Source organism: Paenibacillus sp. CAU 1782 (genome assembly GCF_054551715.1).
On the sequence record NZ_JBTOLL010000026.1, the window covers coordinates 10,164 to 60,578 of the forward strand.

Below are 50,415 nucleotides of genomic sequence, written 5' to 3' on the forward strand. Positions count from 1 at the left end.
GACGCCGCGAGCGGAGTATTACGCTGTTCAAAGCATAAATAATGTGAACAGCCTGGGTTCTAGTGTAGTAACGGCGCTGCCTGACATTCCGGACGCCCCAACAACGATTGGGGGAGAAGAAAGTATCCAGGTGAGCAACTTTACATCAGGGGCCACGCTGAAGCTTTATCTATGGAACGGAACGCCGGTTGACACGGCGGCCGGAGTAACGGATTCCTCCTATACATTTGCGAATGTGGTGCCGAACAGCCTGGGCTTTTTCGTTACCCAGACCGTTGGGTCGGAGGAAAGCGTCAACTCGGCCTTTACGTCGGTTTCTCTGCGGGCGCCGGTTGCAGTCGCTGGCGAAGACTACGTGGACGTGTCCAATGTCATACAAGGCGCTCAGGTGGAATTGTATGACAGCGATGATAACCTGATTTCATCGAACCCCCAGACGCTGAATGACGACACAAGGAGATTCGCGGGTCTACAGACAAGAAAGAGCTATTATGCCATTCAAAGCATTAACGGCATCACCAGCTTGAACTCCACTTTTGTAGCGGTTAATCCCGTTATTCCTGCGGCTCCGACCGTATCGGGCGGCGAGGAACAACTTGTGGTGAGCGGTTTTGAAGCGGGAGCGACGCTCAAGCTGTATTTGACGGATCAAACCTTGCTCCGTACTATCCCGAATGCAGTGGGCTCCACCTATACGTTTGAAAATGTAGTGCCGAATCGATTGGGTTTTTATGTCACCCAGACGGTAGGTTACGAGGAAAGCGATAACTCCACATTTGCTGACGTATCTCTCCGAACGCCTTCAGCCAGCGGCGGAGTCCGGTATGTGGACATCTCCAATGTGCTTGAAGGCGCAAGCCTTGCGCTTTTTGACAGCAACCATACACCAATAGCGATTGAGCCTGTTGACCAGGGGAATGGCGTATGGAGGTACCAGGGACTCAATAATGGCTTAACTTATTATGCCATTCAGAGCATTAATGGCGTCTCCAGTCTTAATACACTATTCGTAACGCTTCCGGAGCCTCCATCCCAGCCGCTAAATGTAAGGGCAGTCGCAGGCAATGGTCAAGCTGTCATTACGTTTACGTCTCCGCTAGATGGCGGAAGAAGCCCGATTACGGAATATTTGGTTGTGTCGGGTTCCGGTGATGAGGTTATTGCCAGCGGCGCGGCAAGTCCGATTACCGTAACAGGCCTGTCCAATGGCACCAGCTACACCTTCAGGGTTATTGCGGTTAACGAGGCTGGAAATAGTGCGGCATCGGAGCGTTCCAACGCCATTATTCCATGGGCTTTCAGCTCTGGAAACAGCTCCAGCAGTACTGCTGGCGTTGAGGTAATCGTGAATGGCAAGTCGGAAAATATCGGCCGCGCTTCCTATGGCTTTGAGAACGGGAGAAGCTTTATCCGAATTGTTGCAGACCGTGCTGAATTACAGAAACGTCTGGAATCGGAAGGCGATCGTCCCTCCATTGTTTTGCCGGTGAAATCGGCAAGCGATGCCGTAATCGGACAATTTGACGGCGAATTGATCCGTAGCATGCAATTGAAACAAGCGACAATCGAGCTAAGGACAGAAGATTCCTCCTATCGGCTGCCGACAGGTCAAATCCCTCTGAACGATATTGCCGAGGCATTTGACAGCGGCGTCGCTCTGGAGGACATTGCATTCAGGATCGAAATAGCAAAGGTTTCGCCAGACGCCTTAGCCAGAGTGGAGAATGCAGCTCGCAATGGTTCCTTTACCATTGCCGCGCCGCCAATTGAATTTTCCCTATACGCTGTATACGGCGGGAAGACGCATGAAATTACGGGCTTTAATGTCTATGTTGAACGCACGATTAACCTTCCTGCAGGCGCCGATTCCAGTAAGATTACGACGGGCATCGTAGTGGAAGCGGACGGAACCGTGCGCCATGTGCCGACCCGGGTCTCCATTAAGGATAACCAGTACTCCGCTGTTATCAACAGTTTGACCAACAGCACGTACGCTATCGTATGGAACCCCATTGTCTTCGCCGATGTAGCCGGTCATTGGGCGCAAATCTCGGTAAACGATATGGGATCGCGCATGGTATTCGGCGGTGCCGGCAACGGCGCGTTTCAACCCGAAAGAGAAGTGACGCGAGCTGAATTCGCGGAAATTCTGGTCAAAGGACTGGGCTTGAGGGTGAACCAAGAGTTCGCAGCTTCCTTCAGCGATGTTAGCGAGTCCAACTGGCATAACGGATACATTCATGCAGCCGTGTCCTTCGATCTGCTTAAGGGTTATGGCGACGGGTCCTTTAGACCCGATCAAAACATCACAAGAGAACAAGCCGTGATGGTATTGGCCAAAGCCATGTCCATAACCGGCCTGAAGTCGGCTTTTTCCGCCGCTGATGCGGAAGCCGCTCTAGAGGGATTTGCAGATGGAAAGGAAATTTCGGACTGGGCGAAAGAAGGGGTCGCGCTAACGTTGCAGGCAGGCCTTATTCAAGGCAAAAGCCGCGACAGGCTTGCGCCAAAGGACGATTTGACGCGTGCTGAGGCTGCCGTTATGATCCAACGTTTGTTAACTCAATCCGATCTCATCAACAAGTAAAAAGGCGACAAGGCAAGATGGCGCTGATCAGCCATCACGTTCGTAAGGGGCTCCCAAAGTCATCGTTAGATGAGCGCGGGAAGTCCCTTTTTCACATTCAATCGGGATACCGCCGTAAACGTAGTTATCTTGTCAATCGTTAAGGGGTGTGCCATAGTGAAAGAAGCAGGCACCAACATGAGGGATGGAAAAGAGTGAGAAATGTGAAAAAGCCCGATTCCGGTTACGCTTCTTTCGATGAGAGGCTGACTTATGTTTTCGGCGGGCATAAGCCCCCCAATTTGCATAAATGGGGACCCGGTGTGAGGGATATCTATGCCCTGCACTATATCGTCAGCGGAAAAGGCATTTTGGAAACCAACGGCTCCAGGTTTTTGTTGCAAGCAGGCGAAAGCTTTATGATTTATCCGCAGCGCGAGGTCTATTATTATCCCGATCGGCAGGATCCCTGGGAATATGTCTGGGTGGAATTCAGGGGCAATGAGGTGCTGTCCTTGCTTTCTATGATCGATATTTCGGCGGAGAGGCCTGTTGTACCGAAAGCGCCGTCAAAGCTGGAGCCCTATTTTTTTACGGCCTGGCACGGCGATATGCAGCCCTATGAAAAGCTGCGCTCCTCCGCGCAGGTGCAGCTGCTGCTCACCTTGTACATGGAATATTTTCCAAAAGCGAAAATGATCTCTGCGCCGGACTATGCAAGCATCGCCAAGGAATATATCCAAAACAACTACTGGAAGCCGGAATTAACAGTTGCCGATATTGTTGCCGTAGTGAATATAGAGCGGAGTTATTTGTTTCGCCTGTTCAAGGAGCGGACGGGCATGTCGGTGTCGGGCTACTTGACCGTCTGCAGAATTGACAATGCCTGCAAGCTGCTTCAGTCCACCGATTTATCCATCAAAACGGTATCTTGCTCGGTCGGTTACCGGGACCAGCTTTATTTTTCGAAGGTATTTAAAAAAACGACATCCTATACGCCTTCGGACTATAAATCCAAAGATGTATAGGATGCCGATCTCATAGACCAAAAAAGCTAAGGTGTCTATGCAACTCCGTTCAGGGGCCACATCTGCTCCTTGCGGATTTTTGCATACACCCATTAACGAAACAGAAAACATTTTCCCGACTGTCTGTAGTAGGCGATTAATTTCTCAATGGTTTCGCGTCCGCATTTCAGCCTTTCGCCCAAGCAGTCGATACATACAAATTTCTGGTCGACTCGGGAAATTAGCTTCAAATAAATCGCTACATCGTCCGACACTAACGGAACGCCGCAAGTGAGGCAGGTTCTTGCGGAGCTCATTTATTTAACCAGCTTTGCTCGTACAATGACGCAGTCATGTGCAGGAACCGTTGGGGCGAAGCGTTCTTTGAACACGCCTAACTCTTTATGCTCCCAGCAATCGTACATGGATAAGGAGAAGCCGGAAGCGTAAGGAAGTCCCATATCCCAGAACAGCATAGGAACTTCGCGCTGGCTGTCGCTTAAGTTAAAGAAGCCGATTGCCAGATCGCCGTTCGTCAGCGTTTTTACCAGCATAAAGATTTCATCGGTGTGGAACCATTGCGGCTCCGGCTGGATGCGGTAAGCGCCCCGGCCTTCCATGTCCTGATTAATGGCGATCAGGTCGGGATTTAGCAAAATCTTTTTGGTAACCTCATTGGCCGAACGGATATCGCAGCCGATCATTAACGGGGAACCCATGATGCACCACAAGGAAAAATGGGTTTTGTACTGAGTGTCGCTGAGACCGCCGATTTTGCCGATAAAAGCGTCATTGCTGCCTCCATACATGCCGACAACAAGCATATCCATATCGTTGTGGCAGAAGGGTCCCGTATAACATTCCTTGTCGAGCTGGGAGAGGGCGAGGCTTTTGACCGTATCCCAGTTATCCCGAATATCCTCCGTCGATCTGTACATATGAGCGCCGGATGCCCGTATCCATTGATACGTATTGTCGAAGCCCCAATTGCATGCGGAGAACAGGATGTCTCTGCCGGAATTTTTGAGCGCAATGCTCATCCGTTTGTAAAGCAGTTCCCCCGAAATGTTTCTCGGCTTAAAGCAATAATCATACTTTAAATAATCAACGCCCCACTCTGCAAAAAGCTTGGCGTCCTGAAACTCATGCTCGAAGCTGCCGGGATGACCGGCGCAGGTATGAGTGCCGACGCAGGAATACATCCCGAACTTTAACCCTTTTGCATGAATGTAATCGGCAAGCGCTTTCATTCCGCTGGGGAATTTTACGGGATCGACTACAAGATTGCCCTCAGCGTCGCGTTCCTTCAAGCTCCAGCAATCGTCGATGACGATGTATTCATAGCCTGCTTCCTTGTAGCCCTCTCTTTCAAAAACATCCGCAACATTCCGAATCAGCTCTTCGTTGATGTCCCAGGTAAAGGTGTTCCAGGAATTCCAGCCCATAGCGGGAAGAAGCCCCAGCGGCAATTGGTTGTCCATGTTTATAATTCATCCTTTCCGATCGTCCGCCCGCAAGCCGGAGCACGGCAGCGGCGGTTTGAATGGGGATAATAAGTAGTTGAGACACACCAATTAAAACATAGGGCATTCCATGCATCCTATAGCTTAACGTTGCTTTTGTATGGAGGTTTGTTGTATCCATCCTTTTAGGTTGACTCCGATGCCCGCCCTCAAGCCTTGCCGTCGAGAAGCCTGCTAATCCGGGGGTCAGGTGTGGAACCAAGCTCTCTCTGAAGCAGCCGCTCCAGGTGGCGAAACTGCCGGTGCGCTTCAGCGCTCCGGCCTTGTCCCACATATAGGGATATGACTTCCCGGTGCACATCCTCCCGAAGCTCGTCGATTTGCAGCATCCGCTCATAATAATGCAGCGCACGCTGACTGTCGCCGCTTTTGGCGTGGTAGCGGGCGGCTGCGCCCATGATTTCCAGATAGTCCTGTTCAAGGCGCCGCGACAAATCCGATGCCCAATCGTATGATCTTCCTTTGAGAAACTCGCCTGCAAACAAGGCGTCCAGCTCCTGAAACAAGGTGGCATCCGGCGCCTGAGACTGGCGCATATGCTGCAGCAGCTTTTCGAATTGATACAAGTCGCAATCCAGTCCCGCGGCATCGATCCGCAGAATGTTCCGGTCCGTCACCAGCAACGATGCGGCGTCGGAGGAACCTAATGCACGACGGATATAATAAAGAGTTGAATTCAGATTTTTCAATGCTTTGTCCTGGCTTAAGTCGCGCCAAAGCGTATCGGCCACCTCCTCGCGGCTTACCGACTTTTTGCATACCAGAAAGGCAAGCAGCTCCTCCGTCTTTGGCGATCTGAATTTGATCGGCGAAGCCTGCGATTGTCCACCCGTCATTTCGACGCCGCCGAAAAGCCGAAGAGAAAAGGCGGAACCCGGAGTGTCTTCCGCCCGAGACGGCGGCTCTGCCGATGTGCCGGCCTGAATATATTCTCTATGCTTATGTATCCGGACAAGCGTACGGCTCAGACGGTCCGCGGTAATTGGTTTGATTACGTAATCAAGCACATCCATGTCGTAAGCCTTTACCGCGTATTCGTCAAATCCCGTCACCAGCACGATCGCAATCGCTGGCTGGATTTCCCTCAATTTTCCCACCAGCTTGATTCCGCTGACGAGCGGCATGGATATGTCCAGAAAAGCCGCGTCAATATGATTTTCTTCCGCATAAGCCAAAGCTTCGACCGGGTTCTGAAAGGCTCCGCATACCTCGGCTTCTCCGCATTCTGTCAGCAACCTTTTTACGCGCTTCAACGACAATTCCTCATCATCCACAATCATGGTCCGTATCATTGTTTAGCCTCCATTCAGCTTCGGTTGCCGCGCCGGAATTTCAAAGGATACCAAGGTTCCTTCTCCCTCAACGCTTTCAATATGAAGATTTCTTCCGTATAGAAGCCTTAGACGGCCCGCAATGTTCATTAAGGCAACCCCGTTTCGGGAGGGATCAGGCTGCAAAAGGGTTTTTAACTTTTGCCCGCCAATGCCTGCACCGTTGTCCTCCACCGAAAACCGGACATCGCCGGAATCCAGAGTCTGGATGTCCAAGGTCACCTTTCCGCCGCGGATTCTGCCCATCAGGCCATGCCGGATGGCATTTTCGACCAGGGGCTGCAGAATAAGGGGAGGAATGCTCATGCTTGGGTCGGCATCGATATGGTAATGGATGTCAAGTCGGTTGCCGTAACGGGCTTGCTCGATGCCAACATAGGCTTCTACCATTTCCAGCTCGTTCTCCAGGCTTGTCAACGAATCCAGCTGTCTGAACAGAATGGAGCTTCGCAAATAGTGGGATAGCTGCACGGTTAAGCGTTCGGCCTGCTCTGGCATGTCCACACACAGCTCGGCTATGGCGTTTAAGGCGTTATGCAGAAAATGGGGATTGATCTGCGACCGCAAAAAGGCAATTTCCGACTCCTTGGCTTCCCGGACGGAGGCTCTAAGCCGGGTCAGGCTGCCGACCCTCGCAAGAAGCTCCTCCGACTGAAAGGGTTTGGCGACAAAATCGTTTGCGCCGCCCTCCAGCGCCATTTTCAGCTCATTGGCTTTGTTGCCAGCCGTCAGTATCAGCACTGGCAGATCGGAGGGGGAGTAGCGTTCCCTTATTCGCTGCAGCACCTCGTAGCCGGACATATCCGGCATCATAATGTCCACGATCGCTAAATGGATATTGCCCTGCATGCGTTCCAGCAGGTCAAGCCCGGAACCGCCGCGGTTTGCGACGGCGCAGGAATAACCGCCGAGCTTGAGCAAATTCATCATCGTTTGCAAATTGGCGGGATCGTCGTCGATGACCAGGATCATTTCGCTGCGCTTGCCCTGTATCAACACCGGATAATCCCGACCGATGTGCGCAAGCGGATCGGAAGCGGGCGGCAAGGACTCTTGCGTCCGCTGTGTCTGCCCCCTTCTGTAAGAAGCGGCCGACAAGGGAAGCGTGAAAATGAACGTAGCTCCAGTCCCGGGAGCGGCTTCGGCGGCAATAATGCCGCCGTGAAGCTCCACAAGCTTTCGCGTGATGCTGAGCCCAAGGCCGGTTCCTCCCCTCTGGCGGACATCGTTGCGCTCGCCTTGCTCGAAGGGCAGGAAGATGCGCTCCAGCATATCCGGGTCAATGCCGGAGCCGGAGTCGGACACGCGGATTTCAGCCATGCCGCCCACGATCGAGGCGCTGACCTTTACGCTGCCGCTTTCCGTAAACTTGACCGCATTGCCGATCAGATTATGCAGAATCTGAATCAGCCGGTTGCCGTCCGCATGAATGGCCGGGAATGCGGCATCAACGCTGTTGTCGAGAGTGATCTCCTTCCCGCCAAGCAGGAAAAGATGGATACGGATGACGGAATCGACGGATTCCTTCAGGTTGACGTTGGTTTTGTACAGCGCAACGTCGCCATGCTTCATTTTGGAATAGTCCAGCAGCTCGTCCACAAGATGAGTCAAGCGCCTGCCGCTTCCGACGACTATGGCCAGATTGCGTGATTGATTATCGGTAAGCTGCCCTTCGGCGCCCATCAGGAGACTGTCCGTAATGTTCACGATGGCATTAAGCGGCGTTTTCAGCTCGTGGGAGGTGCTGGAGAGGAAATCGTCCTTCAGCTTGTCCAGGCGCAGGAGCTGATCCTTCATCGTATTGACCGTCCGATAGGCGGCAAAGAAACGGAGTACGGCAATAAACAGGGCCAGGATGCTGAACAGAACAAGATAGATTTGTCCGACACGCATATTTTCCTTGTACGCTCCCGAAAACATGGTCAAGTCAATTGTATACATCATGAAGCAGAGCAGGATTGCATAAATCAACAGTGCTCCGAGACGCTCTCCAGTCTTGCTTTTGGCAAAACGAAAGGCGGCTTGAACGAGAAAGGATAGAATCATGATTGAATAGAGTAAAATAATAATGGGGTATGCAATAATATAGGTTGAAATTGGAAGCAGTGCGATCAACAGGCCGCAAAGGACAATCGCCGATATAATTACAATCGCAAAAGTCGATGAAATCAGGTTTTTTTTGAGGTGATAAAGATAAAGGACAAGCATGATCAGGCAAAGAAATGAGCAAATATCCTTTAGCTTGTACATGGCATCATAGGAAAGGCCGTCCATAAACATGCTGTAAAGTATCCGCTCGCTAAACAGACCGTTGTAAATGGCGAATAGCAGACAAAGCAAGCCAAGCGGAAGCAGAGAGTCATCTCTATTTTTATAAATGGCGGTCCCTGCATATGTAATTAATAGAATAAGTGATAGAGTGGTCAAGACGACAATTGCACCAAACTCGAATGAAATGTTTTCCTGATGCGCGCTCAACATAGTGGTTAGTTCCCCAAAATAGATCGGCGTCGCAATGCCGGAGTTAGGATAATTAAAGTTTGAAACATGGACGATAATCTCGATATTTCCATCCATCGAACGGGGAATAAAGCCGATTTTCGGCGTGTTGCCCATACGATATTCGTCGGGGTTAATCGACAGCCGACCATCCTCGAACAGCTTTTTTCCATTGGCATATATAGTGCTTGCGTACCGGATAGTGGATTTTTTCAATGCGTAGTCAAAATCCTCCGGCGCGTTTTTCAAAATTACCCGGTAGGTGGCGGTACCGTGTGCGGGAAGCGTGTTTCCGTCAACCTTCTGTCCATTCCACACGCCAGGCACTTTCATATAAGACGTCTGCATATTCCCCTCGGCCTTGCCCTGCTCGCTTTGCGGGGAGAGAAGCTGATTCCAATAAAACTCCCATTCGCCATCCAGCTTGATGCGCCCCTGCTTGTGAACGTCCCAGCTTTTCAAATCCAAAACGCCTTCTTTAACAACAAAACCGCTTTGCTGCTGGCCTCGGTCCTGGAACATGGAGAGCGGAATAAAGGAGAAGGCGAAGAACGCTATTGCGATAGTTCCAAAGACCCTATATAACATCGCGTTCCCCCCCCCTTCTTGGATGCCTTTTTAATTAGCTACGAAAATTGTAATGGATAACACAGCGCCCGGCAACGAAAAACGAACATTTTATCCAAACTGTTTATTGTATGTTTATTGTCGTTTACTATACTTTTTTTGGCGGGTATGTCGAAATGGTGTGACTTGCGGGCTATCCGCAATTTATATGATACATCACATTAGTAAGGGAGGCCTGTATGGGGACGTTTAAATTCGGTTCAGGGGCAAGCAAGGGGCTTCTTCTGATACTGCTTGCCATGGCGGCTGCGCTGCTGCTATGGAATAGTTCCGAAGGCCCGTCGGTGGCTCAAGCGATTGAAGCCGGGGGCATTGGCGCCGAGGAGGTTTACAAGGAGGCGGGACCGTCCGTCTTTTATTTAAAGGTGTTCCGAAAGGACGGTACGCTCAAAACGGTCGGCACCGGTTTTCTCATCGGCGGCGGCAAAGCGTTAACCGCGGCTCACGTTGTAGCGGATGGCGCAAAGCTCGAAGCGACCTTCGACGACGGGGCTGTCATTGCCGGCATTACGGTTTCGGCGGTGGACGAGGACAAGGATCTGGCGGTTTTGTCGCTGCGCGCCGGACAAAGAAGGGGCCTCGCGGTCGAGAGCGGCGTAGTGGCATACGGAGGGACCGTAATGGCAATCGGTTATCCGCTGCGCGACGGGAAAATTATTTCCGAAGGCATTGTCAATTCGCCTTCCGCGCCGGTGAACGGACAGAACAGGCTGCTTGTTTCGTCCCAGGTATCGGGAGGAATGTCGGGCGGACCGCTTCTGAATGAAAATGGCCGGGTAATCGGGTTGATATCCGGCTCGTTCCGCACGATGGCAGGTATCCATATCGGGGTTTCCGCCGAAGATATCGCGCAGCTTCTGCAAGCCATAGAATGATTGAACAGAGGGGAGCCATAGTTAAACATGGGAAATAGGAAAATGGTCAAAAGAGCTTCACTATACCTGTTGATTTTTACGCTGGTGCTGTCAGCCGTAAGCTGGCCGGCCGCTTCGCCGGTATCCGCTGCTGCCGACTATACGGATATTTTCATCCCGAACGGGGGAGGCAAAATCATCAATCGGGGCGATACCACCTCGCTGACTAATAGTGTACGGCTGGATGAAGCGAACAGCTTTGGCATTTTTGCGGGCAAGGCGCCGGGAACCACGGTTGAGAGGGATGGCGTAAAAAGCGACAGTCCGGCACATGTGGAATTGGGATTAGTGGGCAGTACCTATGTAGGGAAGATCAACGTTGCCTCCAATCCAACGCTCAAGCGTCTGGCGGAAGGTGGCCAAGCCAGATTTTTTCTCCGGCTGGGCAAAGTCGAAAAAACTAACGGAACTGTTAATGTGAAAGTTAATAATGCGTCGAAATATTCAAGTGATATTTATGACGAAAGGAACGTTAACTCGGGCTGGATCACCTTTGGCCCCAATGATGTCATCGAAATCAATTTTTTCAGTACGTTTTTAGGCATTCTGATTAACGATATCGAGCTCTATTTTGCAGACATTACACTGCCGACTTATACCGGCAACACGTTTACCCATAACGGCACGGTCCGCTTCAACAATGATCCGGCCGTCAATAAAAACGAGCTGTTTCTGAAGCAGGGCAATTACCTGAACATAGCTCTTAATTTCAGCGAGCCGGTTTTCCCCGTCAATGCCGTAGATGCTTCCGACCGGGTGAACAATCAATTTAGCTTTATGCGGACGGAGCTGTTCAGCAATCCCGGCGGCGATGGTTTTGAGCCATCCGTCTATTATTTGACAAGTAACGATCCCGGTTACGGGGCTTTCAACGTCAATGGACTGACTATAAACGGCCATTCCCGCAACTCGTTCAACCTGAGATACACAGCTTCTCAAAATGACAGCACAGGCAATATTCCGCTCGATCCGCTGCGCTTGACGCTTCCAGTGGAAGAGGATCGGCCAACGCTGCTGGAGCGCTTTAATTCGGCAGGCTTTATTGATGGAGCGGGCAATCCATTGGCCAACATCGGCAGCATCGGCACAGTGCCGTTTGCGGATAATGCCAATCCCGGAGGCACCTTCCGTACGATCATCGACGCGCGCCCGCCGCAATATTCGGCTTCGCGCAACGGCGTGCAGCCGCAGATTCTCACCGGCCTGGTGCTGAACGAAGGGGACGAGGTCGATTTCAGCGTCTACCTGAACGAAAAAGTAGTCAGCGCCATCTCGCCAACTGAAAATACACAGATAAAATTTACGAACGGATTAACCGCCCGTTACATTAGCGGTGAAAATACGAGCGAATGGACATTCAGGCTGACAGTGCCTGCCGGCGTCCAAGCGGAGACGATGCTGCTGGAAACGGCTGCGCTGGAGCATGTCTCAAGTCCCGGCGACGGCAAGGCGCTGCGCGACTACGCAGGCAACCTGCTGACCGAAGCGGTAAAGCCGATTGGCTGGGCGAATCTGTCCGTCGACAATACGGCTCCGCTGGTCAATTTTGTATACCGGGATCAGGACGGCGAAATTGTGCCTGACGGACAATATGTCGGCAGCGGCTCTATCGCAATCAACGCCTATGACCCCGACATTAACGGTCAAAGCAGCAAAGGGCTGTTCCGGCCGGGCAGCGGCTCCGGATTGGTTTATTACTTGCTGAACCAAAGCCCCGACGATCCGTTTGCCGGACTCAATGACAATTTTGCAGCGGTAAAGCGTTATTCTCTGTCGCAAAAGCAGCCTTCCGAAGAGCTGTATCCAACCGGCTTTGAGGATGTGGTGCTGACTGCGGCGCAAAACGGCGTAATCGTGGATTTGCCGGGAGATGCCTCCCAGCAAAACGGCATTTGGTACCTTCATACGTGGACAGCGGATATGAGCTGGGATTCCGCGCGCCAGAGAATGCAATATGACAAAGGAAGCGCCGAACGCGCGGCTTATGAGGCCGCTAATCCAAATGCAACGCCGGCGGACCTGGAAACCTACTTCCGCAGCAGCATTTTGCCGAACTTGTCCGACTACAGCAATGTCGCGCAATGGCCGCTGAGCGATTTTGGCCAAAAGGATTCCAACTGGTCCTATCATGTAGGCGTGCTCAAAATCGACAACGACGATCCCGAGGTGGAAGCCATTGGCGTTGCGGACAACAATTCCGATAACGTGAAGGTCACCGTTAAAGCAACAGACCCTACGTCGGAAATTAAAGATGGCAAAATCCAGTACCAGTTTGTGAAAGCAGGCGAGCAGCCGGTCGACTCCGGATGGCTGGAGGCGGCGCTGAACGCTCAGGACGAAGCCAGCATCTTTACGCTGAACAACCCCGTCATAACCAAAGGCGGCAAATACGACCTTTACGCCAAAGCAACGGACGTTGCAGGCAATTCAAGCCTGTCGGCTCCGCAGGAAGTAGATGCGCTGGTCATTACGACGTTGTTCCAGAGCTACCCCGGAACCTATGCGATCAATGACGGCCCGGACTTTACCATTGCCGGCGTGCCGATTGATAACGTCGAATACCTGTACAGTCAAAGCTCCGAGCGTCCGGCTGCAGGCAGCGAGTGGCATGCGATAGCGGATGAGCCAGTGACCGCGACGTTGGCGGGAGAAGCGGCTTTGCGATACGGCTTGCCCGCCGATCAAACGCTGAACGGCACTTGGTACGCCCATGTACGGGTTAAGCAAAAGGATATTAATCGCTATTATTACTACTACAAAGAATATCAGTTTGACCATCTGCCGCCGTCCCTGACCTTTGGCTCGCAGAGCTATCTGTATCCGATGCCGGAACAAACGGTGCAAATCGCGGTAACGGATACGCTGGTCGATTTTGCGGGAGTCGCATCCGAAAATATTTTGTACCAATGGATCAAGGTGACTGACGGGCAAGCCGAGCAGGAGCTGGATCTCACGGGCCAAGGGTGGAAAATAGCGCCCGACGATCGTGTCATCAAGCTAGCCGTAGACGACAAGAATGACAACGGAAACTATCGTCTGTACGTGTATGCCAAAGACAGCCTTGGCAACGGCAAGTTGTACAAGACGAACGGACTGTTTTCCGTGTTTTATCTGAGCGACGAGCCGCCTGTGGGAAGCGCAGTCCTGATTTCCGTAAGCAACGCAGGCAACGGGGACTATACCGCTATTCTGAAGCTGGCGGTTGATGTGCCGGCGCAAGAGGGGTATTTTTACTCCGTTTCGGACAATGACGGCGACAACTGGAGCACGTGGCTTCCCTTCACGAATTATGTCGGCGTGCCGGTGGACAGCAATGATCCAAACGCGCTGAAGGACCGTCTGCGCGTCAAGTTCAAGGGCTTCTACGGCAATGTCAGCGACATCGTAACGCCTGAGACGGCGATTCAAAACGCGCCGGCCTATGCTCTTGCTTCCCTGGAGCAAATTATTCCGATTCGCGGCGGTGCAAAGGTCGAGGACGGCGGGAAAAACGAGGGACAAACTATCGTTTTTGACCTGACCAACGGCAAAACGGTTGTTCCGACAGACAGCAACCCGGAGCTTCCGGAAACGCTGCAGCCGAACAAGCAATTTAAAATTTACCGCAACGGCAGCTACTCCTTCCTGGTAACGGACGGCGGCAAGTCGGCGGTGGTTCATATCGTCGTTTCCAACTTCGACGACACGGAGCCGATTGTTAACGTCAAATATTCCACAATTGCGCCGACAAACGGCAAAGTGACGGCAAGCCTGCAATCCAGCAAGCCGCTCCGCATAACCAATCTGACGACGCAAACCAAGCAGTTTACGGAAAATGGCGAATTTATTTTTGAATACGAGGATGCGGTCGGCTTTACAGGAGCCATAACCGCTACCGTTGAAAATATCGACAAGACGCCGCCAGAAGCGGATATTGTGCTTCACTACAACCATCCCGATCTGAAGGCGCTGATCCGTCATCAGGACGAAGTTGTTGTCGTGGACAGCTCAGGGGACGGCTACAACCGGAATGGCGAATTCACCAGATTTGCCGTACCAACACTGGAAAATGTGATTGCCTCCAATCTGATTGTGGCGCAGGTGCGTCCAAAGCAGGGGCAGACCCAGGATTATCAGGTTGTGTCCAATAACGCGGGGGGCAACCAGTCGGCCATTACGCTTTCGTCGAACGGCAAAGCGCGCTTTACGATTGTGGACGCCGCAGGCAATCAAACGGTTGTCCAATCGGATCCAATCGCGACGTTGGCCGGCCAAGTACCGGACATTGAGGAGATTACGATGACCCGGGTCGCAGAAGACGGACGTGAATTGACCGAGGATGAGCTGGTGGAAATCGGCGGCAAGCTTTATTCCAAAGGCCAAATTCGCGTCAGTCTGACGATGAAGTCTTCTGCTGTAGCTGAAAATACGGTTATGATCGGCGAGAAGCCGGCTGCCGCATTCAGCATAGATTATGCCGGAAACGGAGAACGCACGCTGCTGCTTTCGGATTTGCTCGGCAATACGCGCAAGGCCGCCTTTACGGTCTCGGGACTGGACAACGCAGCGCCGGTCATTAAGCTGAACAACGCTTCAGCCGCCATTATGCAGAACAAAGCGGGCTTTAATCCGGAAGCCGATCTTGGCGGTTACACGTTGTCGGACAACTTGTCCGCGGCGGAGGATATCGAGGTAACCATCGCCGAGCTTGTGCTGGAAGGCGGTCAATACGTGGACAAGCCGTTTGATCTCTCCAAGCCGGGCCGGCATACCGTACGCTATACGGCGACCGACCAGCTGGGCAACAAAGGGTATGCGGTGCAAAGCGTATTCGTGAGAGCGGCAGACGGCATGTTCGTCACGGCCAATGGCATCCCGCTGTCCGATACCGAATCCGAAACCGCGATACTGAACACGTCGAATGTAACGTTTGACGTCGTCCATTTCCAAAACGTTTTGTCCGGCTCGGGACAAAAGCTGATCAACGAGCTTGGCACCTACGATATTTATTACTTCCAGGGCTTGGCTCGCGAAGGACAGATGAAATATATCGCGACCAAAGTGACCTATGAAGAGCTGGTTAAAGGCGAGTTCAAGGTGAAGCTGCCTAAGGCCGGGTGGTATACCATAGTGGTGCAGAATCAGGAGCGGGAGCGCATCTATGCAACGCTGCTCGTTTCCCGGACTGACTAGAATAACGGGAGGAACTCGCAAATGCGACGTAACAAAATAAACAGACTGATCGCGACGGTTCTCGTTGCCATCATGCTGCTGGGCGTCCTGCCGCTGCAGGCGGCTGCGGAGGCAGTAACCTCCATCGGGACAACCTCGATACAGAATGAATTCATCAAAGTATCGGTCGACAATACAACCGGGCGCTTCAGCGTCCGCACCGTGGACGGCCAGCCAATCCGCAAGCTGGACAACGGGGTAGACCTGATGTTTGGCGGCGACAATCCGGAATCATCGTTTACGACCTTCAAAATCAACGGCACCGATCTGATCTTCGGCAATCCGTACAAATTTGGCGTCAACTGGTTTTCGGAAGTGACGCCTCCCGAGATTGTGAAAGGAACGGACGGCACGGAAAGCCTGGTTACGGTATGGAGTATTCAAGGCATCCGCATCAGCCAGGTCATTACGCTTCTGCAAAGAGAAGACAAGGAGCAAGCGGGCAACGTCAGAATTCAGTACCAGGTGCTGAACACGACGGATGCAACAGTTGAAGTCGGCTCCCGGGTGCTGCTCGACACGTCGGTTGGCGGCAATGACGGACCAGCGTTCCAACTGGGCCAAAATTATGGCGCTCCGATAACGGTCGAACGCAAGCTGGTTCACGAGCCGGAGACGCTTGGCTTTAATCCGGCGGTTGACGAGCAGGCCTACAACCTGCATAAGCTGCCGGCTTATTGGGTCATGAGGGACAAGCTGGACCCTACCAATCCGCTTGCGACCAATGTGATCGCATACGGCTTCAACAACCTGTTTGAAGGCGGAATTAATGTGGTCGACGAGATGATCGTTGGCCATTGGTCCGGCCTTGCGGCGACAAAATGGGATTATTCGCCCAACAGCAACCTGGACTATACGCTGGACACGAACGACTACGGCACGGCCGACACGGCTGTTGCTTACTACTGGACGCCGGACGTTGTACCGGCGGGCGGCAGCAACTCCTATGAGCTGGTATACGGCCTGGGCGAAATCATTTCTCCCGACAAAGTGTTCGACGTCCGCTTCCTGGACCCCACGCAAAAGCTGGAAACGAATGCCGACGAAACGGATTATTCGAACGACGGTATTTTTGAAGTGAATGTGGAAATCGAAAATCTGGAAATGTTCGATATGGAGCATAGCTCGATTGACGTCACGCTGAAGCTCGAAAACGGTCTTCAACTGGTTGATGAAAACGGAAATGTGCTGGGCAACGGCAGCCAAAAGCTGACCTTCCGGAAGGAAGTGTCACCTGAAGAAGCGGCCCAAGGCATTGAGGTTATTCCGTACAAGCCCGGCGAAGTTGTAGCGGCCAAATGGCGCGTTAAGGCTTCGGGCAAGCCGTGGCCAACCACCAGACAATATCTGGTAACAGTCAGCAGTCCGGAAACGGAGAAAAAGCTGGAGGCCAAGCTGGAGGATTCGCAAGGGATGCCGGAGTCCGAAATCCGGGCGATCTATGAGTCTTCGCGGTCATCCTTTATCTTCCTGCCGCCAATCGGCGAGCTTCGCGAGACGCTGGTTTACAGCATGTCGCCGGAGGAAGCTTATTTCAGCGATGACAAGTTCATCACGCTGAATATCTCCAATATAGCGGCATACGATGTGGGCAACGCAGCCCAGTCGTCATCCGCTAACTTCGATTTGTATTTGAAAAATATCAAATCCGGCGAGCGGTACCGCATTCCGGTTTCCCGGTCGGTATCCGTACAACCGCTGGGCAACGGCTTCGCGGGAGATCTGAAGATCGTCTACAGCGGCGGCGAGAAGGTGGCCGCCGACGGCACGACGCTGGAGGTGCTGGATAACTCCGAGCTTCCGCTTGGCGAATATGCAGTTGAGGTGGATTTCCGCGACAAAAGCGTGCCTGAGCTGGCGGAAGCGCTGAGCTTCACGACTGAACAGATATTTGCGGTAAGCGGCAACGAGGAAAACCGCGTACGTAAAGCGGGTATTCTCGCCGTATACAAAACCAAGCTGGATCTGACCTCGAACGGCGCGCAGGATAAGGCGTTGTTTGCGGAGATGCTGCCTTGGGCATACGGCGGTTTGAGCGATACGCAATTTACGGCCAAGCGCGACGCGGACCGCGGCATTTTGTCCACGGCCAAAGCGGAGCTGGTAACCAAATCCCGATGGCTTGATCCTCAGTTGAACATGAGCGATGCGCTCGACCTTGCGGAAATTCCTGTTTACGGAGTCGAAACCTTCGTGGACGAGGAAGAATTCGAAGCTTTTGCGGATGGACTGAGTTCGGAGGACGGTCAGGAAATCGTGCTGGAGGTTCGAGGGCAAATCGTGCAGTCCGGTACGGGCGCCAACGCCCAATATCTTATTCGTTCCGATACGGAGCCGGCCATTCTGAACAAAAGCGTTGCCTACCACGGCAAGGACATGACGTTGTCGTTCGGCAAATTCCCGCTTGCGGAGCGTCTGTCCGCGAATACGGACACGCCGCTCCTGCAAAGCTTGTTTGCCGGAGGCGAAGGAACGCTGAGCATCGCTAATAGCGGTTTTGTGTTCCACCAGGGCGAGTGGACCGTCGATTTCTACAACGGCTTCGAAAAGACGCTTGGGGAAGAGTCCACTCTGTCCGAAGAGGAGCAGGAATGGGAGACGGCCCGCAATGGCGAGGATACAAGTCTTAACGGAAATCTGCAGTGGGCCAACGGGCTGATCGGCGATGCCATAAATCCGTACCGCAACCTGCTTGTTTCCTACGTTTATTTCAATCGTCAGTCATTGTTTTCGGCCCCGTCCTTTGCCATTGACGGGTTTGGGCTGAGGCTTAATGATTTTGTTCTGCGCAAGGATGGCGTATCCTTTGGCGGCGAAATCAAGCTTCGTATTCTAAACGGCGAAGTCAGCAATGTTATTTTTAATCAGTCGGGCTTTGTCGGCATTGAATCCTCGCTTAAGTTCAAACTGGACAACAGTGTCGGTTTATTTAAACCGGGCAGCGACGATAAAGTCGAAGGTAGCATTGATGTTACGCATTACAAGGATCCGGACAAATTCGGCGTATACAATAAATATGGCATCAGCTTTGAAGCCAGTCTGGAAAATATGTTTACAATCAGCGCGGAGCTTGGCTTCAGGCGTGTGCCGGACGGCCGGATTTTACCGGATGTGATCGCCTTCGGCGGCGATCTCCCGGGCGACGGCATCGCCATTAACCCCGCGACCAAAATTACGAGCCTTCGGGGAGCGATCCGCGAGCTTGCGATGACGATTGCCGGCGGCACGGAGCGGCTGCCGCTGACGCTGGAGGCCGGTATCGATATGCAATTCGGGGTGAAACCTGCTGTTTTCACCGGCAACGTGGATCTGACCCTCAAAGCAACCGGCATTAAGGTTGTCGGCAAGCTAGGCTTTGGCGAAGGCAGCAAGGTTATTCCGATGTTGACCGAAGCGCTGGTGCAGACGCAATGGGTCAGCCCGATGTTTATCCGGGCCAAGGCGTCGGTGGACGTAGGCGGCTGGGATATTATCGTCGGCAACGGAAGTTTGTTTATCGGCGAAAATCTGGAGAAGCGACGGATTGATTTTGAAGGCATGATCAACTCTCGCCTGCAGGTGCCTAGTTCGGTGCCTGTTGTCGGCGGCATGGGCTTTGGCGTTCGCGCAGGCGCCAACAACGACAAGATGTGGGCAGGCATCAGCCTTCTGTTCGTATCGCTCGGCATCACCTACTATTGGGGCGGCGGCATCGCCTTCTCCACGGACGGTGTAACGGGAGATGGCGAAGCGCTTGCTTATCTGGTTGTACACGACCCCGAGGAAGGGCCGCGTCTGCTGGAAATCGGCACAGGCGTCAACGTGCTGGCAACCTCATGGGAAAATGAAGAGAACGAGATCCAGGAAATCCGCTATACGGCGGTTGGCGAAGGCGTCGATCTGATCGAAGGCGGCTCGCAAAATCTGGGTATCGGCGGCATTCGGACCTCCGACGGAGGCAAGACGCATGTCATTCCGATGGACAAAGTGAGCGGCGACGCTTTGCTTGAAGTGGAATATTTTACAACGACGCGCCCGAACCTGACGCTGACGCGCGGGGACGGCAGCACATACAATGTTGTGTTTGGCGAAGTGACGGACACAACCGCGACGGCGTTTGAGCAAATCATCCCAGCGGCGAAGGAAGGCGATCTCAAGGCGGACGGCACAACCGTTACGCGCAAGGAGGCGCTTGAGTCGACTGACGTGCGCCGCGCCTACATCGCGATTCCTCACGACGAAGCCTTGAACGGAGATTGGAAGCTGATATCGAGCCAGCCGGTCAAGTCCAAGCTGATCAACTTGCCGGTTATGCCGAAGCTGACAGAGGCGGCGCTTGTGAAGGATGAGCAGGATGCGGACAAGTTCAAAGCCCGCTGGACGGTGGAGCAAGCTTCCGCAGGCGACCATATCAGCCTGTATCTGGCTACGGACCGGGTATCGGATCAGCCGAATCCGGACGAAGCCAATGATCCCGGCTTGCTGATTGCAAGCGACATCGAAATCGGCAGCGGGGATATCGGGGCCGATGGCTCGGCGAGCGGCGAAATGTCTTTTGACGTGAAGCAGATCGCCCAGCTCGGAGGCGCGGATATCCGCGGCATGCTTCAGCAGGGCAGCTATTACCTGCGAGCGGAGTTGAAAAATGATATTGCCTTCTCCGCCAAATCGTCGGAGGAAGCTTTTGAACTGATTGATCCTCTGGCTCCTGCTTCTGTAGGATCGGTAGGGACAAAAGTCATTGGCAACGGCTTGTTTGAAGTGAGCTTCCCGTCTGTGGCCAAGAAGGACGGCGAAGAGGGGGACGAGTTCAGCTATATCCTTACGGCAACGGATGAAGAAGGTTACCTGTATGAGCCGTTTGGAGAAGAAGCCTACAGCGAAACGGATCTGAACGGGAGGTTGTCGGGAGGTTCTTACCGCGTGTCGATTGGCGGCTGGAACGCGCTCGGCAAACCAAAGCTGGACGCTAACGGAGCGTTGCTGCGCAATGCGGACGGCAGCATCGCAATGGAGGAAGGCGAGGTTCGTTATGCGGGCCTCGAGCCTGGCAAAACGTATCGCGTCGGCGTAACGGTTGCCAAAGCTCAGTCTGGCGACGAAAGCGGAAATCTACGTTTCTCGGGTACGGTTTATTCGGCAGGAAAACTGCTGCCCGTGGCAAGTCCGCCAGCTCTTGTTGTGGATGAAAAGCCGGTTGTAAACGGCAAATACGAGATTCTGTCATCTGCAGGCCGGGTAGAGGTAGCCGTGGCTGCCGATAAGCCGGGAGTATCTCTTGAGGCTTCAACCGAGGATGGAAGCCTGGGAGTTTATGATCTGGATTCTACGGATACGATTGCCTTGGATTTTGATGCAGACGGCGTGTACGCCGTCGAGCTTAAAGCTCGCGATAAGGCAACCGGCGATACGTCGGTTGCGATTCTGTACGTGACGGTGGATACGATAGCGCCGATGATTTATCTGGATTCGCCATCGCCGGGCGAGCGCGCTTCGGGAGGCCGGGTAACCGTCGAAGGCACAACGATGTCGGATGCTTCCATAACCATCTCCGATGCAGATACGGGAAGACAGCTTGCCAGTCTGAAGCCGGACGAGGAAGGCCGTTTCCAACGCGAAGTGCCGATTGATGCGGCCAAGGCGAAGACACGCCTTCGTATCGAAACGGTCGATGCCGCAGGCAATGGCAACAGCGCCGTTGTCGAGGTGTTGAACGGCGACGCCAAGCTGCCGCGCAAGCTGGCAATTTCCGTGCCGGAGCTTATCGAAGCGGGCGGCGAGGCCGTTGCGCTGGAAGGGTATGTGGAATATACCGACGGCAGCCGCGAGCTGCTGGAGGGCTCGCAGCTCAGCTTTAACCTCGTGATGGGCGAAGCCAATGCCAGCCTGGAGCAAAATGGCGAAATCACCGGCTTGCGCAAAGGCGCTGCTATTGTCGAAGCCAGTTACGAGGCTTGGGAAGGCCTTACGCTGACCGCAAGCGATGTTGTTGAAGTCGTTGCGCCAGCAGAGGGCGCAGCTCCGCCAGACGTCATGGATTCCATCAAAGCGGCGACGGCGGGAACAGGCTGGGCGGGAGAGTCCCGCGTCATTGTAAGCTCTCCGGGCCATGACGGCAATATGACGGGCAGCGAGCTGGCTTACCGCATTTATGCGGTAAAAGATCAAGCGGCGCTTCCGACCTTCGAGCAAGATATTACCGCGTGGGAGAAGCTTCCCGACAATGGAATCGTCAAAGCCAAGGACGGCGAATGGATTGTGATCGCCAAGCGCACAACCGGCGAGCGCAAGCTGACAACGGCTTCGTCCGCTGCTATACGAATCTATGAATTTGTTTCGCAAAATCCGGTTTCTCTGCCGGGAGACAACAGGGTAAAAATCGGCGACGTCGTTATCGATTCCACAAAAGGCGGCAAAAACATCGCGTTGCCGCTTGAGCTTGACGGCGTTAGCAAACAAGGATTATTGACCGGTGACGTAACCCCAGGTGAAAAAGGCGCAACGGTTACGGTTACTCCGGAGCGCAAAGCGCTTCTGGACAGCGTCAAGCAGGGGCAGCAGATTCGTCTTGGCGTGAGCGGGCCGATAGAAGGATTGAACTTCAAGCTGGACGCGGCATTGCTGAAGCAGCTTGCAGAGCGTGAGGTATCCCTTGCGCTGGAGAGCGGTCTTGGCAGCTACAGGCTGAACCTGTCCGCGATTGATCTGGCGGCATTGACCGCCCAGTTCCCGAACAGCGCGCCGGAGAATCTGACGGTTACGCTGAACGTAGGATTGGCGGATCAAGCCTTCACAACGCATGCGGAAGCGCTGCGCAAAAACGGCATCGAGCCGGTTGGTTCGCCGGTTTCGTTCAACGTGACGGCAACCGCGGGCGGCAAGACGGTATACGTGGACAAGCTGAAGAGCTTTACGGTAAAAGAGCTTCCTCTGCCGCTTGGCAAGGATGACCGAAATGTTTCGACGGTTGTTGTGCTGGAGGCCGATGGAACGGTTCGCCATGTGCCAACCTCCTTCGATGTTCGCGAAGGCCGCTTCTATGCGGTAGCAAGCAGCATCACAAACAGCGTGTATCTGGCGGTTAACCATGTTTCTAACTTCAGCGACATGCAGGGTCACTGGGCCAATGAGACGGTCTCCGATCTGGCATCCAGATTGGTATTAAACGGCGTGTCGCCGGGCAAATTCGAGCCTTCCCGCAGCATGAACCGGGCAGAGCTGGCGGCGCTTATGGTTCGGGCGCTGGGACTGAAGAGCAGCGGCGGGGCAACCGTTTCGTTCTCCGACGTATCCCCAGGCGACTGGTATTATGACGCAGTGCAAACAGCGGTGGAATACGGGCTGATGAGCGGCTATGGTGGCAATCGCTTTGGTCCTCGCGACGCGATGACGCGCGAGCAAGCCATGGTCATGGCGATCAGAGCGCTGGAGCTGGGCGGCTGGTCTGCCTCCGCCGAAGGCGGCAACGCGTTGTCCGGCTTCACGGATTCCGGCGAACTGTCCGGCTGGGCCAGAAGCAGCGCAGCCCAAGCGGTGAAGCTGGGCATCATTACCGGCAAATCCGCTACGGAGCTGGCTCCAAAAGCAAACGTAAGCCGCGCCGAAATGGCGGCCATCGTACGCAGATTGCTTCTGCAATTGAAGGTTATTCAATAATTGAAATGAGGCAGGAGCCGGGCTCGAATAAGTGCCTGGCTTCCGATGGGGCCAGACGCCTAGATGAGCAGTGGCGTCCCTCGATGAGGGCCCTGCGCTCCAATGGATGCTCGACGCTGAAATGAGTGCCTGGCATCCAATGATTGCTCGACGCTCAAATGGATGCTCGATGTTCGATTGAGCTCTCGGTATCCCATGAGTGCTCTCGAGCACCTAATGATCGCCTGTCGTCCAATGGGTGTTCGAGGCTCAAATGAGCGCCCGGCGTCCAATGATTGGTCTCGAGCACCTAATGATCGCCTGTCGTCCAATGGGTGTTCGAGGCCCAAATGAGCGCCTGTCGTCCAATGATTGGTCTCGAGCACCTAAATCGCCTGTCGTCCAATGGGTGCTCTACACCCCAATGAACTGCCCTATAGCTAAATGAGCGGAAACGTGGCAAGTCAGAAGTTTTTCTGATATTTGTTCGGCGACTGCTGGGCGGCCATCACTAAAGCTGGCTAATGGTCATTTATGACCGTTAGCCGGCTTTTTTGTATGATTTGTAAAGTTTAATGGTCATCGGTGTCCGCAAGAAGTGGTAATGAAGCAAAAAAGCGGCGAAAATGCACTTTGACGGTCATGGATGTCCATTAAAATAGGAGAAATGGATAAAAAGGGGCTCTAACGGACACAGATGTCCTTTAGCGCTGCGATGATTCGAGCAGCGGGGGAAGGAGTAAGGTTCAACCTATCTACAGAGCAGGTTATTTTGAGTAAAGGAGCAGGAGTTTAAAGCGGGTTACTTTGAGTGACGGCGCAGAGAACCATCAAATCCATTTCAAAGTGGTTTTGATGGTTCTTTTGCCCATATTGCGGGTTACGCTCACTGTGCAAATAGTACGGGCTTTGCTCATTTTGCACACAGTACGGGTTTGGCTTACTTTGCCCATATTGAGGGTTTCGCTCACTTTGTACATAGCAAGGGCTTCTCTTGCTCTGCATATATGTTTGAGTTCTCCCATTCAGGATTGCCCTTCTGGGGGCACTGCCTGTTCTTGTCGGATCGGGGCTTGGCCGTTTGAAGTGGAGTTTTTGCGGTAGGAAGCGGGAGACTGGCCTAGCATGGACTTGAAGTCTTTGATCAGGTGAGCCTGGTCAAAATAACCCAGTTGGACCGCAAGCTCCGCCAATTGGACGGCCTCGTCCCGCTCAAGCCGCTCTGCCGCTTCCTGAAGACGGAATCTATTAATGGCCCATTTTGGGGAGACTCCCACATACTTGCGGAACAATCTCTGCAATTGGCGAACGGATAGCCCGATCATCATGCCTAGCTGCTCCACTTTCAAAATATCTCTATCGTTTTTGATCGTTTGAATAATATTCTCTGACATCTCCGCCTGAGGATCTCTCTCCGGAAGGCGTGAAAGCAGCAGTGCTTCAGCTTGGACGGCCATGGCCTCCTCGTCTCTGGCATCGAGAATAGCGTCTGACCAGCTGGCTGCTTCGGGGCCCAATGCCTCCCGGATATCCATTATTGTCCCGGTCAAATCCGATATATCGCGCTGCCAGAACGGGTGGAAACCGCCAGCTCGAAATTTTATGCCCAGCACTCGGCCCTTACCGCGGAGCGTACGTTCAAAAGGGAGTGCCGGCACGCCGTACAGAAGAGCGCGGCGCCCCTCCGTATCCTGTTCAAAAGCCAGATGAAGATTAGGGTAAGACAACACCTTCTGCGTATGGATAAGACCTTCAGGCAGCTCATAGGATATGGCCCAATAGTGTTCAACAAAAGGAGCCAGCAGGGGACCGGGTTCAAAACGTTCTAATCTGAACTTGTCCCTTCCGGCAACGGCGTGAACGATACCGCGCGAGGATGCATTGTCTTTTGGATTTAGGGGCATGGCATAAACCTCCGGCGCGTAGGATCGGTCGCTTTTTTACAATATGGCGTTTCTCGGAAACTTCTATAATAGATTCAGCAACATCTGCTCCCTACGAGTTTACATACACACCCTAGCAGATGACAGCAGGTTTCGCAACACAGGTTTAATTACTGGGGTATGCAGTGAAACGTGGTAGGTTTCGCAACACAGGTTTAATTACTGGGGTATGCAGTGAAACGTGGTAGGTTTCGCAACACAGGTTTAATTACTGGGGTATGCAGTGAAACGTGGTAGGTTTCGCAACACAGCTTTAATTACAGGGGTATGCAGCGAAACGTGGCGGCAATACTAGCAGTTATAGGAGGAATAACGATGTCAAATGATCAAGCCGGAGCCGGAGTGACAGGGCAATATACCACTAACGGCAAACCTAACAGCTATACGTCCATAACCCCGTATATCGTGGTGAATAGTCCCGCTGAGGCCATCGCCTTTTATGAAAGGGTATTTGGAGCAAAGGTCAGAAGCGCAACGGAATTCGGGGAAGAGGGCAGCAAAGTTATCGTGCACGCAGAGATCGATTTCGGCAATGGGTTTCTTCAACTGGGAGCAGCCACTCCGTCATATGGATTGGTATTGCCGCCGGATGAGGGTAAAGCCTGCTATTCGCTTGGCGTTTATGTACCCAATGTCGATGAGACGGCAGATCTTGCCGTGAAAAGCGGCGCAACCGTGAGAGAACCCGTTGCCAGCTTCGTGTCGGGTGACCGCTATTGCAGTATTTTGGACCCGTTTGGCATCAGGTGGTCCATCATGACTCGAATCGAAGATATTTCGGATGAAGAAAGCTACCGCAGAGTTGATGAGTGGAGCAAAAACCAGTAACGACAGTAGGAACAACCATAAGAACAACAGTAAAAGTAACAGGAAGAACACCAGCAATAACAAAACAAGAACAACAGCAAGAGCAACGGCAAGAACAACAGCAAGAAAAACAGCAAGAACAACAGAAAGAACAACAGCAAGAGCAACGGCAAGAACAACAGCAAGAACAACAGCAATAACAAAACAAGAGCAACAGCAAGAACAACAGCAAGAACAACAGCAAGATCAACAGCAGGAACAACAGAAGGAACAACAGAAGGAACAACAGAAAGAACAACAGAAAGAACAACAGAAAGAACAACAGAAAGAACAACAGAAAGAACAACAGAAAGAACAACAGAAAGAACAACAGAAAGTTCAACAACAAGAACAAACACAGGAACAACAGAAAGAATAACAGGAAGAACACCAGCAATAACAAAACAAGAACAACAGCAAGAACAACAGCAAGAACAACAGCAAGAACAACAGCAAGAACAACAGCAGTAACAACACAATCAACAGTAGTATAACTACGGCAACAACAAAAGCAGGACCAAAACAGAAAAAATTGTAGCAAAAGCGGAAACAAAAAGCGAGTAATAAACATCAGCGACAACGATTAGAAAAAAGCTCAGGACAGAAAGGCCCCAGTAATATACGCTCAAGTAAATATGCAGTCAAATATATGCAGTGTAATATAAGCAGTCAAATAACCTTCATCTCAGCATTTGGGCGGGGACGAAGGTTATTTGGATTTCCTCAAAATTCAATTCCACGTATTTTGGCAAATACCATTGTATTCGTAAGTTGGCCGTCCACGCCGCAAACCTCGTTGCGCAGGGTGCCTTCAAGCGTAAAGCCGCATCGTTGCGCCACATGCGCGCTCCGCTCATTCCGTTCGTCGCAACGGATTTCGATTCGGTTGGCCTCCAACTCGGTAATGGCGAAATTTACGATGGCGTTTACGGCTTCTGTCATGAACCCTTGTTTGGCATAGGAGGTCCGAATCCAATATCCGATCTCGAACTTCCGCGCTTTCCAATCGATGCGATGCAGACCGCTGCTGCCTATAATTGTTCCGTCGTCCTTAAGAGTTAGCAGCAAACGGAGGTCTTTGCGCTCCAAAAATTCAAGTCGGGACATCCGAAGATTGATTTCGGATTCTTCGACCGACGGAACCTTGCTCGCCCATGGCATCCAGGGGCGCAATTCCTCAATGCTTTCCCGAATCGCTTCATTATTGGCTTGGCCGTCTCCCCACAACGGCGCACGTATAATCAGCCGTTCGCTCTCCAACTGTTCAGGGAAGTCCAGCAAAACATGCCTGTCCGGATGTAAATCCATACCATCACCTCGCGTAATCTTTTTCGCAATAATGTAGCACGGGAACCGTTTTTTGAGCAAGTGCTTTTGGGGGAAATCAGGATACCGCGAACGTCACACTGCAAGGGTCACACCGCAAACGTCATTTACGGTCAGGTGGTCAGAACATGCTGTGTTTGCAAGAGGTTTTGGCAGGTGTGTTGTGGGAAGTGAATATTGGTAAATGGCGAACGTATGGAGAAGTGGCAAGTGTATGGAAAGTGGTATTGGGTGGAATAACGAGGGTTCATTATTTGTCTAAGCTCTTACGGTCATTTGTGGCCGCTAGAGCTGTTTTTTTGAAAAAACCAATTTCTAAAGGACAGCCGTGACCGTTACAGCCCCTTTTTAGTCTATTTATGCTGTATTTTCCTTGCTGACGGACATCGATGACCGTTACGTTTGACGATATTGTATTTTTGCTAGTTTAATGGTCATCCGCGTCCGTAAGATTTGAAGCGGAAACCCGCATTGACGTGAAAACAAAATGACGGTAATAACAAAGTGACAGGAACGTTTGGTTTTAAATGAACATTCCCGGTGAGGTCTTAGAAAAAGAAGTATAATGCAAACAAGGGTCGCGAGCGGGTGTAAGCTGGAATACGGACACAAGTGTCATTATCGACAGAAGTAAGCAGTTAAATGAGTATGTGAGTGGGGATTATGAAAAAACAAGGTACAGATATGAAGCTTAGCAAGCTAATGACGAAGATGCTGCGCCATAAGCCTGTAGAATCCGGCATTGAGCTGTATGAAGAAGATGGCTCTTGTACCGTCAAGGAATTGCTGAAGGTGATACAAGCACTTCCGGGTTGGGCGGAGGTAAAGCTGACGGATATCGAGAGAGTCGTTCGGAATTCGGACAAACAACGATTTGAAATCAAGGATGAACGGATCAGGGCAAGATATGGACACAGCTATCAAAAAATAACTTATACGCCAGGGAATCCCCCAGAAATCCTCTACCATGGTACGAGTACACAAGCCCTTCCTTTCATTATGTCAGATGGGTTGGAGCCGATGGGACGACAATATGTCCATTTGTCGGAAAGTACACTTTTTGCATCGTTAGCGGGCAAGCGTAAAGGCGAGTTGGTTATGCTCAAGGTGAATGCGCCAAAAGCAATGGCGGAAGGCATCCCGTTCTACTATGCGGGTAATGAGGTGTGGCTTGCCGAATGGGTGCCATGGCATTGCTGCAGGTTGGCCGCGAATGATGACTCGGCGGAGTGACAGTAATAGTAGTAATGCGAGATGAAAGGAAAGATATGAAATGATAGATATAGGCGTTAATTTGATGCACCGCTCTTTTAATGAGGATCGGGAGCAAATGGTAGAAAAAGCGGCGGCAAACGGAGTGTCTCCGTTAATTATCACGGGAACCAGCTTGCGAAGCAGTAAGGAGGCGGCGCGTTACGCCGGGCGTTATAGAGGGAAGCTCTACGCTACCGCAGGTATTCATCCTCACGATGCCAAAAGCTGTAATGATGAGGTTATGGGACAATTGCGTGCTTTGGCGACGCAGCCGCAGGTTGTGGCAATCGGCGAATGCGGGCTGGATTATAATCGGGACTTTTCCCCACGCGATATTCAACGCAAATGGTTTGCGGAGCAAGCTGCTTTGGCTCTTGAGCTGGATATGCCGCTATTCCTGCATGAGCGTGAAGCGTTTGCTGATTTTGCCAGCATCCTGAAGGAGCAAGGAGTTTCCAGAGGCATAGTTCACTGTTTCACGGGTAACCGCGCGGAGCTTGAAGCTTATCTGGAGATGGGCTTATGCATCGGCATTACCGGCTGGATTTGCGATGAACGCAGAGGGCGGCATTTGAAGGAGCTTGTCAGACATATTCCGTTGGAGCGGCTGATGATCGAGACGGACGCCCCGTTTCTGACGCCGCGTGATCTACCGGAAAAACCGGCGAACGGTCGTAACGAACCTGCGTTCCTTCCTCATGTGCTTGAAGCCGTTGCGCGTTGCCTTGGCCGACCAGCCGAAGAGATACTGAATGCAACGAGAGAAACAACAAAACGATTTTTCGGCCTGCTATAGAAGAATAAAGCTTTGTAGTTTGTTGGGTATGGAGAGATGCGCTTGGGAAATTTCAATTTCCAGGCGCTATTTTTTTTCTGCCTATGTGCTCTCAGAGAGTGATTTATCAGCGATTTATTGATAATCCGCGATTTTTAACATTGAGTAAGTGCTTGAAATCCGTTACAATGACGGTGGAAAAGATAGCCATTTTTAGCGTGAAGTCATGATGTGCCGCGATAATTAGGATGGTCAAGAATTAAACACGGCAATAATTACGCTAAGCAATATAGCTGGAGAACGCCTGACGGGGAGCAGGTTTATTTTGCTCTAAGCGGCGATGGGTTCAACTGGTAAGAAGTGAATGGCGGTCAGCCGATTCTTGAAAGCGTTTTAGGAGAACGGGGAGTTCGGGATCATACCATTGCGAGAGGTCACGCGGGAAAATTCTATATTATAGCGACCGATCTTAGTCTGGCGAATCACTTCCATACGACATATGAGGGCAGATGGTGTCTGATGCTGGACTTTTACGGCGTGCAGGGCAAGGGTCAGGGCTATGCCGATTACGGGCGAGGAAAGAGAAAGAATCGGGAGTTATTATAGCCGCGGAAGTGTAAATAGCTGAAATAAAGAACGGAGATAAAGAGCTGAAAGATATAGCTGAAATATAAAGCCGAGATAAATAGTTGAAAAGGAAGTGGAAGCGTTGACCAACCGGAAAATTCGATTTAACGACGAATGGCTTTTTGCGAAAAGCGGGCTAGATGTTGCGGATGCCTCGAATCTGGATTTTATGCCTGTGGATTTGCCCCATGACTGGCTGATTTACGATACGCTGAATCTCTATGAAAATAGCATAGGTTGGTACCGCAAGCGATTTGTTTGCGAAGAGGCAGACTCGCTTCTGCAAGGGAAACTAAATCAATCGGGTACCTCGTTACGTCGGTTTCTTAGCTTTGATGGTGTGTATATGGACAGTATGTTGTATGTTAACGGCCAGTGGGTCGGAGAATGGAAATACGGCTACTCCTCCTTTGAATTTGATATCTCCGATGCGCTTCGGGTGGGCGATAACGAGCTGCTGCTGAAGGTCGTCCACCAAAGTCCCAATAGCCGATGGTATTCCGGAGCGGGCATTTACCGCAATGTTTGGCTGAAGGAGCGGGGGAGCCATTACATTGAAACGGATGGCGTCTATTTCACTGTGTCACAGGAGGGGGATGGAGACGGATGGCGCGTGGATATTGATACGGAGCTGAAGTCTGCTATATCGGAGATAGAACCGAAGTTGGCAGGACTCCATACATCCGATAGAGGAGTGTCCGAAAAAGGAACATCTTCCGCCACACCATTTAGTGCAGAAGCCATGCCGTTTAACGCAGAAGCCACACCATTTAGTGCAGAAGTCAAACCATTCAACGCAGACGGCAAACCATTTAGTGCAGAAGAGCCGGAACCCGGAGTCGTGGCTCTGGTCGTCTCACATCGTATTTTGCATGGAGAGGAGGTTGTGGCATCCGTTACGGAGAGGCTGGCAGCGTCAAAAAATGGCGACATTGGAGAGGGAGCAGACCAAACGGCGGGTATAAAAAGAAACGAAGTCGAAGCAAGTCAGCTAGCGGATAGGCGAAGCAACGAGGGCGATTCTGGCCAGATAGCTGATGAAGGGAGCACCGGAGATGCTGAACCCTATACGGGTGCAGATAGAACAGCAAGCGAGCCTAACTTGCTGCGCAGCAAGCAAAGCATAGTCGTGCGGAATCCGCTGCTCTGGAGCACTGACGAGCCAAATGTGTACCGTCTGCAAACGACCTTGCAGGTGATCCGCCTTGACGAGGCCGGGAGCGAATGGAGCGAAACGGTGGAGACGGTTACGCAAAACATTGGCTTCCGCAGTATTCTACTGGACCCTGCGAGAGGGATGGAGCTGAATGGAAAGCCTTTTAAAATCAACGGTGTTTGCGAGCATCACGACTTGGGCGCTCTAGGCGCCGCCTTTAACAAGGAAGCTGTGCGTTGGAGGCTGGGACTGCTCAAGGAGATGGGGGTTAACGGCATTCGCACCGCTCACAATATGCCTGCTTCCGAATTGATGGGCCTGGCGGATGAAATGGGATTTTTGGTTGTCTCCGAAGCCTTTGATATGTGGGAGAGGCCCAAAACGCCGTTTGATTATGCCCGGTTTTTCAAGGAGTGGATGCCTCGCGATGTGGAAAGCTGGGTGAGACGGGACCGCAACCATCCCAGCTTGCTTATGTGGAGCATCGGCAATGAAATTTACGATACTCACGCTGACGAGCGGGGGCAGGAAGTGACACGGCTGCTGCTTGCCAAGGTGCTGAAGCATGATCCAAGAGGAAACGCGCCCGCGACTATCGGCTCCAATTACATGCCATGGGAAAATGCGAGAAAATGCGCGGATATCGTCAAGCTGGCGGGTTACAACTATGCGGAAAAATATTACGAGGCCCATCACACACAGCACCCGGACTGGATCATCTACGGCAGCGAAACCGCTTCGGTCGTGCAGAGCCGGGGCATCTATCACTTCCCGTTTGAAGCAGCCATTCTTGCGGACGATGACGAGCAATGCTCCGCGCTTGGCAACAGCACGACGAGCTGGGGCGCAAAGTCTCCCGAGGCGTGTATTATCGCAGAGCGCGACACGCCATTTTCGCTGGGTCAGTTCCTATGGACGGGCTTTGACTATATCGGGGAGCCAACTCCGTATCATACGAAAAATTCCTATTTTGGGCAGATTGATACGGCAGGTTTTGCAAAAGATCCCTACTACATCTATCAGGCGTCATGGACTGATTACAAAAGCAAACCAATGATCCATCTCCTTCCCTATTGGGATTTCAACGAAGGGCAAACGATCGACGTTCGGGTTTGCTCCAATGCGCCGAGGGTGGAATTGCAATTCAACGGGGAAACCGTTGGCGTACACGATATTGATCATGCCGGGGGGACGCAGCTTGTTGGCTGGTGGAAGCTGCCTTACCGCAAGGGCGAACTGAAGGCAATTGCCTATGATGAAAATGGTGCTGTCATCGCGACGACGGCGAAGCGCTCATTCGGGGACGCGAGCAGAATCGTGCTAACGCCTAGCAAAACCTGTCTTGTTGCCGATGGAACGGACCTCATTTTTGTGGAAATTTCAATGGAGGACGAACAGGGCAATGTCGTTGAAAATGCGACAAATCGGGTAGAAGTAAACGTAACGGGCCCCGGACGGCTTGTTGGGCTGGATAACGGGGACAGCACCGATTATGATCCCTATAAAGGCATCAGCCGAAGATTGTTCAGCGGCAAGTTAATGGCGATTATTGCGGCTACGCTGGAGCCGGGAGATATCCGGATGGAGGTGGCTTCGACCGGTCTGGAATCATGCCTGGCGGAGTTTGCGGCGCTGCCTGGAGAGGGAGGAAGTGCGGAAGGCATTTCCGCTGTCACCCGCAATGGCGAATTGCCCCTTGCTCTGGGAAGCAAGGATGAAATTCCGTTACGCAAGCTGGAGATCGTAAGCGCAACGGGGCAATATTTTGATGAGAAAAGCCGTGAAAAAACCGTCAGCGTCAGGCTGTACCCGGAAAATACGACCTACCGGGATGTGGAATGGAGCGTCGTTAATGATGCCGGAATCCTGTCCACAATTGCCAAGGCGGAAGCAAATGGCCATGAGGTGAAGCTGACCGCTTTGGGGGATGGAGAATTCAGGCTGCGCTGCATGAGCCGGAATGGCGGGGAAGGAATCCGGCTGATTTCGCAGCTGGAATTCCAAGCAACGGGCCTGGGTACCGCCTACAAGGACCCGTACGGTTTTATTTCCGCAGGCTTGTATGACGATTATCGCGGCGATTTGGGCAGCGGTAACGAACGGGGCGTCGCCACCAGCAGGGATGGAGACACGGCGGTGGGCTTCCGTGATATCGATTTTGGCCCGTACGGCTCCGATACCGTGACTCTTCCTATCTTCGCTTTGTCGGATGAGAGCTATTCCCTGCAAATGTGGGAGGGCGAACCGGGGGCTCAAGAAAGCGAGCTGCTAGCGGACGTTATTTACCAGAAGCCGTCGATTTGGAACGTCTACCAAGAGGAAACCTACCGGCTTTCGCGCAGACTGCGCGGTATTGCCTCGCTGTGGCTCGTAACAAAGCAGAAGCTGCATATTAAGGGCTTTTCGTTTCAGAGGCAAAATCGTGGTTTAGCGCTTAATTACGCTGCGGAAAATGATGGGATTTACGGCGATGCTTTTGTCGTGAAGGAGCGTTTTGTCGAAGGGATCGGCAACAACGTTTCTCTTGAATTCGCAGGATTGGACTTTGAAGCGGAAGGCGTGACTAAGCTGGTGCTGTATGGTCATTCCCCTATCGATAAAAACACGATTCACATCCAGTTCTCGGGGATCGAGGGAGAGGGCAGGCAGCTTGTGGAATTTACGCATTCCGACGGTTACGAGGAGCGGGTGCTGGCACTGGACAACATTGCCGGGGAACAAAAGGTTACCTTTATTTTTCTGCCGGGCAGCAGCTTTAATTTTGGCTGGTTTCGGTTCGAGAGATAGGGGGAGATTTTCAGCAAACCTTCAGAATGCGTTCAGGGTTGCTTCAGACTCATTTAAGAATCGCCGGATAAAATGGGGTTAGTTGAACGGGGCAGCCGTCCAACACCAACCATTTTGAAGAGAGGCGCAGGTGATGAGATGAAGACACTGAAACTGGCAGCAACTACGTTGGCGATAACGATTGCGATTGGAGCGGGGATGACGACAACCCACTATGTCAATGCCGCATCGGCAGCCGACACAACCGAGCAGCAGGATGCGTCATCGCAAAACGGAAGCGGAAAACGCGGAGCTTTTAACGGAGAAAAACAGGGAGCCGTATCGCATGGCCAACGCGGAAACGGCTGGCTGGCTTCCGACGAAATAGCGGGAGTGTTAGGTTTGACGGCGGATGAGCTGAAAACGGCGTTGCAAGGTGATAAAACTCTGGCGACCATTGCCGCCGAACAAAATGTCGATGTCGATACTGTAGTTGATGCAATCGTAAAGGCAAAAACGGCGAAGCTGGACGAGCAGTTGTCGGAAGGCAAGCTCACCCAGGAGGAGTATGACAAACGCGTTGCCGACTCCAGCGAACAAGCGCAAAAGATGGTTAACGGAGAATGGAAGGGTAAGCCGGGAGGCGGCAAAGGCGCTTCGGGACATCACGGCGGGTTAAAAGGCATCGGCAGCTCGGAAGAGGTGGCTGAAGTGCTGGGCCTGACAACTGATGAACTGAAGACAGAGGTTCAATCGGGCAAAACGTTGGCGGCCATTGCCGCAGAGCGGAATGTTGACGTTCAATCCGTCGTTGCGGCAATTGTGGAATCCAAAACAGCAAAATATAACGAGCAGCTGTCGGAAGGCAAGCTGACTCAGGAGCAGTATGACGAAAAAATCGCCGGTTTAAACGAAAAGGCGGAAACGCTAGTAAATAGCGAGCTGAAGGGTAAGGAGTCCAATCGGGGTTCCAGAGACGAAGCGGGCAAAGGACGTCCCGGCAGCAAACGGGGAGGCTCTGAAGCTGCTGAATCGGTGGAATCTGCTGAAGGCACAGCAGGCGATGCTTCAACCGAAAGCTCGGCAACATAATTTGAGGTTAATCTAACCCGGTCCGGTCTAATTTACGGTTTTTCAAGTTCAATAAGGGGTTGTCCAAAAAGTCAGTAAAACTGACCATTGGGCTGCCCCTTTATCATGGTATGTAAAAAATAGAAACAAAAAAATCGCCAAATCTTGTAGAATGGGAGTTACCACACAACCACTACAAAAGGGGCGATTTTTTTGCGTAATCAAACGACTACTACGGAACAGTATACCATGGAGCTTTCACTTCCACTAGAAGAAATGCAAGAACAAGCAAGAAGTAAACGACAACTTGCCCCCACCTTCAAGCCCTATGACAACAAACAGGCTCAGATGATTCTAGATATAGAGATGTATATTCCTCCCCATCATGTAGCGCGGGTCATCGATGAAATGATTGAAGGAATCCCAGACGAGCAGTTATTCTCCCACTATGCAGGTGGTGGACGCAGCTCCTACCATCCCAAAATGATGATCAAGGTCATGCTGTATGGCTACTCCCAAAAGGTGTACTCGTGCCGCGGTATCGAAAAATTGCTGCACGAAAACATCCCTGCCATGTGGCTAGCCGCTATGCAGCAGCCCGATTTCCGTACCCTGAATGATTTTCGCGGTATTCGCATGAAAGCCTTCATGGACGAACTGTTTGAGAGGATGATCCAAAAGCTTATTGCGGACCACTACATCACGATGGACAATTACTTTCTCGATGGTACAAAGATCGAAGCCGACGCGAACAAGTACTCTTTTGTATGGAAAAAATCCACGCTGCGCTTCGAGGCAAAGCTGAAGGAGAAGGTACAGGAGACGCTTGCGCATATTCATAAGCTTACCCAGCAAGAAGCGAGCGAGTACGTCGTGACAGATCCAGAGCAACTCCCGATTAAGCTTGAAGAAGCAGCTGTTCGACTGGAAGAGCAGGTAGAGTGTTTAACGGAACAGATCACTAGGACTCCGGATCGCGAGCAGAGAAAGGCATTACGCCAAGCGCGAAGTGCCTGTAAACAACCATTGAAGCAAATACAGGAGGATTTTCTACCAAGGCTGGCCAAGTATGATCGGCAGAAAGCCTGCTTTGGTGACCGCAACAGTTACTCGAAAACGGACCCCGATGCTACGTTCATGCGTATGAAAGAAGATCACATGAAAAATGGGCAACTGAAGCCAGGGTACAATGTGCAGATGGCAACCGAAAACCAGTTTGTTTTGTTCTATAGCTTACACCAACGTCCTACCGATACGCGCTGCTTGATCCCGCATATGGAGCAATTGGCGGCGTCTTCTTTACCCATGCCCAAAACGGTCATTGCGGATGCGGGCTATGGAAGCGAGGAAAACTACTTGTATGCGGTAGGGGAGGAAAAGGATCCCCGATTTGATTTTCTCATTCCGTATGGCAGCTATATGAAAGAGAAAACACGTCGTTACAAGAAGGATATTCGGCACGCCTCGAACTGGACGTACGAGGAGGAAGATGATCGATTCATTTGTCCGAACGGCCGTTACGTTCGCTTTAAAAAATACCAAACAAAAAAGAATGGTTCTGGCCTGGAGCAAAGCTTCAAGATTTATGAATGTGAAGATTGCAAGGAATGCCCCTTCAAGGCTAGCTGTACGAAAGCTAAAGGAAACCGCCAGGTTCACTGGAATACGATTTGGGAAGAGTTAAAAGCTAAGGCAAAAAGAGCCCTTGAGGATGACGAAAAATCCGCGATCTATGCTCGGCGTAAAGTCGAGGTCGAGAGCGTATTTGGTCACATTAAGGGCAACCGTTCGTTCCGACGCTTCTCCTTGCGAGGGCTGGAGAAGGTTCACACGGAGTTTGGGATTGTGGCTTTAGCCCACAACCTACTTAAAGCGGCGAGGATCCGCCTCTCCATATACCTGGAAAAGCAGGCACATAAAAAGGCTGGACGGAAAACGTTACGTTTTCTCGCCCAGCCCATTTATTTTAGGGGCTTTTTGGACAGCCCCGTTATTTGTTGTGTCATTTATTCCTTTTGGCAGGGGAGTACGTGCAAAAAAAAGGAAATCGTTAGCGGTAGGTCGTATTTTAGAGGTGAAAAGTAAAGAAATTTTTCTTTCGGAGGTAGCATCATGGAATATTGCTATGTTGAATTTGAAGCTCATCATGAAGAGAAATTGAATCGGTTAAAAGCTTTTTTGGAGGTTATAAAAGAGGACAGATCAAAGGACTCGGATGTAACGGATGCCAAGTGGGTCAAGCTTTTTCGCGAAGAGGAGCTGGATCATTTTTGGTGGCCGAACAAGGGGCAATATGAGCAACTGAAAAATCAATTTGGAGATCTTTATGTACGAATCATTGATGCAGACGACAACGAGCAGGAGGACTGGGATATCTACTCCATGTTCGATGCCATAAAAAACTCCGAATACGAATTGATTGGAGTCCGACAGTTGAGCGGCAACGTATATCGTTTGGAGATTGATCCCAGCGGGTATCCCTATGGCGGCATTGAGTCGTTAATGAAGCTGATTACTTGCATGGGGCATCATGTGGTTGCGGCTGACGACGGCACCGGCCGGATATTGCTTGACGGGTATGAGGCGACTAACTAGGGCGTGTCTGAAAACTCACTCAAGGGCATCTATCACCGCCTTTTCGCCCCCTGCTGCGTTACTTTTTCTTGACTTACCCCGGTAAGCCTTCAAAATACATGGAACAAAAATTCGGCAATGTCTGCTCCTTGCTGAGTTTTCAGACACGCCTAAGCTGATCAAAATCGTTTCAGAGAGGGAATCCGGATTGTTCGAGGTTTGACAGCCGGTATCCTTTTTAACTATAATCATAGGCAGTCTGGCTGAGCTGTTGAGTTGGATGAACCCATTCGCATTTCAAAAAGAAAGGAGTATGCCGCCCATGAAAAAAAGATCGCTGACTTCCCTATCCATTGGGTACGGCTACTCAACTGCCGTATTTTTCTAGAATCCATTAACAGGGGATAGCTGTGTCCAAAAATGGTAGAGAAAACGACAAAACTTACTTTTGAAGGCGAGGACTTTACTAATGGAAAATACTAAAATTACCAGAAACAACCCCAAAGGCTTGCATCATCCAGTCGGAAACTACGCGCATATGACCAAAATTCCGCGCAATGCGGAGTTGTATGTGACATCCGGCCAAATCGGCGCTGACCAAAACGGTGATTTTCCCGATAGCATGAACGAACAAATTAAAAATACATTTCAAAACATCCAATCGGTATTGCGATCCGAAGAGCTGAGCACGGACAATATTATCAAGGTCAACATCTGGGCCGTCGAAAAAATCGATTGGGATTACTTATATGCTAGGTGGGAGGAACTGTTCGGTAACGATTATCCTTCGATGACGGTTGGATACATCTCCGAACTGGGTCTGCCGGAAATCAAGATCGAAATCGAAATTTGGGCCGCGAAGGTTTAGCGCATTGCGCCATTGAATTGCGGAAAATAAATAAGCAATACCTAACAGACCTTGGGAATTCATCCCGGGGTCTTATTAAACTCCGGCAGCCCACCAAAATCCAAACAATAGCGGTCACCATAAAAATGAATTTTTAAATTGCATTGAGATCCTTCCAAACCCAAATATCAATTAATTCAGATTGTTCATTGAATCCGTAGAATACGGTTACAGAAGTTGAGAAGTATAGGTCAAACATACTGCTATATTCCCCAATAAATACCCGGATTGATTTAACGCCGACGGTCTCTATGGGCGTTTTTCTTTGATGTAAGAAACCATGATCTGAACTAATGTAACGAACTTCCCAATTTTCTTTTGATTCAATATAGTGGACAACATCATCCATGGAAGTGCCTAACGGCGTTTCCTCCAGAAAATCACTTCTTAATTTGCTATCCGATGGGTAGAGCGGATTACTCATTGTCCTTACTGTTTCAAACAAAAGGATAATAGCAATTATTGCAACAGAAACAATAATTATCTTTTTGATCAGAATCACCTCGCTAACTAAGGGGGATATTAGTTCAAAATTATAAAAATGAGACAGGATACTTTGCATTACATGATTATTATTCGTTAAAACTTCAAAATAAGAACTATCAACGGCTCTAATCTCAACTATGCCTTCTTTAAGTTGTAACCCCATATATTCCTCATAATCGATTATATTTAATCAACGATAACCTTTAAGTCGCTAATATGGTCACGAAGGAGGGGGACTACATTTACTATAAAGTCTCTTTGATCCCTCGCGTAAATGTATAATGTATCACCTATATCGTCTTCATTGCAGCTGATGACGTAGGAGTAATTGTCAAACGGTTCGTCCTGCTTCAAAATAATGCAAACAAAATGTTGCTCATCCCAAATTGCTTTTTGAATTTCGTCAAGTTCCTTCGTCTTATACCAAGCAAGATTTGGATAACTGTCAAGTCGCCACCAAGGCTCTACCCATTTCCTATTTTTAAACGTAACCCTACCTCTTATGAACTCATCATCATAATAGCCATCAACTACACAAAAATATGCAGAATCGTCATCTTTCATAAATGCTTTAATAATTTCATGTCTAGTACGATTACTCACTAGCGTTGCATTAATGTTCTCAGAATCTTCAAAAGATTGCGTTCATTTTGGTTTTGCCCATAAAAAAATCCTTTACAATGGATTGGAGAGGTAGACCTGTCCATAAATCCACTGAAAAGGATCTCAGCATGGACAATCATACGCTATTTTCTTCATTTGGTAAATGGCTTGCGCCGATTTGTACAAAAACATTCACAACTGCGGTGGCCGAATGTCAGCAAGATAAATATACAAAAAAGCTGACCACCACCGCTTACCTCAAGTTGTTCTTGCTCGCACAGTTGCAGTGCCATGAAGGCTTGCGTCACATCGCCGACGATGTGCTGTGCGAAGACTTGCAGGATGAGCTGGGCCTGATTTCCATTTCAGCTTCGCAACTCAGTCGCAAGCATAAGCAAGTCGATCCCGAGCTATTGCAGCAGGTGTTCGAGTCTTTGGCGCGGCTCGTGCTGTCACGCCAAGGTATGCGATCTCATCGCCACAACATTAAAATCATCGACTCGACCACGGTCACGTTGTGTCTGCAAAAGTTTAAATGGGCGGAGTTCCGCAAGACGAAAGCGGGCATCAAAATCCATATGCGACTGGCCTTTATGGACGAGCAAACCGTTTCCGAGGGCAGCGCAGTTTCGGCCGATTGGCGTGTCCGAATAGGCTCCCAGCAGAAGAAAATGAAGCACGTCCTGCGAATGGTGCAGACGCAAGATTCAGAGGGGAATCTGCTCTTTCTGGTGACTAATCGCTTTGACCTCACTTGTGATGAAATCAGTGAAATGTACCGTAGCCGCTGGGCCGACAGACCTTCTTCAAGTGGATGAAGCAACATTTGCAGATTAAGCATCTCTACGGCACGAGCGAATCAGCTGTTTATAATCAGGTCTGGATCGCCCTTATTGCGTTTTGCTTGCTCGCCCTTGTCAAGCTGGAAACGAAAGTCGAACACAGCTTACTGCAGCTCACTCGCTGGCTCACAACGTTATTATGGAAACCGTTCAGTCAGTGGATCATGCGGCTCAAGGCAAAACCCAGTCGAACATCGCGAGGGCGGCAACGAAAACGAGCGGAAGATTGACGCCTGCAGAAGACATTGTGTAAAAGTGAACAGAATTGCATAATTCAACCCAATGGACGTGCTACCTTTGAGAGCTGTCCGACCGTTTTCATTTCACCACGCAAACTCGTTTTCTGAATATTCTTTTTTCTAAAACGGCGAACTTTTATGCAACGCTAGTGAGATGTTATACGTCCCAGCGTATCGTAACCATAAGTGGCTGATTTTTGATCGCCTGGATACGTAACAGAGGTTAATCTGTCATAGGCATCGTAGCCGATCGTATAGGAAGTACCCCCAAAGCTTCTCTGATTCAGCCGCTTCCATGTATCGTACTGATAGCCGAGGAATTCATTCTCGCTATTCGCAACCCCGGTAATTAAACGAGTGGAAGGGTCATACGTGGTTTCATTCCAATACGTTTCCGCTCCTGCTGCATTTCTCACGGATAAGCGCGCCTGTTCATTATAGGGCGTATACGAATAATGGTATTGCTGTCCATCCGCATCCTTGTATTTGTCCAAGAGGCCATTGTTTTTGTACGCAAAGGTCTCCTGCAACCCGGCAGCATCCGTTTTAACCAAAGGCAGCCCAATTTCATTATATTGTTGCGATTTCTGCAACTGTCCATTAATATAGACGGCCGTAACAAGACCTAAACGGTTATACACATATTGATAGTGCTGACCTGCATCATCCACTACATAAATCAAGTTTCCAGTGGCGTCATATTTGTAACTTGTTGTTTGTGCTTGACCGTTGGACGTCACCTTTTTCTCTGCCACTTGGCCAAGAGGGGTATAGACATAAGATGTGGTTCTACTTTTGGTAGGGCTTTTTTCTACAACGCTTGTGACTCTACCCATTTTGTCATAATGCGTTAGCGTTTCTTTTTGATCGGGCTCAATGACGCGTATCGTATTCTGAAGATGGGACGAGGCACCGTTTAGATGATACGCTGCATTGGCGTAGGAAAACCCGGTAACCTAACCAAGAGAATCTGTGCTTGATACCAGTTCACCATTGGCGCCATAGGTATACGTCGTTTTAAAATTGCCGAAGATACCCCCTTTTAGGTATGGAAGCGCCAGCCGAGTTTCATATATGCTGATTCAATGTGAGAAGACGCTAGTATGGATGAAAAGGGAAGGGATGACAGATGACCAAACCGCAGTCATTAAAATTAATGTATATTGACGCACTCAGTTTCCTGACAATAGTGGGATTCAGTCTTTTAGCGCTTGGCGTCCAGAAAAAATGGACAACCTCCTTTGACGGAAACGTTACTGTGTTTGTGCAAGGCTGGGAAAGTCCGGGATGGACCCGCCTGATGCAAGGCTTGACCTGGCTGGGCTCTACGGTTCCGACAGCGGTTATTTCAGTTCTGGCGCTGCTGCTGTTTTTTACCGTTTTTGGACACAGGAAGCAGTTGCTGCTGTTTGCATCCGTTGTTGTAGGCTCTACGGCAATTGGTTATATTCTAAAATCATTGTTTGGTCGGGAACGGCCTGATCTTTACAGGCTATCCGAGGTCACCGGCTTTTCGTTCCCAAGCTCGTCCTCTGTTGCGGCGATTGCTTTGTACGGTGTTATTGTATATGCAGTTTGGGGACATTTGCGGAGTCGAATGGTCAAATTTACTGTTGCGACGGCGGCTATACTGCTCGTGCTTTGTATCGGAGTCAGCCGAATTTATATGGGGCATCATTATCCAAGCGATGTGCTTGGAGGCATTCTTGCGGGAGCAGCCTGGCTTCTGCTTATGATAGGCGTATTTAAGCGTTGGATGAATTAAAACGAAGGAGCCGCTAACAACGGCTCTTTTTCTTTTGCCTTTCATTATGTTCTGGAGAAAAGTGATGCTTGCGTAGCGACGTTCTTCCGGAGGGAATCTGGTGACAAGAGCCGCACGTTTTCGTCAGAAAACGTTCTTCGGAAGCATACGCCCGGAAGAACTTTTCACACGGCGGCGGGCATCGCAGATCGCAGATACTGTGTATGTCCACATTCCTAAGCCTTTTAAGCTTGTTTTCCACCCCCATCTTAGAAATTCAAAGATAAAAGTAGGTTTATCACGTACTCCTCATACCGCCTTCTTCGTTACAGTAAGGACAAGCATGACTACATATGAGGAAGGAGATGTTCATTTGGGTTGTAATCCGATGGGAGAATTCCGGTTGCCAGGAGGAAGAGGTGCGCGTTTTTGAAGCAAGGGAGCAAAGCAATTGTTTCAGCCTTCAATTGAAAGCGCTTGCCGATCGCGCGAACGAACGCTCAACGCTACAGCAGTAATAAAGAGAGGGGCACAATCATGAAAAGGAATAGAAGGTTTCTTTCCATTTTTATTGTTATGGCAATGCTGGTGCAGGGGTTGACCCTGATTCCTGTTCAAGCCTTTGGAAATGGGGATAATTTTGATTTTGAGTCGGGATTGACGGGATGGACGGCTTCAGGAAACGTTCAACTGACAACGGATGGGGCAAAACAAGGAAACAACAGCGTTTTATTGTCGGCAGGCAGCTCGATAAGCAGAACCGTTACCGGTATTCCTCAGGGCAGCTACACCTTGAAATTATGGGCAAAAGGAACGGCAGGCAACAACGCTGCAGCGTTCACCATTAAAGATACAGGCGGCCCGGATTCGGTAGCCTTATTGGACCCGCATTTGGGAACGCCGAATACGTGGGTTCAGATCGGCCACCGCAATGTGCTCGTTTATAACGGGCAAATGACGATTCAGGTCAACGCAGGCAACCAGAATTTGACTATCGACCAGATCGAGATTCAATTGGATGCCGAAGATGATAACACCATTTTGAACTGGGATTTCGAAAATGGTCTGGATAGCTGGGTTAATCAAGGTACCGTAGAGGTGATCACGGAGGGCATCGATACGGGAGCTAAAGCGATCCGGCTTTCGGCAGGCAGTGAAATCGTTCAGAAGGTGGCCGTGCAGCCAAACACGAGATATGGATTGACGATGCGCGCGAAGGTGGACAAGGAAGACAAGTTCCGCACCGAGTCGGTTTATAGCCCAAGCGGCAAGATGGGAGAGCTGGTCCACCGCACGGAGCTGGGGAACAGGGTTAATCTTGGCGCAAGAACGGCGGCGGGACAAGATATTAAGGTACTGCGCCAGGCTCCTTCCGGCACGGAGGGTTATTCGCTGGTGTCCATTACCTTTATTACGGGTGAAAACGATACGGAAATCGAAGTGTATGCCAATACGGTTTTTGATCAGGCATACCGGGATTCCATTACGGTTTACAGGAACGATGACGAAACCTCGCTTGCCGACGGCTGGAACGGCAACGGGTCGGACAAAGCGTACGTCGACAACTTCAACCTGTTTGCGATCCAGGACGACAATCAGATCAAAGGCGCGGATGTGTCATTCCTGCCGGCGATCGAAGATAATGACGGCAAATATTTTGCCAACGGGGTACAGCAGGATTCGTTGCGAATCTTCTCCAATCATGGCGTAAACTCCATTACAAGCATGATCATGGTGCATGCCGGCAATGTCATGCACGGATGGGAATCGACGCCGCAGCCTGTCGTATTGAAACAGGATGCAGACGGCAACAACTTCTACTACCGCATGATTGATGGTTATTTTAGCAAAGAAGATTCGCTTGCTTTGGCGCGGCGGGCGACGGCGCTGAATATGAGCTTTTCGCCAAGCTTCCATTTTAGCGACGGCTGGATGAGCCAGGCGAAGGCGCATATGCCACTGGAATGGATCGAGTCGAACTATGAAGGCAAACTGAGCAATCCGGATTTGGCGCATATGAAAACGGCTGTATACAACTACGTTTATGATTTTATGAAGCCGTTTGCCGATGAAGGGTTGGATATTGTTTCGATTAAACAGGGCAATGAGCAAAATAGCGGCATTTTGTGGCCGGTCGGACAGGGAGGAAGCTCAACCGGACATAAGGAGCTGGTTGCCGCAGCCATTGAGGCGGCTAATGACGCGATACCTGGAGTTCCTTCCTCCATCCACTCCAACAAAGGGAGCGACACAGGCATTGCCAATTCGCTTTTTGGTCCGATGGTAAATGACAATATACCGATTCTAGGCACATCTCATTCGTTATATGGCGGGCATTCCAGCGCCAGAACATTGATTATGGCGGATTTTTTGCGGAATGACAGCCGGTACAGGTACCTGGATTTTGTCAATGTGGAAACCGGGTTTTCTTTTACGAATTACTTGGCAACCTTCGAAACGGAATCATCCGGCATGGGGCAGTCGTATTATCGAAAAAGCCCGAACGGGCAATATAACTGGCTGCTTGATTACATGCAGGCGCCGCTTGACGCTACGAATCCGCACGGACAAACCAGAGGTTTCTACTACTGGGCTGCGGAATGGATTCCAACGCCGGGAGCAGGCGGCGCGCAAGGCGGAACAGGCGGCGTAAACGTCAGAATCCTGTTTAACAACGGCGATGTTAACATTAAAGAGATGGGCAGCAGCAAGCCGGGCAAAGCGGGCGATATGATGGACAGCATGTACGCATACCTCATGCGCAGCGTGCCAAAAGAGAAAAACGCCGAGCTGCAGACGCCTATCCGGGATTATGGCGCTTCCTTTGCCATTACGCCTGAAGACCCTACGGGCATCGCATTGCTTGATAATACGATGAATCTTACGGTTGGCGGCGCTCCGCAACGCGTGAAGCCGACCATTCAGCCTTATAACAGTGTGTTGACTGACAGTGTGGTTACCTATGTTTCCAGTAATCCGCAGGTGGCTGCGGTGTCGCATAACGGTATTGTTACGGCAAAAAGCGCAGGAACGGCAACCGTTACAGCAACGGTAAAGGGAGGACATTCCGCTTCCGTGACCGTAACCGTGAGCAATCCTGTTTTGCCAGCCAGCTTGGGTGTGATCAATATAACGGACGGAAACAGCGCGATTAACGACGGGGATACAATAACGGCAAAAATTTTCGATAAAAAGTCGGTTACCGCAAGTTTGGTCGGTCTCCCTACCGATCCTTCCGTTATCTTCCAATCCGACAATCCGGATATCGTTTCATTCTATGGGGAAACGTGGGAAACGCAAGACGGTGTAATGCGGCAGATGACCGGCACGAATAGCCGGGTGAAGCTGATTGCAAACAAAGGCGGAACGGCCAACATTACGGTGACCTCTTCCGCAGATCCAAGCAAGCAATTGAGCTTTGCCGTAAACGTCACCAGCGTACCGGTAACAAGCGTGACGTTGGACAAACAGGAGTTTTCGCTTAGCTATGGGCGTACGGCAAAACTGACGGCAACGGTAGCGCCGGGTAATGCCAGCAGATACAAGGTGCTGTGGACGTCCAGCGACGAAACCGTAGCGAAGGTAGACGATACTGGCCGTATCTCGGCGGTTGGCGTTGGCGAAGTGGTAATCCGGGCAACCTCGGATGACAGCAGCGGCATTTTTGCCGAAGCGGCGGTGACGGTTCTGCCGGTTCAGGTAGAAGGCATCCGCCTGCTTTATGATGAAGTGGCGGTTCAACAAGGCTCTACCAAAAAAGTGCTGGCAGAGGTTTTGCCTGTCGATGCTAACAATAAATCGGTAACGTGGACCTCCGGCGACGAAAATATCGTAACGGTGGATCAGAACGGCAATGTAACCGGGATAAATAATGGCACGGCCGTCATTACGGCAACAACGGTTCCCGGCATCAACGGAGTTCCGTATACGGCAAGCACGACGGTTATCGTGCAGCAGACGCCTATCCCGGTTACGGGCGTTGAATTAGGCATAAAGGAATATTACTTTAAGTCGGATTATTACTCCGAGGCAGTGTCGGAGGAGCAGCAGCCTGTTGTCAGACTGACTGCAAAAACGGTTCCTGCATTGGCTACGAATGACAAGCTGATCTGGATATCCGATACGCCGGAGGTCGCCACAGTCGACCAATTCGGCAATGTTACTGCGGTAAGCAGCGGCACCGCCAAAATTAGCGTTAAAGCGGATGACGGCGGGTATACGGATACAGCGGTGATCTATGTTCCATCTGTCAGCGAAAGCTTCGAGAACAGAGTCGCCGGCCTCGCTTGGGGAACAGTCAATGGCGCAAATGTCGCCATGGGCGCAACCATTGCAGGCTCGGAGAATGATCAATATGTGTCCCTGAGCGCCAGCGGCACAGGCGGACGGGGAACTCGTAAGCTTTTTGCGAAACCTCTTGCCAATGAATTGATAGTTGTCGATGTTGATTTTAATTTCGGCGCGCCAACCAATTCGAACGGCGTTCATTTTACGCTGATGGACAGCTCATTGAATCGATATCTGAGCGTGCAAAAAACCAATGGCGGCGAAATCGTGTTTAACACGGGCGGCCAGCCGATCGCTAATGCGGCTCTTGCCGGCGCGACGCAGGTTGGAAGCGGCTTTACAGAAAATAATGCGTGGTACACGATCAGAGCTATTTTGGATATGAAGGCGCAAGAAATTACGCTTACCGTAACCAGCAAGCAGAATCCAACGCTAACGGCTACGCATAAGGTGCCATTCCATTCCGGCACAACGTATAAAAAGGATTTGGCCGGAATCGAGTTTCAGGCGACCAGAAGCGGCGGCACGTTAAACTGGAACGGCATGCTGGATAATCTGAATCTGTACGCGGCAGGCCCGGTGCCGCTTCGCCTGGACGCCAGCGTGAATGGAGTCAAGCTGATTCCGGTTGCCGGGACATTAGACACGAGCGTTCAGCTAAAGGCTTCGATCTATCCGGAGAGCGCTTCGCAAGAGGTGGTCTGGACCGCTCAGGGAGAGGGAGCTCCGGCAATTACGGTGAGCCCTTCGGGCTTGGTGCAAGCGGCGCAGACGTATGCAACCCTGGATGAGATCCCCTACACCCAAGCTGTGGTTAGAGTAAGCTCCAAGCAAAACCCGAACCTGTACAAGGAAATACCGGTTACGGTTACGAATGAAATTTCTGCCGACGAGCATTTCCTCATTTGGGATGAAGCGGAAACCATTATTTTTAGGGCGGGAGAAACCCCCGAACCAATACAGCTGGAGACGAGCGATGTCAAAAGGCTTACAGCGAGAGTGACGGGCGGCGACGGGGATACGGATTTGGCGGGCGTACAGTGGAGCTCCGATAATCCGGACGTATTGGCGGTTACGCCAAGTGAGGGCAATCCTCGAATTGCCGATTTGCAGGCGCTCCAAACGGGAGAAGCCAGTGTTACGCTTACGATTACGCTTTATGGGACGCCTCTCTACCAAAAAAGCGCAAAGCTTGCCTTTGTCGTCAAAGGAGAAGAGAAGCTTGTGCCCAAGCTGAACCAGGCCATTCTTGATGCGTTGGGCGCCAAGGCGTATCCGGACGACTATTATACGGTCGAGAGCCTGCAAAACTTCAACGACAAGCTCCAGGCAGTCAGACAATATTTGGATGCGGGCGAACCAACCGCCGACAAGCGCCAGGAGGTTCTTGACAGTATAGCGGCGCTGGAAGCGGCGGTTGATGGACTTACAAAAAGCAGTCATATCCCGGCGACAAACATCGTTGTCGAAAATCTGTCTTATCCGGTGCCGGCGGGAAGCAAAATCAGACTTGCGGCAAGCCTGACGCCTTCTTATGCCAATGACATCATTCACTGGAGCTCCAGTAATGAAAGCATTGCAACCGTTGACGGCGATGGGCGGCTGACTGCGCTGGGCATAGGCGAAGTGCAAATTACCGCCACAACAGGAAGCGGAGCGACGGCTTCCGCCGGAATCATTATTGGAAATGATTTGACATCGTGGTACGACAAGACGGGAGTTGCGATTACCGGTGAAGGCAACAGCTCAAGCTATCCGGCAACCAATCCGTTTGTGAATGCCCGGAGTAATGATACAGCCGGCCCGGCGTGGTCGACGGGAAGCAATACGAAGATGGGCTCCCTTACGGTTGCATTAGGAAAACCGGCAAGCCTTGAAAGCATTGATTTGTCATTCTGGCAAACGATGAAGTACAAGGTTGAAGTATCGGAGGACGGAGCGGCCTGGACAACGGTTATTGACAAGTCCGAAGAGTTTGGCGGCGCCGTCAGTTTTTCGGAAAGCTTTCCGGAGGGAACGACAGCATCCTATATCAAGCTTACGACTCTTGGCGTTTCAACGGCTAGAGACTGGGTTGGCGTTACGTTGATGCGCGTAAACGGCCAATTCCTTATCGAGCAAGACTATGCCGTAACGATAACCCAAGGTATCGAAAATGGTACCGTTACTGCGGCTCCTGCCAGAGCGCTTGCAGGAGAAACGGTTGCCGTCAGCGCAGTGCCGAATGCCGGATACCAGCTCCATCAAATCAAGGTTGCGATGGACAATGCCGAACAAACCGCCATTGAGGTGGATGCTGAAGGCAGATTTGTAATGCCAAGCGCCAATGTAATCGTTTCGGCGGAATTTACATGGATCGCCGTGGAACCGGAGCCTGAACCAGAGCCGGAGCCGGAACCAACGGAGGATACAGAAGCGCCAACATGGCCGGAAAGCAGCACATTGACTTCTTCCAATGTGGGCACGTCGAGCGTAACGTTGGCATGGGGCGCCGCCACGGACAATGTTGCGGTTACAGGCTACAAGGTGACTTGGAGGTCCGGAGGCCAGGATAAACTTCTGGAGGTCGGGAAGGATGCAACGAGCGCCACAATCAGCGGCCTTCAGTCTGGAACCGGCTATACGTTCAAGGTTGCGGCAACGGACGAAGCCGGCAACCGGAGCGTTGAACGGGAGATTGCCGTCACAACAAGATCAAGCTATACCCCGCCATATGTGCCGCCTGTAGATCCAGTTCAGCCGACTGAGCCGGAGGTTCCGACAACACCTGAGGAGCCAACGGAGCCTGAGCAGCCTGTTGAACCGGAAGTGCCGACTGGCCCGGAACAACCTGTCGTTGACTTTAAGGATGTTTCGGAAGACCATTGGGCTGCGGCGTCGATTAAGCGGGCGGCAGCGTTGGGAATCGTAAACGGATATTCCGACAATACGTTCAAGCCTAACGCAACAACAACCCGCGCCCAGTTTATGACGATGCTGGAAAAAGCGTTCAAATGGCAGGGAGACCAGCCGGAGCTTGCCTTTAGCGACAATGAAAAAATTGGAGCATGGGCGAAGGACGCGATTGGACAAGGTATTGAGCGAGGCATTATTACGGGCTACAGCGACGGAAGCTTCCGTCCGAATCAGGAAATTACGCGGACGGAAATGATCGTGATGTTGGCCAGAGCGATGGAGGTTGCTCAGTCCGATAGCGAAACCACCTCGTTTGCCGATGATTCTGCGATTCCGGCTTGGAGCAAAGGCGCAGTCGAAGCATTGCGCAGCCTTGGCATTGTGACAGGACGCAGCAACAACAGCTTTGCGCCAAATAACGCTGCAACGCGAGCAGAAGCGCTTGTTATTATTTTGCGGGCTTTGGATAAAAGCGAAGATAAAAGCGAATAAGCGGTTAGTGGAGGATCAAAACAGAAATTAGCGTATGACTTCGATTGAGGTCAAACTCTGTGGGACAAGGTGCCTACGATTGCCAAATTCGGCTTGTAAACGGTACGCCGCATCTTTGTGGCGTGCAGGGCCGCCGGGAGCTAGCTCCACGCTATGGACATCCATGACTAAGCTTGCCCCACAATGTTTCCGGAAATTTACAGTAAGAAGCGATACGTATCCAATACGTTGCGAAACACTTGAAGGCCCCTCCACAACACTTTGACCCCGGGGGCTCCATCGCTCTTGCG

24 protein-coding genes are annotated in these 50,415 nt (G+C 51.2%); 17 read left to right on the top strand and 7 right to left on the bottom strand.

Annotated elements, in window-relative coordinates; all coding sequences use genetic code 11:
* Positions 1-2,587 (top strand): S-layer homology domain-containing protein (locus tag ACX93W_RS26050; protein WP_459395286.1); only part of this gene is annotated, 2,587 nt, incomplete at its 5' end.
* Positions 2,588-2,781: 194 nt separating this feature from the next.
* Positions 2,782-3,594, top strand: coding sequence for an AraC family transcriptional regulator (locus ACX93W_RS26055; protein ID WP_459395287.1), 813 nt, complete (start codon positions 2,782-2,784; stop codon positions 3,592-3,594).
* Between the two features lie 296 nt (positions 3,595-3,890).
* Here ACX93W_RS26055 and ACX93W_RS26060 read toward each other — a convergent pair whose 3' ends face one another.
* The 3 genes from ACX93W_RS26060 to ACX93W_RS26070 all read right to left on the bottom strand — a co-directional run bounded on the left by ACX93W_RS26060 (position 3,891) and on the right by ACX93W_RS26070 (position 9,514).
* On the bottom strand, positions 3,891-5,054 hold the full coding sequence (locus tag ACX93W_RS26060) for a glycoside hydrolase family 27 protein (RefSeq protein WP_459395288.1): 1,164 nt from the start codon (positions 5,052-5,054) through the stop codon (positions 3,891-3,893).
* Between the two features lie 191 nt (positions 5,055-5,245).
* Positions 5,246-6,388, bottom strand: a complete 1,143-nt coding sequence (locus ACX93W_RS26065) for a response regulator (protein ID WP_459395289.1) — start codon at positions 6,386-6,388, stop codon at positions 5,246-5,248.
* A 3-nt stretch (positions 6,389-6,391) separates the two neighbouring features.
* Positions 6,392-9,514, bottom strand: coding sequence for an ATP-binding protein (locus tag ACX93W_RS26070; protein ID WP_459395290.1), 3,123 nt, complete (start codon positions 9,512-9,514; stop codon positions 6,392-6,394).
* A gap of 218 nt (positions 9,515-9,732) precedes the next feature.
* Here ACX93W_RS26070 and ACX93W_RS26075 point away from each other — a divergent pair, with 218 nt between their 5' ends.
* Genes ACX93W_RS26075 through ACX93W_RS26085 form a run of 3 tightly spaced genes read left to right on the top strand, consistent with a single transcriptional unit; the run spans position 9,733 to position 23,313 of the window.
* A complete protein-coding gene (locus tag ACX93W_RS26075; protein ID WP_459395291.1) occupies positions 9,733-10,428 on the top strand; it encodes a S1 family peptidase in 696 nt (231 codons plus the stop codon).
* Between the two features lie 27 nt (positions 10,429-10,455).
* The gene (locus tag ACX93W_RS26080) at positions 10,456-15,639 is read left to right on the top strand and encodes a hypothetical protein (protein WP_459395292.1); all 5,184 of its coding nucleotides are present in this window, start codon (positions 10,456-10,458) and stop codon (positions 15,637-15,639) included.
* Positions 15,640-15,660: 21 nt separating this feature from the next.
* On the top strand, positions 15,661-23,313 hold the full coding sequence (locus ACX93W_RS26085) for an S-layer homology domain-containing protein (RefSeq protein ID WP_459395293.1): 7,653 nt from the start codon (positions 15,661-15,663) through the stop codon (positions 23,311-23,313).
* Between the two features lie 1,004 nt (positions 23,314-24,317).
* Here ACX93W_RS26085 and ACX93W_RS26090 read toward each other — a convergent pair.
* The gene (locus tag ACX93W_RS26090) at positions 24,318-25,196 is read right to left on the bottom strand and encodes an AraC family transcriptional regulator (RefSeq protein ID WP_459395294.1); all 879 of its coding nucleotides are present in this window, start codon (positions 25,194-25,196) and stop codon (positions 24,318-24,320) included.
* A 354-nt stretch (positions 25,197-25,550) separates the two neighbouring features.
* Here ACX93W_RS26090 and ACX93W_RS26095 point away from each other — a divergent pair, with 354 nt between their 5' ends.
* Positions 25,551-26,063, top strand: coding sequence for a VOC family protein (locus tag ACX93W_RS26095; RefSeq protein ID WP_459395295.1), 513 nt, complete (start codon positions 25,551-25,553; stop codon positions 26,061-26,063).
* Positions 26,017-26,460: a hypothetical protein gene (locus ACX93W_RS26100; RefSeq protein ID WP_459395296.1), complete on the top strand. Its 444-nt coding sequence runs from the start codon at positions 26,017-26,019 to the stop codon at positions 26,458-26,460. The genes ACX93W_RS26095 and ACX93W_RS26100 overlap by 47 nt, the downstream gene beginning before the upstream one ends.
* 344 nt (positions 26,461-26,804) lie before the next feature.
* Here ACX93W_RS26100 and ACX93W_RS26105 read toward each other — a convergent pair whose 3' ends face one another.
* The gene (locus tag ACX93W_RS26105) at positions 26,805-27,389 is read right to left on the bottom strand and encodes a GNAT family N-acetyltransferase (RefSeq protein WP_459395297.1); all 585 of its coding nucleotides are present in this window, start codon (positions 27,387-27,389) and stop codon (positions 26,805-26,807) included.
* Positions 27,390-28,070: 681 nt separating this feature from the next.
* Here ACX93W_RS26105 and ACX93W_RS26110 point away from each other — a divergent pair.
* The 7 genes from ACX93W_RS26110 to ACX93W_RS26140 all read left to right on the top strand — a co-directional run bounded on the left by ACX93W_RS26110 (position 28,071) and on the right by ACX93W_RS26140 (position 38,498).
* A complete protein-coding gene (locus tag ACX93W_RS26110; RefSeq protein WP_459395298.1) occupies positions 28,071-28,640 on the top strand; it encodes an RNA 2'-phosphotransferase in 570 nt (189 codons plus the stop codon).
* Between the two features lie 40 nt (positions 28,641-28,680).
* The gene (locus ACX93W_RS26115; protein ID WP_459395299.1) at positions 28,681-29,457 is read left to right on the top strand and encodes a TatD family hydrolase; all 777 of its coding nucleotides are present in this window, start codon (positions 28,681-28,683) and stop codon (positions 29,455-29,457) included.
* A gap of 775 nt (positions 29,458-30,232) precedes the next feature.
* Entirely contained in the window at positions 30,233-34,006 is a 3,774-nt protein-coding gene (locus ACX93W_RS26120; RefSeq protein ID WP_459395311.1) for a glycoside hydrolase family 2 TIM barrel-domain containing protein, read from the top strand.
* A gap of 138 nt (positions 34,007-34,144) precedes the next feature.
* Positions 34,145-35,077: a hypothetical protein gene (locus ACX93W_RS26125; RefSeq protein ID WP_459395300.1), complete on the top strand. Its 933-nt coding sequence runs from the start codon at positions 34,145-34,147 to the stop codon at positions 35,075-35,077.
* Positions 35,078-35,269: 192 nt separating this feature from the next.
* Positions 35,270-37,141: an IS1182 family transposase gene (locus tag ACX93W_RS26130; RefSeq protein ID WP_459395301.1), complete on the top strand. Its 1,872-nt coding sequence runs from the start codon at positions 35,270-35,272 to the stop codon at positions 37,139-37,141.
* Between the two features lie 27 nt (positions 37,142-37,168).
* Entirely contained in the window at positions 37,169-37,651 is a 483-nt protein-coding gene (locus ACX93W_RS26135; RefSeq protein WP_459395302.1) for a hypothetical protein, read from the top strand.
* 448 nt (positions 37,652-38,099) lie between these two features.
* On the top strand, positions 38,100-38,498 hold the full coding sequence (locus ACX93W_RS26140; protein ID WP_459395303.1) for a RidA family protein: 399 nt from the start codon (positions 38,100-38,102) through the stop codon (positions 38,496-38,498).
* 133 nt (positions 38,499-38,631) lie between these two features.
* Here the strand turns inward: ACX93W_RS26140 and ACX93W_RS26145 are convergent, their stop codons facing one another.
* Positions 38,632-39,186 carry a hypothetical protein gene (locus ACX93W_RS26145; protein WP_459395304.1) on the bottom strand — a complete coding sequence of 185 codons (555 nt, stop codon included), beginning with the start codon at positions 39,184-39,186 and terminating at the stop codon, positions 38,632-38,634.
* 568 nt (positions 39,187-39,754) lie between these two features.
* Here ACX93W_RS26145 and ACX93W_RS26150 point away from each other — a divergent pair.
* Entirely contained in the window at positions 39,755-40,444 is a 690-nt protein-coding gene (locus tag ACX93W_RS26150; protein WP_459395305.1) for a DUF4372 domain-containing protein, read from the top strand.
* Between the two features lie 409 nt (positions 40,445-40,853).
* Here the strand turns inward: ACX93W_RS26150 and ACX93W_RS26155 are convergent, their stop codons facing one another.
* Positions 40,854-41,447, bottom strand: coding sequence for a hypothetical protein (locus ACX93W_RS26155; protein ID WP_459395306.1), 594 nt, complete (start codon positions 41,445-41,447; stop codon positions 40,854-40,856).
* Between the two features lie 389 nt (positions 41,448-41,836).
* Here ACX93W_RS26155 and ACX93W_RS26160 point away from each other — a divergent pair, with 389 nt between their 5' ends.
* Both ACX93W_RS26160 and ACX93W_RS26165 read left to right on the top strand, forming a co-directional pair.
* On the top strand, positions 41,837-42,472 hold the full coding sequence (locus ACX93W_RS26160) for a phosphatase PAP2 family protein (RefSeq protein WP_459395307.1): 636 nt from the start codon (positions 41,837-41,839) through the stop codon (positions 42,470-42,472).
* A 516-nt stretch (positions 42,473-42,988) separates the two neighbouring features.
* Positions 42,989-50,125 carry an Ig-like domain-containing protein gene (locus ACX93W_RS26165; protein WP_459395308.1) on the top strand — a complete coding sequence of 2,379 codons (7,137 nt, stop codon included), beginning with the start codon at positions 42,989-42,991 and terminating at the stop codon, positions 50,123-50,125.
* Positions 50,126-50,415: the final 290 nt, after the last annotated feature.

Coding starts and splice junctions, on each gene's coding strand:
- ACX93W_RS26120 (WP_459395311.1), top strand. CDS start 30,233: ATGCCTGTGGATTTGCCCCATGACTGGCTGATTTACGATACGCTGAAT.
- ACX93W_RS26085 (WP_459395293.1), top strand. CDS start 15,661: ATGCGACGTAACAAAATAAACAGACTGATCGCGACGGTTCTCGTTGCC.
- ACX93W_RS26145 (WP_459395304.1), bottom strand. CDS start 39,186: ATGGGGTTACAACTTAAAGAAGGCATAGTTGAGATTAGAGCCGTTGAT.
- ACX93W_RS26075 (WP_459395291.1), top strand. CDS start 9,733: ATGGGGACGTTTAAATTCGGTTCAGGGGCAAGCAAGGGGCTTCTTCTG.
- ACX93W_RS26165 (WP_459395308.1), top strand. CDS start 42,989: ATGAAAAGGAATAGAAGGTTTCTTTCCATTTTTATTGTTATGGCAATG.
- ACX93W_RS26115 (WP_459395299.1), top strand. CDS start 28,681: ATGATAGATATAGGCGTTAATTTGATGCACCGCTCTTTTAATGAGGAT.
- ACX93W_RS26080 (WP_459395292.1), top strand. CDS start 10,456: ATGGGAAATAGGAAAATGGTCAAAAGAGCTTCACTATACCTGTTGATT.
- ACX93W_RS26110 (WP_459395298.1), top strand. CDS start 28,071: ATGAAAAAACAAGGTACAGATATGAAGCTTAGCAAGCTAATGACGAAG.
- ACX93W_RS26140 (WP_459395303.1), top strand. CDS start 38,100: ATGGAAAATACTAAAATTACCAGAAACAACCCCAAAGGCTTGCATCAT.
- ACX93W_RS26150 (WP_459395305.1), top strand. CDS start 39,755: ATGGACAATCATACGCTATTTTCTTCATTTGGTAAATGGCTTGCGCCG.
- ACX93W_RS26100 (WP_459395296.1), top strand. CDS start 26,017: ATGAAGAAAGCTACCGCAGAGTTGATGAGTGGAGCAAAAACCAGTAAC.
- ACX93W_RS26135 (WP_459395302.1), top strand. CDS start 37,169: ATGGAATATTGCTATGTTGAATTTGAAGCTCATCATGAAGAGAAATTG.
- ACX93W_RS26090 (WP_459395294.1), bottom strand. CDS start 25,196: ATGCCCCTAAATCCAAAAGACAATGCATCCTCGCGCGGTATCGTTCAC.
- ACX93W_RS26095 (WP_459395295.1), top strand. CDS start 25,551: ATGTCAAATGATCAAGCCGGAGCCGGAGTGACAGGGCAATATACCACT.
- ACX93W_RS26070 (WP_459395290.1), bottom strand. CDS start 9,514: ATGTTATATAGGGTCTTTGGAACTATCGCAATAGCGTTCTTCGCCTTC.
- ACX93W_RS26060 (WP_459395288.1), bottom strand. CDS start 5,054: ATGGACAACCAATTGCCGCTGGGGCTTCTTCCCGCTATGGGCTGGAAT.
- ACX93W_RS26065 (WP_459395289.1), bottom strand. CDS start 6,388: ATGATACGGACCATGATTGTGGATGATGAGGAATTGTCGTTGAAGCGC.
- ACX93W_RS26125 (WP_459395300.1), top strand. CDS start 34,145: ATGAAGACACTGAAACTGGCAGCAACTACGTTGGCGATAACGATTGCG.
- ACX93W_RS26105 (WP_459395297.1), bottom strand. CDS start 27,389: ATGGATTTACATCCGGACAGGCATGTTTTGCTGGACTTCCCTGAACAG.
- ACX93W_RS26160 (WP_459395307.1), top strand. CDS start 41,837: ATGACCAAACCGCAGTCATTAAAATTAATGTATATTGACGCACTCAGT.